Source organism: Aeromonas sp. FDAARGOS 1409 (assembly GCF_019048705.1).
GTDB classification, from domain to species: domain Bacteria; phylum Pseudomonadota; class Gammaproteobacteria; order Enterobacterales; family Aeromonadaceae; genus Aeromonas; species Aeromonas sanarellii.
In genome coordinates, this window is record NZ_CP077395.1 from 675,539 (window position 1) to 730,781 (window position 55,243).

The following is a 55,243-nucleotide window of genomic DNA, read 5'->3' on the forward strand; positions in this document are numbered from 1 at the left end:
GTCCAGATCATAAAAGAGGGAAAGCGTCTCGGGAGTGAAGTGTTCACTCCACAGCCAGCGGAGTCCAACCAGTACCACGGAGATGATGGAGAGCAGTGCCATCAGCAGATCCATGGCCCGCAGATGAGTTAAGTGATGTCGCATACATTTTCCAACTTTAAGCACGGTTCGAATTAATAAAAAGGAAGATAATGCCGATAGCCATGACGGCAAAGGAAAAATGGACGTTGAAAGGAGAGAGATTATGCAGTTGAACCCGCTGGAACGGCACATGAGCAATATCCGGCTGGTACCCAAAGTGGTGCTGCTCATGGTGTTCAGCACCCTGCTGTTGCTGGCCAAGCTCTGGTTCGATGCCAGCAATCTGGAGGCCACCCTGCTCAGCGAGGGCATCGACGCCACCATGGCCAACGCCATCGCCGATCGCCTGCTCTGGACCGGCGTGATGGAAACGGCGCTCATGGGGGTCATCTTCGTGGTGCTGCTGCTGACCGGCTCCCGCCTCATGGTCAAGCAGGTGCACTATCTGGTGGGCCTGCTGGAGCGCTTCGCCCGCAAGGATCTCAGCCACAGCGTGCTGCTCAACTCCCGCGACGAGTTCGGCGACATCGCCAAGGCGGTCGCCCACTCCCAGGAGAACCTCAAGGAGGTGTTCGATACCCAGCGTGTCGCCTGCAAGGAGCTCAACGACATCGCCTCCCAGGTGACCCTTTGCATGGAAGAGGCCAACGAGGCGATCAACGAGGAGTTCACCCAGATAGAACAGCTCGCCAGCGCCATGAGCCAGATGGTGGGCGCCATCCGCGAGGTGGCCAGCCATGCGGAACAGGCCTCCCACGCCACCTTCGAGGCCAGCGCCCTGGCCGAGGAGGGCAGCCGCTGCGTCGCCGCCACCGTCAACACCATCGACACCCTCTCCGGCAACATCCAGCGCTCCTCCACCGTGGTCAACGAGGTGGAGCACGGGGTCGATCGCATCGGCTCCGTGGTGGACACCATCCGCAGCATCTCGGAGCAGACCAATCTGCTGGCCCTCAATGCCGCCATCGAGGCCGCCCGCGCCGGCGAGGCGGGCCGCGGCTTCGCCGTGGTGGCCTCCGAGGTGCGCGAACTCGCGAACCGGGCCCAGGCCGCCACCGTCGAGATCCAGAAGATGATCGAGCAGTTGCAGGGCAACGCCCGCCAGGCCGTCGGCCTGATGGCCGAGAGCGTGCAGCAGGCGGACAAGGGGGTGGAGCAGGTGACCCAGGCCGGCGATCAGCTCGCCACCATAGTCCAGCGGGTACAGGGGGTGGCCGACATGAACCGCCAGATCGCCGCCGCCTCCGAGCAGCAGAGTTCGGTCGCCGAGGAGATGAATGCCAACCTGGAGCAGGTCAAGCAGGTGGTGGAAGGCTCAGTGGTGGTGCTGCGCGAACTCAAGGATGCCTCCGAACTGGTGGAACGCCACAGCCAGACCCTGGACGATCACATTCAGGCCTTCAAGCTGGCCTGACGACACCAGGGCGTTGCTATCAGAGGGCCCCGCAAGGGGCCTTCTGCATTCATGCCATGACAAAGACCCTGGACGATCATATCCAGGCCTTCACGCTGGCCTGACTTTCACGCCGCAATCCAGTTAGACTGGAAGGCCCCGCAAGGGGCCTCTCTTTTTTCACCACGGCAAGGAGCCAGGATGCAGACCGAAGCACATCAGCTGGAGATCAGCGACGACAAGGGACGACTCGACGTTCCGCTCATCCACCGTTTTCTCTCCGAGGAGGCCTACTGGAGCCTCGGCATCCCCCTCTCCACCGTGCAGCGGGCCATCAACCATTCGCTGTGCTTCGGGGGCTATCTCGGCGGCCGGCAGGTGGCCTTCGCCCGGGTCATCACGGACAAGGCCACCTTCGGCTATCTCTCCGACGTCTTCGTGCTGCCTGAGCACCGCGGCCGGGGCCACAGCAAGGCGCTGATGGCGGCCATCCTGGCCCATCCCGAGCTGCAGGGGCTGCGCCGCCTCTCCCTCGCCACCTCAGATGCCCACGGCCTCTATGCCGGCTTCGGCTTCGCGCCGCCGCGCACTCCGGGCAGCCTGATGGAAAAATACGACCCCGAGATCTATCGGCGCCCCTGAACCCGGCGGGCAACCGATAGCCGTCGCCGGATCACCTGTCGGACACCCGCGCTGTGACGCGGGTGTCCGACAGTGCTAGATTGGCAACCGGATTTTGATTCACTCTGCAGACCCGTCAACCACAAGGATGGCAACCGTGGCCCAGCACTCTCCCTCTTTCTCCGCCCTTTCCCCCTTGCTGCAGGAGCAGGCCCGGCGCCACTGGCAGCGGCTGCTCGACCTGGCACCCGACCATGGCGCCCTGCCGGAGCCCACCCGCCAGACCCTGCTGACCCTGTTCGGCCTCTCCGATTTCGTCGCCGACTCCCTTATCAAGCAGCCCGAGTTGCTGGGACCGCTGCTCGCCTCCGACGATCTGGATCAGGCCGAACGCTGGCCCGCCTACGAGGGCGATCTCGCGGCCCTGCTCGTCGGGGTCACGGATGAAGAGGCGCTCAAGCGCATCCTGCGCCAGTTCAGGCGCAGCCGCATGCTGGTGATCGCCTGGCGCGAGCTGCTGGGTCATGCGGCGGTGGAAGAGAGCTTCATCCATCTGACCAAGCTGGCCGATGCCCTCATCTGCGGTGCCCGCGACTGGCTCTACGCCAGACAGTGCGACGAACTCGGCACCCCGGTGGATGGCAACGGCGATCCCCAGCCCCTGCTGATCCTCGGCATGGGCAAGCTCGGCGGCGGCGAGCTGAACTTCTCATCGGACATCGACCTCATCTTCACCTTCCCGGAGAACGGCTACACCGTCGGCGGGCGGCGCGAGCTCGCGAACCAGCAGTTCTTCATCAAGCTCGGCCAGCGTCTCATCAACGCCCTGCACCAGCCCACCCAGGATGGTCAGGTGTTCCGGGTCGACATGCGACTGCGCCCCTTCGGCGACGCGGGGCCGCTCGCCATCTCCTTCGCCGCCATGGAGGACTACTACCAGCACCACGGCCGCAACTGGGAGCGCTACGCCATGGTCAAGGCGCGGGTGCTGGGCCCCCAGTGCGAGCACGCCCAGGCCCTCACCGAGCTGCTGCGCCCCTTCGTGTTTCGCCGCTACATCGACTTCGGCGTCATCGACGGCCTGCGCCAGATGAAGGCGATGATCGCCGCCGAGGTGCGCCGCAAGGGGCTGGAGGGCAACATCAAGCTCGGCGCCGGGGGCATTCGCGAGGTGGAGTTCATCGCCCAGGCGCTGCAGCTCATTCGCGGCGGCCGCGAGCCCGCCCTGCGGGTGCGCCACCTGCCCGAGGCGATCGCGGCCATCGCCCGGTGCGGTGCCCTGGAGGGGGACCAGTGCGAGCGCCTGCTCGTGGCCTACCGCTTTCTGCGCCGGGTCGAGAATATCCTGCAGGAGATAGGCGATCAGCAGACCCAGACCCTGCCCACCGAGGAGCGGGATCGTCAGCGGCTGATCGCGTCCCTCGGCTTCGATGACTGGGCCGCCTTCATGGCCCACCTGGACGAGGAGATGGCCGCCGTCCACCGGGAGTTTGTCGCCGTGGTGGGGGAGGAAAAAGAGGCCCCCGCCCATCTGGAGCAGCTCTGGCTCGATCTCTGGCGCACCGAGCTCGACGCCGCCGAACTGGCGCAACTGCTGACCGCGCAGGGGGTGGCCGAGCCCGTTCCGCTCTGCGGTGCCCTGCTGCGCTTCAAGGAGGAGTACAAGCGCCGTCAGGTGGGCCCCCAGGGGCGGATCGCCCTGGACTGGCTGATGCCGGAACTGCTGCGCCTGGTGGTGGCGAGCCGCGAGCCCGCCCGTCTGTTCGAGCGGGTCTGCACCCTGCTGACCCGCATCTTCACCCGCAGCGCCTACCTGCAACTGCTGGCGGAAAACCCCGCCGCCCTGCGCCAGCTGGTGCTATTGTGTGACGAGAGCAACCTGGTGAGTGAGCAGCTCGCCCGCTACCCCATCTTGCTGGACGAGCTGCTGGATCCCCAGCACCTCTACCACCCCACCCCGCTGGATCAGTACAAGCCCCAGTTGCGCCAGTTCCTGCTGCGCATCCCCGAGGAGGATGTGGAGCAGCAGATGGAGGCGCTGCGCCAGTTCAAGCAGGTGCAGCTCTTGCGCATCGTCGCCGCCGACATCGCCGGCGCCCTGCCGCTGATGAAGGTGAGCGACCACCTCACCTGGCTGGCGGAGGCGATCACCGAGGAGGTGGTCAACCAGGCCTGGGCCCAGATGAGCGAGCGCTACGGCGTTCCCCCCGAGGTGGCAACGAGCGGCCAGCGCGGTTTCGCCGTGGTGGCCTACGGCAAGCTGGGGGGCATCGAGCTCGGCTATGGCTCGGATCTGGACCTCGTCTTCCTGCACGGCGGCGACCCCAACGGCCAGACCGACGGGCGCAAGCCCATCGACAGCCGCCAGTTCTACCTGCGCCTGGCCCAGCGGATCCTGCACCTGTTCAGCACCCGCACCCCGTCAGGGATCCTCTACGAGATCGACATGCGGCTGCGCCCCTCCGGCGACTCGGGGCTCCTGGTCTCGTCCCTGTCGGCCTACGAGCAGTACCAGCAAAACGAGGCCTGGACCTGGGAGCATCAGGCCCTGGTGCGGGCCCGCCCCATCTATGGCGATGATGCCGTGGTCGCCGACTTTGCCCGCATCCGCCGCGACGTACTGGCCAAGGAGCGCGACCTGCCGACCCTGGCCCGCGAGGTGCGGGAGATGCGCCAGAAGATGCGGGATCACCTGCTGAAAGCGGGCGAGGGAGAGTTCGACCTCAAGCAGTCCCCGGGCGGCATGGTGGACATCGAGTTCATCGCCCAGTACCTGGTGCTGGCCCACGCCTGCGGCGAGCCGGAGGCGCTGACCCGCTGGTCCGATAACGTGCGCATCTTCGACGAGTGCGTGATGGCGGGGGTATTGACCCTGGAGCAGGCAGAGGGGCTGAAACACGCCTACCTGGAGATACGCAACCTCGGCCATCGCCTCAACCTCTCGGAGATCTCCCGCAAGGTGGGGGACGACCAGCTGCCGCAAGAGCGGGGCCATGTACTGGCGGTCTGGCAGCAGCTGCTGGGGGAATAAGCAGAAGAAGGGGCGCCATGGCGCCCCTTCTCGTTGACGGGATCATGGTTGACGCTGGTTCAGCGCCCGCCAGCCACATCCATAAAGCTGCCGGTGACGTAGGAGGCCTCGTCCGACAGCAGCCAGGCGATGGCGGCCGCCACCTCACGGGGTTCGCCACCCCGTTGCAGCGGAATGGCCCCCTTGATCCTGTCCACCCGACCGGGCTCGCCGCCGTCCGCGTGCATCTCGGTGTAGATAAAGCCCGGACGCACCCCGTTGACCCGGATCCCCTGGGGCGCCACCTCCAGCGACAGCCCCCTGGTCAGCACGTCGACGGCCCCCTTGGCGGCGGCGTAGTCCACGTACTCCCCGGGGGAGCCCAGGCGCGCGGCGGCGGAAGAGACGTTGACGATGGCGCCCCCCGCCGTCATGCGGCGCACCGCCTCGCGGCAGCAGAGAAAGCAGCCGGTGACATTGGTGGTCAGGGTCTGGTTGATGCGCTCGGCGCTCATCTCCAGCACCCGCATCTGCGGCTGCAGCCTGCCGGCATTGTTCACCAGGTGGGTGACGGGGCCGAGCCGCGCGTCCATCTCCTCGAACAGGCGCACCACCTCGGCCTCCACGCCGACATCCGCCTGCACCGCGATGCACTCGACCAGATACCCCGCCCGGATCTCGGCCACCAGCGCCTCGGCCGCCGCCCTCTCCTGGCGATAGTTGAGGCACAGATGATACCCCTGCGCCGCCAGATGGCGGGCCGTCGCCGCCCCTATGCCCCGGCTGCCGCCGGTGATCAGCACCCGTTTGTTCATGAACCCTCCTGGTTCCCGGTGTCGATGACTGCCCCGGATAGTACCTCATCTTGCTGACCCAGCCTCGCCCCATGACGCCATGTTTCACAACAAAGAGCCCGCACGGGGCGGGCTCTTGTGGCAAGGCACGGAAGACGGGCTATTTGAACAGCCCCTTGAGCAGCTGATCCGCCGCCCCCTTGATCCCCTCGTCGTCGGCCTTGTCTCCCAGCAGTTTTTTCAGGCCTCGCTCGGCCTCCTTGCGGGCCTTCTCCTCCAGCACCTTGTTGTTGCTGAGCAGCGCCTTCACGTCGAGCCGGTAGCTCGGCGCCTGCCAGTGGCCACCGATGCGCACCGGTATGGTGATGTCCTTGAGCTCGTCCACGCTCTTGCCCCCCTGCCCCTTGCTGCTCTCCACCACGGAGGTGAGGAACAGGAAGTCCAGGGTCTCCGGCACCAGGGCGGTCTGACCCTGCCCCTTCACCCTCAGGGCGGGGGCGAAGAGCTGGATGTCGTCGCTCCTGGCAACCCCGTTGGCAATCTGGAAGCTGGCTGTGAGGGCACTGAAGTCGGTCTTGCGCACCTCCTTCACCTGATCCGCCCCCTTGCCGGTCAGGGTGGCCCGCGCCTCGCGGATCATCTCCGCCAGGTTGATGCCGTGCAGGGCGCCGTCCCTCAGCCTGAGGCTGGCCTTGCCCTGCATCCGGCTGCGCAGGGCCTGCTCGGACAGTCCTGAGCCCTGCACCTCGACCTCCAGATCCCCCTTGCCTTCCAGCAGATCGGTCTGGGCCAGGGTCTGCAGCAGCGGCCGCACCTCGACCCCCTGCACCCGCTTGTGGACCTGATAGCGAGCCGGCTGCTGGCGGGCATCGAGCACGCCGATCGCCGTCACCTGACCACCGGCCACCCCGGCGCCGAACTGCTTGAGGCTGAGCTGACCACCGGCCAGGGCGAGCTGCAGATCGACGGCGCTGAGATCCAGCCCCTTGAGCCGCAGGCTGCCCAGTTGCAGCCGGCCGGTCAGATCCACCGCCTTGAGGGCGGCAAGGTCGGGTTCAGTCGTGGAGAGCACCCTGTTGGCGGGCGCCGCAGCCTGCCCCTTTGCTCCGGCCGGAGCAGCCGCTCCCGAGGTGGCCGCAGCGGGCGCCGCCCTGGCCGGCTGACCCAGCCAACTGTCCAGGTCGAGCTTGTCCCCCTTGAGGTCGAACTCCACTCTGGGAACGGCCCCCAGACGAACGGCGCCGCTGCCGCTCAGCAGGGCGTCATCGGCCCCCATCACCAGGTTGCTGAGGGTGACGCTCTGCTTGTCCAGCTCGGCGCGGGCAAAGCCGGCGAGCTTGAGCTGCATCTGCGGGCGCGGCAGGGCATCGCCGCTCAGCCTGGCGGCCAGCACGGTATCCGACAGCTCCAGCAGTTGCCGGTGCTCGTCGAGGCGCGCCTTGAGGGTCCCCTCCAGGGTGCCAGCCAGGGTCGGCTTGTCCGCCGCCCCCTGGGCGCCCTGCAGAGTGAGGGTGAGACTGCTCCACTCCCCCAGCGCCAGCCGATCCGCCTTGAGGGAGAAGGCATCAAGCCGCTGCGCCGGCTGGCTCAGGCTGCCGCTGAGGTTGAGATCCTTGAGCTCGCTCTTCATGGCCTCCCGGGCTGGTTTGAGCTGGGCCTGACCCTTGAGATCAAAGGCCAGATCCCCCTGGGCCCCCTTGGCGGCCAGGGTCACGGGCACCCACTCCCCCGGGGTCAACTGCCCCAGATCGAGATCCAGCCGGTCGAGCCGGGAGACGGTACCGCTGCGATCGTCCCGCACCAGGGCGCTGGCATCCACCAGCGCGATGCCTTGCAGGCTGATCTGCCAGGGCTGCTCGTCGCTGGCGGGCGGGGTCGTCGTTGCGGCAGGCTCGGAGGTCGCCGCCTCCCCCTTGGGCTCGGCGGAGGCCTGGAGCAGATCCCTCAGGTTGGAGCTGCCGTCAGCCTTGGTCTGGATAAAGAGATGGGCACCGCTCAGGGTCACCTTGCCTATCTCCAGCCGATGGGAGAGCAGCGGCAGCAGGCCCACCGAGGCCTCCCCCTGCTCGAAGCGCACCAAGTCGGGTTCGGCGAAACCGGCGGGGTTGCGCAGCGCCACCTTCTCGAGGGAGAGGCCGAGGCTCGGCCAGAAACGCCAGCCGATCTCCCCCTCCATCACCAGCTCGCGGCCCGTGCTCTTGCGCACCTGTTCCGCCAGCTGGGGCTTGAACTGATTGGGATCGATGAGGGACACCAGGGCGGCGATGGCCACCACCGCCGCCATCGCCAGTCCCAGCAGGATGTAGATGATCTTCTTCACGACGGACTCCTTGAATGCGGCTCTTGTGGCTGACTATACCACCGGGGGGATAACAGATGGGGCCCGTCTGTCAAAACAGGTTGCTGGCGAGACAGGGATGGTCGCAGGCCGGCGTTCAAACGCGCGGCAATAAAAAGGGCCCCGCAGGGCCCTGATGTCACAAGATGGCAGATCGCTCCCGGTTGCCAGCGTCACCCCGTTCAAGGCTGGTGCGGCAGTTGCCGGTAGCCCATCTCGTACAGGGTGAAGGCATAGATGTCCGCGCTCTGCTCGATCAGTTTTGCCACCGGCGTGCCCGCACCGTGCCCCGCATTGGTCTCGATGCGGATGAGCTGGGGATGGGGGCCGGCATCGTCGGCCTGCAGGGTGGCGGCGAACTTGAAGGAGTGGGCCGGCACCACCCGATCGTCGTGATCCGCCGTGGTCACCAGGGTCGAGGGGTAGCTGACCCCGGGCCGGACGTTGTGCAGGGGCGAGTAGCCCTTCAGGTAGTCGAACATCGCCTCGCTGTCGGCGCTGGTGCCATAGTCATAGGCCCAGCCCGCCCCGGCGGTGAAGCTGTGGTAGCGCAGCATGTCGAGCACCCCCACCGCCGGCAGGGCGACCCGCATCAGATCCGGCCGCTGGGTCATCACGGCCCCCACCAGCAGACCGCCGTTGGAGCCACCGCGGATCGCCAGCCGATCGGTACGGGTGTAGCCCTCGGTCTTGAGGTACTCGGCCGCCGCGATGAAGTCGTCGAACACGTTCTGCTTGTTCATCCTGGTGCCCGCCAGGTGCCAGGCCTGGCCGTACTCGCCGCCCCCGCGCAGGTTGGCCACCGCATAGACGCCCCCCAGATCGAGCCAGTTGGCCACCGACACGCTGAAGCTCGGAGTCAGGCTCACGTCGAAGCCGCCATAGCCGTAGAGGATGGTCGGGTTGCTGCCATCGCGTTTCAGCCCCTTGCGGTAGCTGATGATGAGCGGCACCCGGGTGCCGTCCTTGCTCTGGTAGAAGCGCTGCTCACAGACGTAATCCTCAGGCTTGAACGGCGCCGCCGAGGCGCGATAGAGGCTGATGGCGCCGCTCTTGGGCTCGAACCGGTAGAGAGTGGGCGGCTGGGCATAGTTCTCGAAACCGAAGTAGAGGGCGGGATCATCGTGCTTGCCGTTGAAGCCGCTGACGCTGCCAAGGCCGGGCAGCGCCACCTCGCGCACCCGCTTGCCCTCGTAGTCGAACTGCTCGACCCGGGCGGTGGCATCCATCATGTACTCGGCGAACAGATAGCCGCTGCCGCTGTGCACCGTCAGCACCTGCTGACGCTCGGGGATGAGATCCCGCCAGCGGGCCGGCCCCGGGTTGGCGGCATCCACCGTCACCAGCCGGCGGTTGGGAGCGTCCCGGTTGGTCAGCAGGTAAAGGGTGCCGCCCTTGTTGTCCACCAGGCTCACGTCCGCGCCCAGATCTCCCTGCACCGTCAGCAGCGGCGCGTTCTCCTGGCTCAGATCCTTCACATAGAGGCGGTTGCCCGAGGTGGAGTTCGCCGCCGAGATGAGCAGGAAGCGGTCATCCTCGGTGACGGTCGCCCCCACGTAGCGGTGGTGCTGGGCCGGGATGGCGCCAAACACCAGCCGGTCATCCTCCTGCGCCGTGCCGAGCCGGTGGAAATAGACCTTGTGCTGATCCGTCCTGGCCGACAGCTCGCTGCCATCGGGCTTGTCGTAGCTCGAGTAGAAGAAGCCCTCGTTGCCGAGCCAGCTGATGCCGCTGAACTTCACGTCCTTGAGGGGCGCCTCCAGCGGCTGTTTGCTCTCCACGTCCATCAGGTGGATCTCGCGCCAGTCACTGCCCGCCAGCGACAAGGAGTAGGCCAGGATGCGGCCGTCCCGGGAGAAGCTCAGCTGATCCAGCGCCGTGGTGCCGTCGGGGCTGAGGGTATTGGGATCGAGGAACACCTCGGCCGGCTTGCCCTCCTGCTGGCGCCACAGCACGTTCTGGTTCTGCAGGCCGTCGTTCTTGAAGAAGTAGTGGTAGCGCCCCTCGCGAAACGGCGCCCCCTCCTTGGCGTAGTTCCAAGACGAGGCCAATTGCTCCTTGATGGCGGCCCGATACGGGATCTGCGCCAGATACCCCTGAGTCACCCGGTTCTGGGCCTCGACCCAGGCCTCGGTCTCGGGGCTGCGGTCATCCTCCAGCCAGCGATAGGGGTCGGCCACGGCCTGGCCGAAGTAGTGATCCACCTGATCCCCCTGGCGGGTGACGGGGTAGTGAAGGCGCGCTTTCCCTGACATGGCATCCTCTCTGGTTGGCTGGCCGCTGCACGCACAGAGCAGTGACAGGGCCAGCAGGCTGACAAAGGCTCGCATCGAGGCGGCTCCCTGCGGTTTGAGTGAAACGGGCAGGGTAACAAAGAGCGCCGGATGGCCCAACCCCCCGACCGGCGGCAGAGGGTGGCCCGCCGACACAGGGGAGCCATATGAACTTTTTCGCTTTAGTTTGCCGCTTTATTTTGTTTGTTATCCGCCCCCTGGGTCACAGGATGGAATAAGACACCAGCCAACGTGAGCCATTCAGGATAAAGCATGCCGTACAGCTACCTATCACATCTGCGTTGCAGCAAGACCGGCGAGATGGTGGATGCCGATCAGCCCCAACAGCTGAGCCCGGTCGGTGCCCCCTTGCTGGCCAGCTACGACCTCGAGGCCCTGAAGCAGGCCTGGCACCCGGCCGCCCTGCTGGGTCGTCCCGCCAGCCTGTGGCGCTACCACGAGCTGCTGCCGGTGCGCGACCCCGCCCAGGTGGTCACCCTGGGGGAAGGCTTCACCCCCCTGTTGCCGCTGCCGCGCCTCGGCAAGCAGATCGGCATTCCGGATCTCTGGATGAAGGATGAGAGCATCATCCCCACCGGCTCCTTCAAGGCCCGGGGCGCCGCGGTCGGCGTCTCCCGCGCCCGGGAACTCGGCGTCACCCACTTCGCCATGCCCACCAACGGCAACGCCGGGGCGGCATGGGCGCTGTACGGCGCCCGCGCCGGGCTGCGCAGCACCATAGTCATGCCCCAGGCAGCCCCCGCCATCACCAGGCTGGAGACCTCGCTGGCCGGCTCCCGCCTCTATCTGGTGGACGGCCTCATCAGCGACGCCGGCCGCCAGGTGGCCGAGGCGGTGGCCGAGCAGGGACTGTTCGATGCCTCCACCCTCAAGGAGCCCTATCGCATCGAGGGCAAGAAGACCATGGGGCTGGAGATCGCCGAGCAGCTCGGCTGGACCCTGCCAGACGTCATCCTCTACCCCACCGGCGGCGGGGTCGGGCTCATCGGCATCTACAAGGCGCTGCGGGAGTTGCAGGAGCTGGGCTGGGTCAAGGGGCCGCTGCCGCGACTGGTGGCGGTGCAGGCGAGCGGCTGCGCCCCCATCGTCCAGGCCTGGCAGCAGGGGGAGCGCGAATCTCGCTTCTGGCCCGACTCCCAGACCCTGGCCTTTGGCATCAACGTGCCCAAGGCGCTGGGGGACTTTCTGGTGCTGGACGCCCTCTATCGCACCGAGGGGTGCGCCGTCGCGGTGGACGATAGCGCCATCCAGCGCGAGATCCGCCAGCTCGCCGCGCGCGAAGGCAGCTTCGTCTGCCCGGAAGGGGCGGCCGCCTTCGCCGCCGCCCGCCAGTTGCGGGAGAGCGGCTGGATCCAGGGGGGCGAGCGGGTGGTGGTGCTCAACACAGGCGCCGGCATCAAGTACCCGGACGCCATCACAGTGCTGCCCCAACGGCTGCGCCGCGACGGGAGGATCCCGGCATGAGCTTCGACTGGTCCTTTGTCCTCACTACCCTGCCGGCCTTCGGCCAATCGGTCTGGGTCACCCTGCAGCTCGGCGCCATCGTGATCCTCACCTCCCTCGCCGTGGCCCTGCTCAATGTGGCGCTGCTCGGCCTGCGCCGGCCCTGGCTGAACCGGGTGATCCGCGCCTATGTGGAGCTGGCCCGCAACACGCCGCTCTTGATCCAGCTGTTCTTCCTCTACTTCGGGCTGCCGGCGCTCGGCATCTCGCTCTCCGGATTTGCCACGGCGGTGATCGCCATGACCTTCCTCGGCGGTGGCTACCTGACCGAGGCGCTGCGGGCCGGGGTGCAGGCGGTGCCCCCCAGCCAGCTGGAGGCAGGTCAGGCCATCGGCCTCTCCCGCTGGCAATTGCTGCGCCACGTGCAGCTGCCCCAGGCCTGGCTCGCCAGCCTGCCGGCGCTGTTTGCCAATTTCATCTTTCTCTTGAAAGAGACCACGGTGGCCTCGGCGGTGGCGGTGCCCGAGCTGCTCTACACCACCAGGAACTACATCGCCCTCTACTACAAGACCTACGAGATGCTGGCGGTGCTGACCTTGATGTGCGTGCTGATCTTCCTGCCGCTGTCCCTTGCCCTGCGCGTCGTTGAAAGGAGGCTGCAACATGGTCAGTTCGGTCACTGAATCGCTGATGCAGGCATCGATCGTCCTGCTGCCACCATCCGACACCGATGCAGAGAAAAGGAGGGATCGATATGGTCAGTCCGGTCACTGAGCAGCTGACCCAGGCGCTGCCGCTGCTGGCGGTGGGCGCGGGCCAGACCCTCGCCATCTCGCTGCTCGCCATCCTGTTCGCCACCCTGGGCGGGGTCGGTTACGGCGTGCTGGCCCAGCAGGGGGGAAGGCTGACTCGGGGAGTGTTGCGAGTCTATCTGGAGCTGTTTCGGGTAGTGCCCGTGCTGGTCTGGCTCTACCTCTTCTTCTTCGGGCTGCCGATCTTCTTCGGCCTGGATATCCCGGCCTTCTGGTGCGCCGTGCTGGTGCTGGCCCTGTGGGGCGCCAGCGAGGTGGGCGAAGTGGTGCGCGGCGGCCTCAAGTCGCTCGCCCGCGGTCAGCAGGAGGCCGGTCTGGCCCTCGGGCTCTCCCGCTGGCAGCTCTATCGCCACGTGTTGCTGCCCCAGGCGCTACAACGGCTGACGCCGCCCACCATCAACATCCATACCCGCATCATCAAGACCAGCTCGCTGGCGGTGCTGATCGGGGTGGTGGAGGTGATCAAGGTGGGCCAGCAGATCATCGAGCGCACCTATGGCTCGCTGCTCATCTACGGTCTGCTGTTCCTGTTCTTTTTTCTGGTCTGCTATCCGCTCTCGCTCGTCTCGCGCCGGCTGGAGCAACAATGGGGTAATGCGGTATGACACCTCTGCTTGAGCTCAATGCTGTCAGCAAACAATTCGGCCAAAACCGGGTACTGGACGGGGTCAGCCTCACGGTGAACGCCGGGGAAGTGATCGTCATCCTGGGGCCGAGCGGCTGCGGCAAGAGCACCTTGCTGCGCACCCTCAACGGGCTCGAACCCATTCAGGGGGGCGAGATTCGCTTCGATGGGAAGCCGCTGGATGCCAGCACCGACTGGCAGCGGCTGCGCCAGCGGATCGGCATGGTGTTCCAGAGCTATCACCTCTTCCCCAACCTGACGGTGCTGGAGAACGTGCTGCTCGGCCCTGTGCAGGTGCAGAAGCGGGAGCGGGCCGAGGCCCTGCTGCAGGCGGAACAGCTGCTGACCCGGGTTGGCCTGTGGGAGCGGCGCCATGACTATCCGCGCCAGCTCTCCGGCGGCCAGCAGCAGCGGATCGCCATAGTGCGGGCCCTGTGCATGAACCCCCAGGTGATGCTGTTTGACGAGGTGACCGCTGCGCTGGACCCCGAGATGGTGCAGGAGGTGCTGGAGGTCATCCGGGATCTCGCCGGCAGCGGCATGACCCTGCTCATCGTCACCCACGAGCTGGCGTTCGCCCGGGCGGTGGCGGATCGCATCGTCTTCATGGACGGCGGCCACATCCTGGAGCAGGCAGCCCCCCATCAATTTTTCGAGAACCCGCGCAGCCAGCGCGCACGCCAGTTCCTCGCCAAGTTTTCTTATACAACTGTCATCAAACGAAAGGAGTCAGCATGAAAAAAATCACCTCGGTTCTGTTTAGCGCCCTGATCGGCCTCGGCCTCGCCAGCGGCAGCGCCCAGGCGGCGGACGGTTCCCTTGCCAAGATCAAGGAACGCGACAAGCTCATCGTCGGCGTCTTCACCGACAAGCCCCCCTTCGGCTATGTGGACGAGAAGGGCAACTACGTGGGTTTCGACACCGATCTCGGTCGCCGCTTCGCCAAGGACCTGCTGGGGGACGAGAACAAGGTCGAGTTCGTGGCGGTGGAGCCCGCCAGCCGCATTCCCTTCCTGCAGAGCGACAAGGTGGATCTGATCCTCGCCAACATGACGGTGACCCCGGAGCGGCGCCAGGTGGTGGACTTCACCAACCCGAACCTGCGAGTGGCGGTACAGGTGCTGGTGCCACAAGGGAGCCCGGCCAAGAAGCTCGACGATCTGGCCAGCAAGACCCTGATCGTGACCACCGGCACCACGGCGGACATCTGGCTGACCCGCAACCACCCGGACTGGCAAGTGCTCAAGTTCGAGAAGAATTCCGAATCCCTGCAGGCGCTGGCCCAGGGCCGTGGCGACGCCTACGCCCAGGACAACCTGGTGCTCTTCAGCTGGGCCAAGGAGAACCCGGGCTATCGGGTGCTGCCCGAGAAGCTGGGCTCGGAAGACCCCATCGCGCCGGCGGTGAAGAAGGGCAATATCGAGCTGCGTGACTGGGTCAACGACCGCCTCGCCAAGCTGGGGGAAGAGAAGTACCTGCTGAAACTCTACGACCAGTATGTGCGCGACAAACTGAGCGCCGATACCGATCCCAACGACGTGATAGTGGAAGGAGGCAAGTGGCAGGGCTGAGCCTGCCGAGGGAAGTGCTGAGTGTGAAGTGTGTGATCTTTGGTTCCGTTGGTCCGCAAACCGCAAGGTTTGACCTTTCAGGCGTCCCCTCCGGGTGGCGCCTTTTTTTGTTTGCCAGACGGGTCGCCGGCTCTGTGAGCCAGCTCCCCCTGCCCGGGGGCTGTCTGTGCCATCCTCACAGACACGGCAACGAGAGGAGAGCAGCATGTGGATAGAGGCGGAGCCCGTCTACGGCGCCCTGGTGTCCCTGGCCATCGGGCTCATCATCGGACTGGAGCGGGGCTGGCAGGTACGCCAGCTGGGTGACAACCAGCGCATCGCCGGGATGCGGACCTATGGCCTCATCGGCCTGCTCGGCGGGGTCTGCGCCCTGCTGCTGCCGACCCTGGGGCCCTGGCTGGCCCTGCTCGGCCTGCTGACGGTGGTGGCAGGCTGCGGCCTCTCGGTCTGGCTGGCCCTGCGCTGGCAAGGGGAGTTCGGTCTCACCAGCTCGGTGGCCATGGTGCTCACCTATTTGCTGGGGCTGATGTCGGTGCTGCAGAGCCCGAGCGAGGCGGTGGCCTGCGCCGTGCTGGCGGCGCTGCTGATGGGGCTCAAGGGCAAGATCCAGCAGGGCATGCTGTTTTTGAGCGAGACGGAATTCCACGCGACCCTGCGTTTCCTGCTCATCTCCCTGGTGCTGCTGCCCGTGCTGCCCGATGCGGAGATGGGCCCCCTCGACGCCTTCAACCCCTTCAAGATCTGGCTGATGGTGGTGATCATCGCGGGGATCTCGTTCTGTGGTCACTTCGCGGTGCGCCTGCTCGGCACCCGTGCCGGTCTGGTGCTCACCAGCATGCTGGCGGGGCTCGCCTCCTCCACCGCCCTCACCCTGCAATTTGCCCGCCTCAACAGGGAGCAGGGAGGTCTGGAGCGACTGCTGGCCACCGGCATCCTGCTGGCGGGGGCCACCATGTGGCTGCGGCTGCTGGTGCTGGTGCTGCTCATTCACGGCGAGCTGGCGATGCGCCTGGCCGCCCCCCTGCTGCTGCTGGCGGCCATCGTCTACGGCTTCGCCTTCTGGTTCTGGCGCCAGCGGGAGGAGATGACCGACAACCCGGTGCAGCCCAGGACCAGCAACCCGCTGGATCTTGCCACCGCCATCAAGTTCGGCCTGCTGCTGGCCCTCATCGGCTTCATGGCCACCCTGCTGCAGAGCAAGGTGGGTGACTCCGGGGTCTATCTGCTGGCGCTGGTCTCCGGCATCACGGATGTGGACGCCATCACCCTCTCCCTCTCCCAGCTCTCCCACAAGGAGCTGGCCCTGGAGGTGGCCGCCCGGGGCATACTGCTCGCCGGCCTGGTCAACTCCCTGGTGAAGGGACTGCTGGCGCTGGTGATCGGCGGCCGCCGCCTGGGGCTCAGGGTCATGCTGCCCTACCTGCTCTCCGTCCTGCTGATCCTGCCCCTGGTCTGGCCGGCAGGATGACGGGGATCACCTCCCCGGGGTGACAGACTGACTCCCCTCCCCCTTGTCACGTATACTGCCCCCTCTTGCAGCACGAGGAGATGACCATGGCGAGCGATTGGGACGGGATTCTGGCGGGCGGCCCCCTCACCCAGACCGAGGAGATAGCGAACGACAGGATCCGCGGTCAGGCGCTGCTGGCACGGCTCAACGCCTCCCCGGCAGGGGATCAACCCCTGCGCCAGCAGATCTGCGGCGAGCTGTTCGGCCACTGCCCCGACTCCTGCTGGATCAGCACCCCCTTCACCTGCGAATTCGGTCGCAACATCCACATCGGCGAGAAGACCTTCTTCAACTTCAACGTCACCATACTCGACGTGGGCGAGGTGCACATCGGCAGCCACGTGCTGCTGGCCCCCAACGTGCAGATCTACACCGCCACCCACAGCATGGATTTCCAGGAGCGGCGCAACTGGACCGCCTACAACAAGCCGGTACGCATCGGCGATGACTGCTGGATTGGCGGCGGCGCCATCATCTGCCCCGGCGTCACCATAGGGCCGCGCACCATCATAGGGGCCGGCGCCGTGGTGACCAGGGACATCCCTGCCGATTCGGTCGCCGTCGGCAATCCGGCTCGCGTGATCCGCACCTTAAGCCCGGGCGAGCCCCGGGATCCGGCGCTGCTGTCATGATGGTGCTGGCCCTGCTGCCCCTGGGCTGGGCCGGCTGGCTCGGGGTGCGGAACGCGAACTGGTGGCCGCTGGCCCTGATCCTGCTGATGAGCCTGCTGACCCTGGTCGCCTACGCCTGGGACAAGCGCCAGGCGGTGCGCGGCGGCTGGCGCGTGCCCGAGGCCCGCCTCCATCTGCTGGAGCTGTGCGGGGGCTGGCCCGGTGCCCTGGTGGCCCGCCAGTGGCTGCGCCACAAGACCCAGAAGGGGAGTTATCGCCTGCGGTTCTGGGCCATCGTCTGGGGGCAATTATTGCTGCTCGGGATCTGGCTCGTCTGGCCGCTCTGGCAGGGGTTCTGAACCACCAAGGCGGGCATTGCCGCCCATGGGCGGGTATGAGACAACGGAAGACCGGGAGATGGTCTCTCCCGTTCAGGCATAGGCAAGGAGTCACTCATGACCATGTGGACAGGCATAGTCCTGATCGTCTTTATCAGCGTATTCTTCGGCTATCTCGGCAAGCGTGCCCGCTACCAGATGGGGGACGCCCGCATTACCGACCGTCTCGGCAAGCAGGACATGATCATCAAGGAGCTGCAGGAGCGGGTCGCCAACCTCGAGGCCATCATGCTGGAGGAGGAGAAGCGTCGGCCCTTCCGGGAACTGTGAGGCCAGCCCCGACAAAGACGGCAACCAATGTTGCCGTCTTTCGTTTCCGGTGCCGGGATCAGCCCGACGCCGGCGGGGGCGGACTCTGCATCGCCTCCCCCAGCGCCTCCTGCCCGCGCTGCAACAGGGCAGCGATGGCCCCCTGCCGATCCGCCGCCTCCTTGTTCTGGCTCAGCTTGAACTTGCCCACCAGGCGGTCGATCTCGATTTCGATGCCCACCACGGCCGCCACCATGGCCTCCAGATAGTCGCGCGGCGCGTCCGCCATCTTCCAGGGCCTGGGCTCGGCGGCCTCCTGGGTGCGGGTCAGATTTGCCAGCAGGCGGCGCACGAAGCGGGCATCGCCCCGTACCCGGATCCGGCCATGGGCGTGCACCACGGCATAGTTCCAGGTCGGCACCTGCTGGTGATGCGCCTGCTTGCCCGGATACCAGTTGGGGGAGATATAGCCCTCGGCGGCCCGGAAGATCACCAGCACCTCGTCGCCCTCCTTGACCTCCTGCCAGAGCGGGTTGTTGCGGGCCACATGGGCCCGCAGAACCCCTTGTCCCCCCTCCCCGGCATCCAGCTCGAACGGCAGATGGTTGGCGTCGAGCCCCAGCTCACCATGGGTGACCAGGGCCCCCAGAGGGTGGGCCCGGATCAGCTGATGCAGCGCAGCGGGCTCGGTAACGGCGAAGTGAGATGGCTGGTACATAAGGGCTCCTTGGGCGAGGCATTGGCTTCCATGCAAAAGCCCATTCTTGCGCAATCGGGATCGGCAGGCGATGGCACAGACATAAAAAGAGGGCCTTATCCCTCTTGGTATCATCCTGTTTGATGATTAGCCGCGCTTGACCAACCGCGGTTCGGCGGCAACCAGGGTACCTTAGATCTGCTCGCGGATGACGCTCCCTAACAGTTAAGAACATAAAAACCATATTAATCAGCATGTTAATGTGGTTTCATCGTTGACGAAAATCGGACTAGGTTGATAGATTTCCATTTGATATCCTTTGCTTATTGAGAGCAGGCAATTTCATTCTCTCTTCCATTCTTTGATATCTATATTCTCTCGGTCCCGCCCTTGGCCAGGCTAAGAATCCCCGTTACCCCGTCAAGTCGTCCAGATATAGGAGCTTGCTATGTTTCTTGCAGATAAAACAGCCAAAAAACGATCACGTGTACACTATTTCCTGGGTCAAAGACTCGCATCTGGCCAGGGTATAGAACAAAGCTATCGTCTGGCATATTATCACTACCATAAAGCTGCCACCGCAGGGTATCTTGGCACTCAATGCGAATTAGGATTGCTATCTTTTTCTGGCCTCGGTGTCACACAAAACACGGCCAAGGCAGTAACTTGGTACAAAAAATCCGCCATGCAAGGGGATGGCGAAGCACAATTATCCTTAGGTAAAATGTACCTCTCTGGCAGTGGTGTGCCTCAGGACGACGAGCTGGCATATTACTGGCTAAGCAAGGCCGCAGCACAAGGAGAAAGAGAAGCACTATTGCAATTATGGAAAATAACTGAAAAGGACATACCCCCTCTAGAATTTGATCTAGACAGTATGGTTGCATATTACGAGCTGGATGACCTGAATGATCCCGACGTTCAATTTTGGCTGGGGATTCTAGCATCTTGTTTTATATACAGTCAGAGCGTTCTCTTACAGCCAGCAACTTGGTTTAGTAAAGCAGCCAAACAAGGGCACCGATCTGCACAATATCGACTTGCTATTCATTATGCCCTTGGTCTTGGTGTTTCACAAAGCGCCTCCAAGGCTGATTTTTGGTATCATCAAGCTGCAACTCATAACAGTAGTCCGACATGGCAGCAGCTTTAATATATATATGCTCGTTCACAATCATAACAATAATCGACATCCAAAAAAATCTAGCCCACCAACAGCAGAAGAGTACAGCGATTACTCTCAACTCGCTCACTCAACAGCCTTTGTCAAAAACACTTCCGAGTATAAGTTTTTTGTGGGTAAAATCACAATTTCATACTAAAAATAAAATACAAGTAACCAAGATATATATTGATTCTGCTTAAAATTATAAACTCCCCCCAGCAAGAGGACTTTTTATGACTAAAGTAATCAGTAATCCGACAGTCATCATTAAACGAGGGACGCCCACTCCTGCTATTGAGATCGATCTCGACAGGATTGCAGGACTGTATGCCAATGGGGGATGGAATCAACTTGTTCAGTCATTCACTGCAAAATGGATAAAACAGCATCGTGTTACTGGTCCTGCTACCATATGGAAATTTGACACCTTTAGTATCTCATTTGGTCACCCGGGCTACTCTGTTTTTATCGCGCAGTTTGGTCTTCCTGATTCATATCTTGAGGCATTACTGGATTACCTCACTGAAGAATTGGGGACCAGCGTTCGCTTGTCTGATTTTGTGCAACCCAGTTTACGGGAGGGGTGGGAACCAAGAATACATATTCAGAACAATGAAGCATGGCGACAGGAAGACGAAATAGAATGGTCTAAAATTAACATATAAGTACATTGTTATATTAGACTTGGCACCTCACCTAAACATGACTACCTCAACTTAATTTATTGCGAGAGCTTAATAGTGGAAAATAATCTTTTCATTGAAGATCATGTGGTACCCCAATTATTTACATCAGCTATTGAGGCATACGAGTTTGAGCATAGGGCACACAAAAATGGAAAATCTTATACTGAATTAGAAACCTTTGGCCTCTTGTGGGGATATTCTATTCCGAAAAAAGGTGACGTGCCCGCAAAAATAATTTCAACCATGTCGACGATTGAAACATCGGCAACAAGGCATAACGAATGGGTTAAGCCTGACATTGAGTCGATTATTGCCAAAAAACAATTCTTTGAAAAATACTGGCCCAGTATTGAATTGGTCGGTACTTTTCACTCCCACCCTTACTCTAGCTTAACCGAGGTTAATGATTGCAAAGGCTGGCGAGCTTCAGGAAATGAAAAAAATAGTCGCGATGGGGATGTACATTTTTGGCCATGGTTCCATGAAAATGTATCACCTAATCAACCCATGCTAGCGCATATTATTGTGACTATTACAGGGCTGCAAAGAAAAGGGTGGGCATATCCAGCCAGATTGGAAGGGGGGGAAAGTAGAAAAGGCTATGTTCTCTCGGCGGATGACCGAAAACTATGGATCAGATCATACTCCAGCGAAATGAAACTGGATGAGAATGACGAGAGAACTTTCGTTTTTTCTGATAATTTGAATCTTGAAATCCCTTCTCTTCAAAATAGATTCTGGTAAGAAAAAAGACGATAACACTGGACAGGTACACCATATAGCCGTGTATTCATTCAGTATTCGAAATGCAATGCAATCTATGAAGTTAGAAAACGGCAACCCTTGGTTGCCGTTTTGCTTTCTATCTATCGCGAAGAGACACGCTGAGGCATTAACCTGTCCGCTTGGCCAGCCAGGCCTCGGCGGCGGTCAGGGCTGCCGCTATCTGCTCGCGAGCGACGCCCCCCTTGGCGACCCGCTTGGCCAGGGTCGCCTCCAGCTCCAGGTTCGGGTAGACATCCTCCCCCACCACGGGGCTGAAGCGCTGGAACTCGCCGATGGTCAGCTCCTCCAGCGGCTTCTTCACCTGGATCGCGTAGACCACGGTTTCACCGACGATGTGGTGCGCCTCGCGAAACGGGATGCCCTTGGCCACCAGATAGTCCGCCAGCTCGGTGGCGTTGGCGTAGCCGCCCTGGGCCGCCGCCATGGTGCGCTCGCCGTTGACCTTCAGATCGATCAGCACCAGGGCCGCCATGTCGAGGCAGTCGTGCCAGGTGTCGAGGGCGTCGAACAGCCCCTCTTTGTCTTCCTGCATGTCCTTGTTGTAGGCCAGCGGCAGCGCCTTGAGGCTCATCAGCATGCCCATCTGGGCGCCCACCACCCGGCCGGTCTTGCCACGGATCAGTTCGAGGGCGTCCGGGTTCTTCTTCTGGGGCATCAGCGACGAGCCGGAGGTGACGGCGTCGGACAGCTCCACGAAACCCGCCTCGCCGGTGTTGTAGAAGATGAGGTCCTCGGCAAACCGCGACAGGTGCGCCATGGACAGCGACGCCACGTGCATCAGCTCCACCACGTGATCCCGGTCTGAGACCGAATCCAGGCTGTTGCGGGTGGCGCCGCTGAAGCCCATGTCGAGCGCCAGCGCTTCGCGGTCGATGGCGTAGGCGGTGCCCGCCAGGGCGCCGCAGCCGAGGGGGCTGGTGTCGAGGCGCTTGAGGGCATCCTGCAGACGGGAGTGATCCCGCTCCAGCATCTCCACATAGGCCAGGGCCCAGTGGGCGTAGGTGACCGGCTGGGCCCGCTGCAGGTGGGTGTAGCCCGGCAGCACCGCGGCCTGGTTGGCACGGGCGGAGGCGACCAGCCCCTGTTGCAGGGCGGTGATGGAGCCGAGCAGCAGCTCGCCCTGGGCCTTGCACCAGAGTTTGAGGTCGGTGGCGACCTGATCGTTGCGCGAGCGGCCGGTGTGCAGCTTCTTGCCCAGGGTGCCGACGGCATCGATCAGCTTGCCCTCGACCCAGGAGTGGATGTCTTCGGCATCCGAGCTCAGGATCTGCTCGGGATCCTGCTGCACCGAGGCGAGCAGCACCTCCATCGCCTGCTGCAGTTTTCCTTGCTCATCGGCGGTCAGCACGCCGACCTTGACCAGGGCGCGAGCCCAGGCCATGGAGCCCTGGATATCCTGCTCCGCCAAGCGGTAATCGAACCGCAGGGAATCGTTGAACTGCTTGAACCGGCTATCGGCTCCCTGACTGAAGCGTCCACCCCAAAGTGCCATACTGCTCTCCTTGAATGCGTTGCCGGCGGCGTCTTGCGCCGTCGAGCTTGAAATCTTGCCTGGTTTTCCTGCGAGCCTGTTATCTCACAGAAGCGGCCAGGGCGCAGCCGCTCTTGTCACACCCGATGATGATGGCAAAGGGCCTCTCTGACTGTAAAAGAGGGGGCCATGCCCCCTCGAATCAACGGGTCACAGCGACGACTCAACCGTGGGTATGGTCGCCACCGATGGCTTGATGCTGCTCCTTCATGGCGCGGATCCGGCTGGCCAGGGTGTAGAGACGGATAAAGCCTTCAGCGTGGCTCTGGTCGTACACCTCGTCGGCGCCGAAGGTGGCGAAGTCTTCGGAGTAGAGGCTGTTCGGCGACTTCTTCTGCACCGCGGTGACCTGACCCTTGTACATCTTCAGGATCACCTCGCCGTCCAGGTCCTCGGCGATGGCGTTGGCGGAGGCGACGATGGCCTTGCACAGCGGGGTAAACCAGCGACCGTCATACACCAGGTGGGAGAACTCGGCACCCAGCTTCTCCCGCCAGGCGCGGGTCGGTCTGTCCAGTACCAGCTCTTCCACGGCGCGCAGTGCGGCAACCATGACGGTGCCGCCCGGGGTCTCGTAGCAGCCGCGGGACTTCATGCCCACCATGCGGTTCTCGGTGATGTCGACCCGGCCCACGCCGTGCTTGCCGGCACGCTCGTTCAGGGTGGTCAGGATCTGGTGCGGGGTCAGGGGCTGGTCATCCACGGCGACCACTTCACCCTTGGCCACGGTCAGCTTGACGTACTCCGGCTCGTTCGGTGCCTGCTCGGCGGAGACGGTCCACTGCCACACGGCTTCGGACGGCTCGTTCCAAGTGCTCTCCAGCTCGCCCCCCTCGGTGGAGATGTGCCAGGCGTTGGCGTCACGGCTGTAGATCTTCTTCAGGGTCGCCTTGCAAGGGATGTTGCGGGCTTCCAGATAGGCCAGCAGATCTTCCCGGGAACGCATGTCCCACAACCGCCAGGGGGCGATCACTTTCAGCTGGGGTGCCAGGGCCGCCACCGCGCCTTCGAACCGCACCTGATCGTTGCCCTTGCCGGTGCAACCGTGGGAGATGGCATCGGCCCCTTCCGCCAGGGCGGCCTCGACCATGGCCTTGGCGATCACCGGACGGGCCATGGAGGTCCCCAGCAGGTAGGTGCCCTCATAGACGGCGCCGGTCTTCAGGGTCGGGTAGACGTACTCCTTGACGAACTCTTCCCGCAGATCCTTGACGATGCACTTGACCGCGCCGGAGGCGATGGCCTTCTGCTCGATCCCGTCCAGATCGTCACGCTCCTGGCCCACGTCGGCGACGAAGGCGATGATCTCGGCGTCATAGTGCTCCTTCAGCCAGGGAATGATGGCCGAGGTATCCAGTCCGCCCGAGTAAGCCAGTACGATCTTGTTGATTCCGCTCATTTACTTCTCTCCATGATGATTCGATAAAAAGTGTGATTCCGGGTCGGTTGCCGGATTACTTCTGGCCCTGTCCGAACAGGGTCAGCAGCACGGCGTTCTGGATATGCATCCGGTTTTCTGCCTCATCCATGATGAGGGAGGCTGGGCCGTCCATGACCTCCGAGGTGATCTCCAGCTCCCGATGCGCCGGCTGGCAGTGCAGCACGTGCTGGATGCCGGTGCGATCGAGCAGGGCCTGGTTGATCTGATAAGGCATGAAGATATCTTTTACCTGCTCCATTGGTGTGTTGTCACCCATGGAAACCCAGGTGTCGGTATAAACCACGTCAAAGCCTTCGATGGCGCCCACGTCATCGCTGATGTTGATGTGCGCGCCGGACTGGGCCGCCAGCGCCTGGGCCTGCAGGAAGATCTGGGTGTCCGGGCCATGGCCTTTCGGGCAGACCAGAGTCACGTCGGTGCCAAGCCGAGCCCCCAAGAGCAGCAGGGAGTGGCTCACGTTGTTGCCATCACCGAGATAGGCCAGCTTCACCTTGGACAGATCGGCGTAGTGCTCGGCAATGGTCATGAAGTCCGCCAGCCCCTGGCAGGGGTGGTAGAGATTGCACAGGCTGTTCACCACAGGCACCGAGCCGAACTCGGCCAGCTCGACCAGGGTCTGGTGATCGAACACCCGGGCGACGATGGCGTCGCACCAGCGGGACAGGTTGGCGGCGAAATCCTTCACCGACTCCCGCTTGCCCAGGGCGCCGTTCTGCTGGTCCAGGTAGACGCTGTGGCCGCCGAGCCGATTGATCCCGATGTCGAAGGTGACCCGGGTGCGCAGGGAGGGTTTCTCGAACAGGGTGACCACGCTCTTGCCGGCCAGGGCCTGGCTGTATTTCTTCGGATCCGCCTTGACCGCCTTGCCGAGCGCGATCAGCGCCTCGATCTGGGCCTTGCTTAAATCGCTGTCTTTCAGAAGATGTTGCATCGGATTGTCCTTTTCCCGGTGAAAATCAGATCGTGACCTGGGTGCCGACCGCACCGCCCGCCAGCAGCTTGAGCAGCTGATCCGGGTAGCGCCAACTGGCGACACAGACCGGCTTGCCCAGGGTCTCGGCGGCGTGCAGGGCGGCCTTCACCTTGACCGCCATGCCATCGCTGATCACGCCCTTCTCCATCAGATCCAGCGCGGTTTGCTTGTCGAGCTGGGGCACCAGCTTGCCCTTGCCGTCCAGGATGCCGCTCACATCGGAGAGCATCACCAGATCGGCGCCGAGGGCCTCGGCAATCGCCGTGGCCGCCTGATCCGCGTTGACGTTCATCAGCTGACCTTCGGCGGTGATGCCGATGGAGCTCACCACAGGCAGCAGGCCCTGGCCCAGGATGGCGGCCACCAGCGCCGGGTTGCCCGGTTTGCAGTCACCGACCGCACCGAGATCCGGATCGAGCTGGGTCACCTGGCACAGACCGCCGTCGGCGAGGCAGAGCCCCACCGCCGGAATGCCGGTGGAGATGGCCTTGGCCATCATCATCTTGTTCGCGGTCCCGGCCAGGGCCCCAGCAATCACGGGGATCTGCTCGAACGGGGTCACCCGCAGGCCGTTCTTCTTGGTGGAGGTCATCCCCAGGCCCTTGAGCAGGTCATCCACCAGGCAGCCACCACCGTGCACCAGCACCAGGGGTCTGTGCTGATCGTCCAGGAAGCTTTTGAGGGTGGCGAACAGGGCGGTCAGGGCCTCGTCGTTCTCGATCAGGGCACCACCCAACTTGATTACCAGCGTCTGCTTGTCCATCTTCTCGATCCTTCCTTAAAGCGTTAAATCAGGCCGGTGGCCGGTTCAAAACCAAACTTGATATTTATGCACTGCATCGCCTGGGAGGCTGCGCCCTTGAGCAGGTTGTCGATGGCGGAGACCACCACCAGCATGTTGCCCTGCTGCTGCCAGGCGAGGTCGCAGTAAGGGGTGTTTGCCACGCCACGGATGGAGGGCATCTGGCCGGTGAGGCGTACCAGGGGTTTGCCTTCATAGGCCTTGAGATAGGCCTGGTCTACCTGGGTCTGAGTCACGCCGTCCGCCAGTTGCACATAGATGGTGGCCAGGATGCCGCGCACATAGTTGCCGAGGTGGGGCTGGAACAGCACCCCCTTGCCGAGGTGATGGCTGATCTCCGGCTGGTGTCTGTGATTGAAGGTGCCGTAGGGGCTCAGGCTCACCTCGCAGAAGCTGGTGTTGATGGCCGCCTTGCGACCGGCCCCGGAGACACCGGAGACGGCGTTGATGATGGGCTGCCACTCTTTGGCAATCAGCCCGGCCTGTTGCAGCGGCTTGAGGGCGCACAGGGAGGCGGTCGGGTAGCATCCCGGCACGGCAATCAGCTGGGCGGCCTTGACGGCATCGGCATTCCACTCGGCCAGACCGTAGGCGGCCTGATCCAGCCACTGCTCATTCTCGTGGGTGAAGCCGTAGAAGGAGGCGTAGAACTGCTGATCGTTGACCCGGAAGGCACCGGAGAGATCGAACACCGGCAACCCCTTGGCCAGGAACTTGGGCGCGAGTTCCGCACTCACCTCGTGGGCGGTGGCCAGCACCACCAGATCGGCCTGGGTCAGGATCCGGGTCATGCCGTCTTCGTCCAGGGGCAGCAGCGGCTGATCCAGCTCGCCAACCCACTGGGGATGCAGGGAAGAGAAGCGCTTGTGGGCGTCCTGGCTGCCCGCCGACACATAGAGGCCGAACAGCTTGAGCTGTGGATGGTTCTGGACCAGTGCGGCCAGTTCGGCCCCCGCGTAGCCACTGGCACCGACGATAACGGTATTGAGCATGTTTGAGTATTCCAAGTCTGGGTTCGAAATTCGCAGCCTGCTGCTGCGGTGCAAGGGGTCGGCTATCGCCCCTTTGATGCAACGAGTGCGGAGGGGCAATTCAGGCGGATATGCGTCGTCGGTTACAGATCAGGTGACAGAACATTAACTTTCCCTTACAACTAGAGGCCATGTCGCTGAGCACTCGAACAGAATATTCATGCACTCACTTTGCATTTGTATTTTCTAACAGAAAGAACCCGGGGACGCAAGGAGGAGCTGATGGCCAATCTGGATTTTTTTTCACTTTATAAGAATATTATTGCGATTCCCTCTATCAGCAGCACGGATCCCCGCTGGGATCAGAGCAATGAGGCGGTGATCCGGCTGCTGGCCGACTGGTTCGGCCAGCTGGGCTTTCACTGCGAGGTGACGGCGCTGCCGGATCTGCCGGGCAAGTTCAACCTGGTGGCGACCCATGGCCAGGGCGAGGGGGGACTGCTGCTGGCGGGCCACACGGATACGGTGCCGTTCGACGAGGGGGGCTGGAGCAAGGATCCCTTCAAGGTGACCGAGGAGGGCAACCGCCTGTATGGGCTCGGCACCATCGACATGAAGGGCTTCTTCGCCTTTATCGTGGAGGCGCTGAAGGAGATCGATCTCACCACCCTCAACAAGCCGTTGCGCATTCTTGCCACCGCCGATGAAGAGACCACCATGGCCGGGGCCCGCGCCATCGCCGCGGCCGCCGAACTCAAGCCCGACTATGCGGTGATCGGCGAACCCACCGGGCTGGTGCCCGTGGTGGCCCACAAGGGCCACATGTCGGAAGCCATTCGTATCACGGGGCGAAGCGGCCACAGTTCGGATCCCGCCAACGGCGTCAACGCCATGGAGATCATGCACAAGGCCATGGGTCAGGTGCTCAAACTGCAGCAGGATCTGAAGGAGAAGTACGCGGATCACCGCTTCGCCGTGCCCCAGCCGACCCTGAACCTGGGCTACATCCATGGGGGCGACAGCCCGAACCGCATCTGCGGCTGCTGCGAGCTGCACATCGACATGAGGCCCACCCCGCAGGTGGGGCCGGACGAGCTGATGGGCATGCTCAAAGAGGCGCTCTCCCCCATCGAGATCCACCAGCCGGGCTGCCTGCACCTGCAGCACCTGCACGAGCCCATCCCGGCCTACGCCTGCAAGGATGACTCGGATCTGGTGCGCGAGGCCGAGCGGGCGAGCGGCCGGGCCGCCGAGTCCGTGAACTATTGCACCGAGGCCCCCTTTATCCAGCAGCTCGGTTGCGAGACCATAGTGATGGGCCCCGGCCACATCGCCCAGGCCCACCAGCCCGACGAATACCTGGATCTGTCGTTCGTCAAACCGACCACGGCGGTGCTGCAGCACCTGATCCGGCGCTTCTGCATCCAGCCGGGAGAATGTAAGTAAGTTACATGACATGCCGGGACGGGACAGGTGAGGGAAATACATCTTCTGAATCGGCTTGTTATTTGACCTTGCGCAGACAATCTGGGTAGATTGTCCCCCTAAGATGACGGAGCATATGTTGTAATCGCACAACAATAAGTGAGGTCGCCTCCCATCCCGGAAGGTCAGGAGGCACCAACAAAATAAGGATGTGGAATGAACGAAAAGTACGCCGCACTACGGGCCAACGTAGGCATGCTGGGCCAGTTGCTGGGCAAGTCCATCAAGGATCATCAGGGGCAGGCCTTCCTCGACAAGATCGAGACCATTCGTCAACTGGCCAAGTCCTCCCGCAAGGGGAACGAGGCGGACAGAGAGCGCCTGCTCGAGACCCTGCGCACCCTCTCCGATGACGAGCTGTTGCCCGTGGCCCGTGCCTTCAGCCAGTTCCTCAACCTTGCCAACGTGGCGGAGCAGTTCCACACCATCTCCCGCCGCTGCGAAGAGCAGGTCTGCACCCCGGATCCGCTGGAGCAGATGTTCGACAAGCTGAAAGCCTCCAACCTGTCCCAGGAGGCCATCATCCAGGCCGTGCGCGAGCTGGACATCGATCTGGTGCTGACCGCCCACCCCACCGAGGTGACCCGTCGCACCCTGATCCACAAGCACGTGCAGCTCAACGACTGCCTGGAGGCGCTGGAACTCTCCGATCTGCTGCCCCGCGAGCGGGACAAGATCCTCAATCGCATCGAGCAGCTGGTCAACCAGGCCTGGCACACCAACGAGATCCGCGAACAGCGCCCGACCCCGGTGGACGAGGCCAAATGGGGCTTCGCCGTGGTGGAGAACAGCCTGTGGCCGGCCATTCCCGAATTCATGCGCAATCTGGATGAGCGCCTGCAACACCACCTGGGTGTGCGGCTGCCGCTGGATGCCGCGCCGGTCAAGTTCACCTCCTGGATGGGCGGCGACCGCGACGGCAACCCCTTCGTCACCGCCAAGGTGACCGCCGAGGTGCTGGAGCTGGGCCGCTGGATGGCGGTGAGCCTGTTCTACAAGGACATCAAGGAGCTCACCTCCGAGCTCTCCATGGCCGACTGCACCGAGGCCGTGCGTGCCCGGGTCGGCGACAACCCCGAACCCTATCGCGCCCTGGTGCGCGAGCTGCGCGAGCAGCTGCGCGAGACCCAGGAGTTCCTGACCGCCAAGGTACAGGGCCAGGCGAGCGAGAGCCGGGATCTGGTCAAGAGCACCGCCCAGCTGCGCGAGCCCCTGGAGCTCTGCTACCACTCCCTGCACGCCTGCGGCATGGGCAACATCGCCGACGGCATGCTGCTGGACGTGCTGCGCAAGCTGGCCTGCTTCGGCATCCACCTGGTCAAGTTGGACATCCGCCAGGATGGCGAGCGCCACGGCCAGGTCTTCTCCGAGCTGACCCGTTACCTCGGCATGGGCGACTACGCCGAGTGGAGCGAGGAGGACAAGCAGGCCTTCCTGCTGCGCGAGCTGAACTCCCGCCGCCCCCTCATCCCGACCGACTGGGAGCCGAGCGACGAGACCCGCGAGACCATAGACACCTGCCGGGTGATCGCCGGTCACGACCCGGATGCGTTCGGCATCTACATCATCTCCATGGCCGGCGCGCCGTCCGACGTGCTGGCGGTGCAGCTGTTGCTGAAGGAAGCCGGCTGCAAGTTCCGCATGCCGGTGGCCCCGCTGTTCGAGACCCAGGAAGACCTGATGGCGGGCACCGCCGTGATGGAGCGCCTGTTGTCGGTAGACTGGTATCGCGGTTACATCCAGGGCCGCCAGTACGTGATGATCGGCTACTCCGACTCCGCCAAGGACGCGGGCATGATGGCCGCCGGCTGGGCCCAGTATGCCGCCATGGAATCCCTGGTGGCCCTGGCCGAGGCCAACAACATCCGCCTCACCCTGTTCCATGGCCGTGGCGGCACCGTGGGTCGCGGCGGCGCCCCCGCCCATCAGGCGATCCTCTCCCAACCGCCGGGATCCCTGCGCGGCGGCCTGCGGGTCACCGAGCAAGGGGAGATGATCCGCTTCAAGTTCGGCCTGCCCAAGGTAGCCTTCCAGAGCCTCAACCTCTACACCAGCGCCGTGCTGGAGGGCAACCTGCTGCCACCGCCGAGGCCCAAGGAGAGCTGGCGCGCCGTGATGGAGCAGCTGGCCACCGTCTCCTGCGATCATTACCGCAGCATAGTGCGCGGTCACCCGGACTTCGTGCCCTACTTCCGCGCCGCCACCCCGGAGATGGAGCTCGGCAAGCTGCCGCTCGGTTCGCGCCCTGCCAAGCGCAAGCCCAACGGCGGCGTCGAGAGCCTGCGCGCCATCCCCTGGATCTTCGCCTGGACCCAGAACCGGCTGATGTTGCCGGCCTGGCTCGGCGCCCACAAGGGCTTGCAGCAGGCCATCGACGACGGCCAGAAGGCCGTGCTGGACGAGATGAGCCGCCAGTGGCCCTTCTTCCGCACCCGCCTCGAGATGCTGGAGATGGTGTTCCTCAAGGCCGATCTCTGGCTGGCGGAGTACTACGACACCCGCCTGGTGCCGGAGAATCTGTGGGCACTGGGCAGACAGCTGCGCCAGGAGCTTGCCGACTCCATCCAGGTGGTGCTGAAACTGCGCCCGCAGGGCGACCTGCTGGACGATCAGCCCTGGATCAAGGAGTCCATCAAGCTGCGCAACCCCTACACGGACCCGCTCAACGTGCTGCAGGTCGAGCTGCTTGGCCGCTCGCGCAACCATCCGGAGACCCTGCACCCCGAGCTGGATCAGGCGCTGATGGTCACCATCGCCGGCATCGCCGCTGGCATGCGCAACACGGGTTGATCAACCCCTCAAGCGAAAGGGCGCCATATTGGCGCCCTTCTTGTTTCCAGTGCCCAGGCCTCCTAGGCAACCCGGTTGCGTCCCCAGCGCTTGGCCTCGTAGAGGCGCTGATCCACGCACTGCAGCCAGTCATCCATGCGGCGATAGCTCATCTGATAGGGGGTCAGGCCCACGCTGATGGTGACGGTGATCGCCTGGCGCTGATAGGCGAAGCTGTGCTGCTCGACCAGTTGCCGGATGCGTTCCATGATGGCATGGGCCTCCTCCAGGGTCGTCCCCCGCAGCAGCATGATGAACTCCTCCCCGCCGAAGCGGGCCACCAGATCCTTGCTGCGCACCGCCTGCATCAGCAGGCTGGCGAGCGCCTCGAGCACGGCATCACCGGCAAGGTGGCCATGCTCGTCGTTGATCTGCTTGAAAAAATCGATGTCGATCAGGGCCAGGCAGCAGGCCTCTCCCTCGGCAGGATGCTGCTGGATGTGGTCCAGCAGCACCTTGGCCTGATGGAAGAAGCTGCTGCGGTTGGGCAGCTTGGTGAGAAAGTCGTGCTCGGCGTTGAAGCGCAGCACCCGCTCCATCCGGCTGCGTTCGTCCTCCAGATTGCGGGCGTGGATCAGGGTGCCCAGCGCCGTGGTGAGCGGTTCGAGCAGGGTGACCTGGGTCTCGTCGAAGCCGCCGGGGCGGTTGGCCAGGGCGATCATCCCGATGGCCTCTCCCTTGTGGCGGATGGGAATGCCGAGGAAGCTGTCCAGATGGGGGTGGCCCCGGGGGGAGACGCCGCGGCTCGCCGGATGGCTCGGCAGATCGTTGCAGCACACCAGGGTATTGTGGGTCACCACATGGCCGAACAGGTTGTCCAGCTTGCTGAAGGTGAGGCCGCCCCGGTTCTGGCGTTGCTGCTCGTACCAGGCGTGGGTCGCCTCGTCCCAGGAGACATTGGAGATCGAGGGGATGTAGAGGCTGGGCCGCCCCTCCTCGTACTGCATGATGCCGATGAAGCCATAGGAACTCTGGCTGACGCTCAGCAGCCGCTCGAAGATGGTGTCGCAGGCCGACCCCAGATTGCGGTCCAGCAGAAAACTCTGGTGGGCGGCCACGACGATGTCGAACAGCTGGCTCTGCTGTTCGACCCGTTGCTTGGCCAGCACCTCGGCCGTGATGTCGTGGGCCAGCTTGACCACCCCGAGCAGGGTCCCCGCCTCGTCGGTGACGGGCATGTAGGTGGCGTGGATCCAGAGAGTGTCGCCATTTTGCATGACGCGGCGAAACGCCCCCGAGTGGATCTCGCCCTTCAGCACCCCCTGCCAGAAGCGTCCGTGCTCGGCGTGCAGTTCCGGTGGCAACAGCAGCAGATGGGACTGGCCCACCAACGCCTCCGGGGCATAGCCGAACATGCGGCAGAACAGCGGATTGACCGACACCATGCGGCCATCCAGATCGAACTCGACCATGCCGTAGGCCCGGTCGAGAGCGGTCAGCCGGGCCAGGGCCTCATAACGATCGAACGCGTCGATATCGCGAGAGCGGATTGCTGGGGTATTCATGGCTACGATTCCTTTCGATCGCCGTCGCATCGCGGTGGAATGCGGGAACAAGAGCTCAGATCATAGGATCCGGCATCCGGTTACGCTAACAGCGGCCCCCATGGGGGGAAAGGCTGACACTTGCCACATCTGGCTCCCGGGCGCAGACTGTCTGGCCTTGCCACGGTTCGAGGAGACCCCATGACACCCGCCATCAACCTGCTGAAGAAGCTGAAGATCCCCCACAAGCTCTACCCCTACGAGTGCGAGGCCCACGACGATTTCGGCAAGCATGCCGCGACCCAGCTCGGCCTGCCCGAGGCGCGCGTGTTCAAGACCCTGCTCGCCCATCACGACAAGCAGGCGGTGGTCGCCATAGTCCCGTCATCGGGCATGTGCAGCCTCAAGCAGCTCGCCAAGGCCACAGGTCTCAAGAAGGTGGAGATGATGAAGCCGGCGGAGGCCGAGAAGCTGACCGGCTACAAGGTGGGCGGCATCAGCCCGCTGGCCCAGAAGAAACTGCTGCCCACTGTGCTGGACGACTCCGCCATGGCGTTTGACGAGATCCTGGTGAGCGGTGGCAAGCGCGGCCTCTCCGTCGGGGTGGCGCCCGAGGACATGGTGCGCCTGCTGAAGTGGATAGCGGCTCCCATCGGGGACCATCACGATTGAGCCGCGGCGTGCACGAGAGAGGCCCCGTCATCCGGGGCCTCTCTCGCGTCATGGGTCTGCCACGCTTATCAGTCTGCCGGGCCGGCCACATCCCCCCTGGCGCGGCAGGCGGCGGTCAGCTCGGAGAGCCGCAGCCGTTGGCGTCCGGTCTCGTCGAAGTTGGCATCGTCCAGCCAGCGCGCGAAGCAGCGCTGCAGGGCGGGCCACTCGCCGTCGATGACGGAGAACCAGGCCGTATCCCGGCTGTGTCCCTTGTCCACCCGCGCCTGGCGGAAGGTTCCCTCATAGCTGAAACCGAGGCGCAGCGCCGCCTGGCGCGAAGGCCAGTTGAGCGCGTTGCACTTCCACTCGTAGCGCCGGTATCCCAGGGCAAAGGCATTGGCCATCATCAGCGTCATGGCCGCCGTCGCCAGCCGCGACTGCTGCAGGGCCGGCGAGAAGTGCAGCCAGCCCACCTCCATGCTGCCCGCGGCGGGGTCGATGCGCAGGTAGCTGGCAAGCCCCAGCGCCCGATCGTTCCCCGCATCCTTGATCGCATAGAACTGGGGATCGGCCTTGGCGGCGACCCCTCGCAGCCAGGCCCCCATGGCCGCATCGTCCGCGAAGGGACCGCTGGTGAGATAGGTCCACATGGCCCCGCTGTCTGTACTGAATGCCTGCCACAGATCGGCCAGGTGGCGCTCGGGATCGAGCGGTTCCAGGCGGCAGCCCCAGCCGCTCAGCACCCGATGAGGGGGGAACTCGGCGCCGCGCCACTCGGGGAGCGCCTGTCCCAGGGGCTGACCAAATCGGTTGATGACGGGGGCATCCCCCTTCGGGCAGGCATCAGCAGGCACAGGCGATCCCCCCCTCCAGCAAGACGCCAGGTTCGCTGCCGGTGGCGACGGCGAAACCGTCCTGGCGCCACCAGTGCAGGCCGCCGATCAGCTCCTTGACCTCGAATCCGAGGGACGCCAGCTTGTAGGCCCCCTGGGTCGAGCCGTTGCAGCCGATGCCGTCGCAGTAGCAGACATAGACTCTGTCCCGCGCCAGCCCCTCGGTGGTGGCCGGGCTCATGGTACGGTGGGGGAAGGAGAGGGCTCCGGGAATGTGCCCCGCGGCATAGTGCTCGGGGGAGCGGGTGTCGATGACCACTATGCGGCCCCCTTCACCCGCCTCCCCGGCCAGCAGGTCGGCGGCCAGATCCGCCGGGTCGGTGCGAAACTTCAACTGGGCCTCGAAGAAGGCGCTGGCCTCCACGGGGCTCGCCACCCCGGTACGCAATACATGACTCATCCTGAATCTCCTTGTGATTAGAGCGCTATTTCTGTGGTGACGACTGTGTTGACCGAGTTGGCGATGAAGCACTCCTCGTGGGCCTGATGATGCAGTTGCGCCAGCTCGTCATAGGTGGGCTTGTGCTCGCCACCGAAGACCACTTTGGGACGCAGGGTGACCCGAGTCATGGCGAGGCGGCCCTGCCCGTTCTCTGCCATGAGCCCGACCGCCTCGTCCCGGTAGCTCTCCGCCAGATACCCCGCCCTCGCCGCCAGCCAGAGGAAGGTGAGCATGTGGCAACTGGAGAGGGCCGCGACGAAGGCTTCCTCCGGGTCCACGTGCTCGGCCACCGACCAGGGCAGAGGCACCACCTGGGGGGAAGAGGAGGCCGGCACCCTGACCCCGCCGTCAAATGCCCACTCGTGGGCCCGGCTGTAACGCTGATCGACGAAGGGCTCGCCAGCCCCCCGCTGCCAACTGATGGTGGCGCTGTATTCCGACATGCAGACTCCTTCTGTTGCCAATAGTGCCGCCAATGGGCGTCACTGCTTGTCCACCAATGTAGCGACAAAATGGCCTTGCCACGCCGACCAATTTCGCCAATATAGGCAGACCAATTTCATTCCGATGGAGCCCCTCATGACAGTGCTGCCCACGCTCTTCGCCAGCCAGGCACAGGGCGATCTGCCGCTCCACGAACAGCGGGTGCGCTCCCTGCGGGAAGCGATGTCCGGATGGAGGGGGCTCCTGCCCCAGCACGGAGGGGGCCAGCCATGACAGTTCTGCCGACTCTCTTTGCCAATCAACCGCACGGCGAATTGCCGCTCCACGAACAGCTGGTGCGCACTCTTAGGGAAGCGATTCTGGCGGGCCACCTGCCCCTGCACGGCCGGCTGCCCGCGAGCCGCACCCTGGCCCGGGATCTCGGTGTCTCCCGCAGCACGGTGGAGCTGGCCTATGGCCGGCTGGAGGCGGAAGGCTATCTGGTGCGCAAGGTGGGGGCCGGCAGCTTCGTCGCCCTGGCGGCGGTGCGCCCCGCGCCGCGACCGGCCCAGTCTGCGGCGGGCCTCTCCCGCCGTGGGCAGGAGATGGCCGACGGGGGGGCCTGCCACGACGTGCCCGAAGTGGGCCGCTCCTTTGCCTCCAGCCAGCCGGATCCCCGCCTCTTCCCCCAGGCGCTCTGGGGCCGACTGATGCAGCAGCAGTGGCGCGAGCGCGCCTGTGACTGGATGAATTACGGGGATCCGCAAGGGTTGCCCGCCCTTCGCACCGCCATCAGCAGCTACCTGGTGCAGTCCCGCGGCGTGGTGTGCGAGCCGGATCAGATCCTGATCCTCACCAGCTCCCAGCAGGGCATACTGCTGGCGACCCAGCTGCTCATCGACGCCGGCGACACCGTCTGGGTGGAGGACCCCGGCTATCCGGGGGCCCGCACCGCCATGGAGAGCGCCGGGGCCCGCATCCATCCGGTGCCGGTGGACGGGGAGGGTCTGCAACCGGCGGGGGCTCACCCCAGGCCCAGACTCATCTACTGCACCCCGGCCCACCAGTACCCCCTCGGCGTGCCCATGAGCCTGAGCCGCCGCATGGCGCTGCTGCGGGAGGCCGAGCGCCACGGCGCCTGGATCCTGGAAGACGACTACGACGGGGAGTACCAGTACGATCAGCGACCGCTTCCCGCCCTGCAGGGGCTGGACGGCCAGGGGCGGGTGCTCTATGTGGGCACCTTCAGCAAGGTGCTGTTCGGCTCGCTGCGCCTCGCCTATCTGGTGCTGCCGCGCCCCTTGATGGAGGCCTTCAGCCGGGCCCGGGCCGCGGTCGATGGCCACAGCAACCAGTTCCAGCAGGCGGTCACGGCGGATTTCATCCGGGGCGGGCACTTCGCCACCCACCTGCGCCAGAGCCGCCTCGTCTACCAGAGCCGGCGGGACCTGCTGCTGGCGGAGCTGGCCGAGCACTGTCCCGCCCTCACCCCCATCCACAGCGGTGCCGGCCTGCAGTGCGCCGTGCAGTTGCCCCCCGGCGGCGAGGCGCGCTGGACAGAGATCGCCAACGCCAGGGGGCTGGGGCTGCGCCCCCTGCATCAGTTTCACCTCGCCGCCCCCGAGAGGGAAGGCTGGCTGCTCGGCTTCGCCAGCCTCGACAACCAGACCCTGCGCCAACTATGTCGCCATCTGGGTCAGCTCATGCGCTCCGTCTGACCTGACTCCCAACAGGTCAGAGGTGCCAGGGCCTGATAGCGCTGGGTCCACGGGAGAGGCCGCACTATACTGGACGCAACGACGCTGCAGAACCCGGCCCAGATGCACCGACTCCTCTTCCTCCTCCTCGCGCTCACCCTCCCATCCTCCCCGATGGCGGCCACCCGATACACGCTGATCGGCCCGGAAAGCAGTGAGGATGCCCGCATGGACTACTACCGTGCGGCGATGCAGCTGGCGCTGGAGAAGACCCGCCCCGAATACGGTGACTACGAACTGCTCGACTCAGTCAGGATGAACAAGGCGAGGATGCGGCTCGAGGTGCAGAAACCGGGCAGGAGCGCACTCTTCATCGTCGACAGCTGGCCCCAGGAGCGGCCGCATCCCGAGGTCAGCCTGCTCCCCTTCCCCATCGATCTCGGCATTCTCAGCTACCGGGTCTGCTTCGCCGGCCCGGAGAGCGCGCGGGCGCTGGCCGGCGTCCGCTCCCTGAGCCAGTTGCAGGGATTCAGCCAGGGGGTGGGCAAGGGGTGGCGTGATGCGGACATCCTGCGTCACAACGGCTTCAGGGTGCATGAGGTGGACAACTACGAGTCGCTGTTTCGCCTGGTGGCCCGCGGCCGGGTCGACCTCTTCTGCCGCGGCGCCAACGAGATACTGACGGAGTGGGAGCGTCACCACCCCGCCCTGCCCGAGCTGGCCGTCGACCGCCATCTGACCCTCTTCTACCCGCTGATCCACGCCTTCTACAGCCATGCGACCTACGCCAAGGAGCGAGAGCGCCTGTGGCTCGGCCTGCAACTGGCCTGGGAGGACGGTTCCCTCAAGCGGCTCTGGCGCCAGCACTTCCAGCCCTCTCTGGCCTTCACCCGGCTGGCGTCACGGCAGATGTTCAGGCTGACCAACCCCCTGCTGCCCGGCACCGGGGTCGACTACAAGGTCTACCTCTATGATCCGGCCCGGGACGACTTTGGCATCGGCCATCATGACGCCCCCGCTCGGGGCGTCCGGCAGGACTAACCCCCGCCCTCTTCGCGGCACAGGGCCAGCCAGGCCTCGGCGGTGCGGGAGAGGTAGCGATCGCTCGGCCAGATCACCCCGAGCCGCCAGCTCAGCTCCGGTACCAGGGGTCTTTGCACCAGGCCATCCGGCGTCAACCGCCGGCAGATGGGCTCGGGCAGGAAGGCGACCCCCATGCCGCTGCGCACCATGGCGGTGAGAAAGTCCCACTGGCTGCTGCGGGCCGCCACCTGGGGCACGAATCCCGCCTGCTCGCAGGCCTGCTCCAGCCGCTCGCTCAGGGTGAAGGCCCGGGTGTAGAGCAGGAAGGGCTCGTCCCGCAGCGCCTCCAGCCGGATCTCCCGGCACGCGCGCCAGCGGGGCAGGTCCGGCAGCACCACCTGAATGGGGTAGCTGTCCAGATCCAGGGCGCAGAGAGCCCCCTCTTCCCTGGTCGGCAGCATGGTGATGGCGAGATCCAGCTCCCCCTCCAGCACCGCCTGCTCGATGCGCCGGCCGCCATACTCGACGATGGAGAGCTCCACGTTTGGATAGCGGCTGCGATAGGCGCGGATGAGATCCGCATAGACGTGACCCACCATGGGGGGAATGCCGAGGGCGAGGCGCCCGTGCTGCAGGCTCTGCAGATCCGCCAGCTCCGCCTCCAGCTGCTGCATCTCGGCCAGTATGGTCTGGGCCCGGTTGAACAACACCTGGCCGCTGTCGGTCAGGGTGAAGCGGCGACCCATCCGGCTCAGCAGGGGCTGGCCCAGCTCCTCCTCCATGTTGCGGATCATCTTGCTGATGGTGGGCTGGGTGACGAACAGCTTCTCGGAGGCGCGGGTGAAGCTCTGCTCCCGCACCAGTTCGACGAAGTAACGCAGGGCTCGGATATCCATGGCGCTCTCTTGACGGGGATGGCTGGAACAATCATGCCTCTTTGGCATGAGTTTGATAATTTAAATTCATTTTTTGCAGGTTTGGGCCCTCTCTATACTGTGACCAGGTTCACAGAAAGACGCTCGCCATGAAAACCCTCTGCCTTCGCTGGTTGCAAACCCCCTTCCAAATCGCCCTGCTGGCGGCCATCTGGTTGCTGGCCGACATCGCGGTGCGCACCTTGCACCTGCCGCTGCCCGCCAACCTCACCGGCATGTTGCTGCTGCTGGTCTGCATCCTGCTCAGGGTGGTCAAGGCCCGGTGGTTCAGTGCCGGGGCCCGCTGGCTGCTGGCGGAGATGCTGCTGTTCTTCGTGCCCGCCGTGGTGGCCGTGGTCAACTATCAGGAGCTGCTGTTGCAGGAGGGGTGGCGCATCATGGTGGTGCTGGTCGTCAGCACGGTGCTGGTGCTCGGCACCACGGCCCTGGTGGTGGACAGGGTCTATCGCCTCGAACTGAGGCTGGCCCGCCGGAGTCGCCGCCATGTCTGATACCCTGCTCGGTCTGCTCTGCTTCGCCCTGACCCTGCTGTTCTACTACGCCAGCAAGTGGCTCTATGGCAGGAAGCGCATCCTGCCCCTGATGCCCCTGCTGCTGGCCCCGACCCTGCTGGTGGCCGTGGTGCTGCTGTTCCACATCCCCTACCGGGACTACATGGCCGAGTCCCGCTGGCTGCTCTGGCTGCTGGGCCCGGCCACCGTCGCCTTCGCGGTACCCGTCTACGAGAACCGCCGGCTGATGCGCCGCCACTGGCTCTCCCTCTCGGTGGGGGTGGTGGCGTCCGTGGTCATGGCGGTGGGCAGCACAGTGCTGCTGGCCCGCTGGCTCAACCTCTCCGAGCTGTTGCAGCGCAGCATGGCAATGCGCTCCATCACCACCCCCTTCGCGGTGGAGGCGACCCGTGCCGTGGGGGGCAACGCCGATCTCACCGCCCTGTTCGTGGTGCTGACCGGGGTGATCGGCATGGCGGTGGGGGAGAGCGTGCTCACCGTGCTCGCCATCCGCAGCCGCCTCGGCAAGGGGGCGGGCTTCGGCGCCTCGGCCCACGGCGCCGGGACAGCCAGGGCCTATCAGATGGGCAACGAGGAGGGGGTGGTCTCCAGCATGGTGATGATGATCGCCGGCATGGCCACCGTGCTGCTCGCCCCCCTGCTGGGGCGGCTGTTCTGGTAACCCCGCCACCCGATAGCAGAAGAGGCGCCCAGGGGCGCCTCTTCTCATTGCGTCGTGTCATGCAGCCTCAGAGGCTGGCGCAGATCTGCCAGAGATCGTACTGAATGGCTGCCGCCGTCACCTCGCGACCCGCCCCCGGCCCCTGGATGACCAGGGGGTTGGTGCGATAGCTGTCGCTCTCGATGGCGAACACGTTGTCGCAGGGCAAGAGGTTCGCGAACGGGTGGTGGGGCTCCAGCGCCTCCAGCCCGACGCGGGCCTTGCCGTCGTGCTCGAAGCGGGCGACGTAGCGCAGCACCTTGCCGACCCGGCGCGCCCCCTCGAAGGCGGTCAGGATGGGATCATCCAGCTCCTTGAGCCTGTCCATGAACTGATCCGCACTCACCTTCCGCAGGGCCACCGGCACCAGGTTCTCCAGCTCGATGTCGGCGGAGTCGAGCTCGAAGCCCGCCTCCCGCGCTAGGATGAGCAGCTTGCGGCGCACATCCTGGCCGGAGAGGTCCTCCCGGGGATCCGGCTCGGTCAGGCCGTGCTGCCAGGCCTCGTCCACCAGCTCGGAGAAAGAACGGGTGCCGTCATACTGCTGGAACAGCCAGGAGAGGGTACCGGAGAAGATGCCGGAGACCCCCTGGATGCGATCGCCGCTCTGACGCAACATCTGGATGCTGGACTGGATGGGCAGGCCGGCCCCCACGGTGGCGTTGTAGCGCCACTGCACCTGGTGGTCGCGGCAAGTCTGCTTGATGCGCTGGTAGAACTCGCTGTCGGCGGCGCCGGCAAACTTGTTGGCGGCGATGATGTGGATGCCGAGCTGGGCAAAGTCCGGGTAGTAGCGGCTCACCGTCTCGCTGGCGGTGAGATCCAGCGCAATCAGGGCGTCGAAGCCGTGCTGCTCCAGCTGGGACAAGAGCTCCGGCCAGATCAGCGGTTTGGGGGCGAAATTGTCCTGCACCTTGAGCGGGTCCAGCCCCTCTTCGTCCAGCAACCCACCTTCCGAGCTGAACACCCCGTAGAGGGTGAGCGCCAGATTGAGCTCGTGCTCGAGGCGCGCCTTCTCGCGGGCGTAGAGCCCCAGCCAGTGACCGCCGATGTTGCCCTTGCCGAACACCACCAGTCCGACCCGGGTGGGACGGCTGAACAGGGCGCTATGCAGGGCGATGAGCAGCGGCTCCAGCACGATCTGGCGCAGCACGGCCACCAGGCTCAGGCCGTCCTTGGCCACCTGGACGAACTCCAGGGGCTGATCCGCCAGCAACTGGTAGAAGCGGTGGCACTGTTCGGCGTTGTCGGTGACGCCGGCTCCCACCAGGGCCACCAGGCTGTATCCCTCCTTCTGGATGAGGCCGGTGAAGTTGCCCTGCAACTGGAAGTCCCGTAACACCTCGAAGGCTCCTTCCGCCACCTCCAGGGTGTAGGCGAGGCGCAACACCCGGCGATCCGGCTGGCGCTGCAGGGTGAGCGGATGGAGGCGGTGGCGGGCCAGATGGGCCTCGATGGCCGCCACCGTCTGCTCATAATGGGTCTGCGGCAGCACCTTGAGCTCGATGAGGGCGATCTGATCCACCGAGGAGACGATGCGGGCACCGCCGGAGCGCGGAGCCCGGCGCAGGATGTGGGTGCAGCCCTCATCCGGGTTGTAGCTGCAGCGCAGGGTGAGGCGCTGGCGGCTGTCGGCCACCGGCTGCAGGGTGCGGGAATGGAGCACCGAGGAGCCGAGCCGCGCCAGCTCGTTCGCCTCGGCCAGACTCAGGCGCTCCAGCAGGCGAGCCTCCTTCACCCGGCGCGGGTCGGCGCTGTAGACCCCGGCCACGTCGCTCCAGATGGTGGTGGACTCGCCGTCCGCCAGCGCCGCCAGCAGGCTGGCGCTGTAGTCGGAGCCGTTGCGCCCGAGCAGCAGGGAGCGCCCCTCCATGTCGGCGGCGATAAAGCCGGTCACGACTATGCGGCCGGGATGCTCCGCCAGCCGCGCCTTGAGCAGCTCGCTGGAGAGGGCGGTATCCACCTTGACCAGAGCGCCGTCCTCGGCGCGCAGGAAGCTGCGGGCATCGAGCCAGGCGGCCGGCTCCCCCCGGCTGGTGAGCAGGGCGGCCAAGAGGCGCGCCGACCACACCTCGCCAAAGGCGAGCAGGCCGTTGCGCTCGAAGCGGTCGAACTGCCCCTCCAGGGTCTTGGCGATGAGCTGCATGTCGTCCGCCAGCTGCTGGCTGAGAGAGAGCAGCAGCTCCCCCTCCAGCAGACCGTCGATCAGGCTCTGCTGGTAGGCGTGCAGGGCCGTGATGGCTTCCCCTGCGGCCTCGTCCCCCGCCTCGGCCAGCTCCACCAGCTGGATCAGCCGGTTGGTGGTCTTGCCCGCGGCGGAGACCACCACCAGCTCGTTGCCCCCCACCTGTTGCTCGACGATGCTGGCGACCCGGCGATAACAGACCGGATCCGCCAGGCTGCTGCCGCCGAACTTGTGTACATGGCGCCGCTTGAAGACTGCCTCTGTTGACACCACACACTCTCCTTGTTGTTGTTCCATTACTTCACCTGCTCTGCCTGTTGTGCCAACTGCGCCTGTTCAAACCCCTGGGCCAGATCGGCCACCAGATCCTCACCGTGTTCGATCCCCACCGACAGGCGCAGCAACTGGGCACTGATACCCGCCGCCTGCTGGGCCGCAGGGGTCATGGCCCTGTGGGTCATGCTGGCCGGATGGGCCACCAGACTCTCCACCCCGCCGAGGGACTCCGCCACCGAGAAGAGGCGCAGCCCCGCGAGGAAGGCGCGCAGCCCCGTCTCGTTGCAATCGAGCTCAAAACTTAGCATGGCGCCAAAGCCGGACTGTTGACGGCGCGCAATGTCGTGGCCCGGATGGCTCGGCAGGCTGGGGTGATAGATCCGCTTGACCAGCGGCTGCTGCTGCAAGAAGGCGAGGATGCGATCCGTGTTCTCCTGATGGGTGCGCAGGCGCGGAGCCAGGGTGCGCAGACCCCGCAGGGTGAGGTAGGAGTCAAAGGCACCGGAGGTGAGCCCCAGGCAGTTGGCCCACCACACCAGGGAGTCGGCCAGCGCGGGCTCCTTCGCGATCGCCACGCCCCCCACCACGTCGGAGTGGCCGTTGATGTACTTGGTGGTGGAGTGGACCACCACGTCGGCGCCGAGGGCCAGGGGCTGTTGCAGCAAGGGGGAGAGGAAGGTGTTGTCCACCACCACCTGGGCGCCCGCCGCGTGGGAGGCCTCGGCGATGGCGGCGATGTCCACCACCCGCAGCAGCGGGTTGGAGGGGGTCTCCACCCACACCAGTGCGGGTTTCTGGGCCAGCGCGGCGGCCAGCGCCACCTCGTCTCCCTGATCCACGAACTGCACCTGGTAGTGGCCCTTGGCCGCCAGATACTCGAACAGGCGCCAGGTGCCGCCGTAGCAGTCGTGGGGGGCGATCAGCAGATCCCCCGCCTTGAGCAGAGCCGTGGTCACCAGGTGAACGGCCCCCATGCCGGTGCCGGTCACCACGGCGCCGGCCCCCCCTTCCAGGGCCGCCAGGGCGTCCGCCAGATTGGTGCGGGTCGGGTTGCCGGAGCGGGCATAGTCGTATTGACGGGGCTCGCCAAAGTCGGCAAAGGTGTAGTTGCTGGAGAGGTAGATGGGGGGCACCACGGCACCGTGCTGCGTGTCTGTCTCAATCCCGGTGCGTACCGCCAGGGTGGCCTTGTGGGTCATGTCACTCTCCTTGATGGGTTGCCGGAGCCGGTCCGCCTCGTGGGTCGTCCAGCCCCGCTCTCATTTTCGCTGGCCGGACTGCCGGCCCATGGTGCACCACACTACGCCACCTTAAAAAAGCCGTCAACACTTCTAGACGTCTAAATGGCTTTGCTGTTGGATTGCCATTGAATTCCTTAAGGGTTAAAATCCGCGCTCACGGCCAAACGACTACAGGTGGAACATGGGTACAGAGTGGAACGGCGACTACGTCAGCCCCTATGCAGAGCACGGCAAGAAGAGCGAACAGGTCAAGAAGATAACCGTCTCAATCCCGCTCAAGGTGCTGAAGGTGTTGACCGATGAGCGCACCCGTCGCCAGGTGAACAACCTGCGTCATGCGACCAACAGCGAGCTGCTCTGCGAAGCCTTCCTGCACGCCTTCACCGGCCAGCCGCTGCCCTGCGACGACGACCTGCGCAAGGATCACCCGGACAGCGTCCCCGCCGAGGCCCGCGCCATCATGGAAGCACTGGGCAAGGAAATCGAAGACTTCGACGCCGAGTGATCCGGCTGCCCATGGCAAACGATGCTTTCCCTTCGATGACGCGGCCCGGTGCCGCGTCATGCTTATCTGCCGCCTCCCCTTTCAGCCTGCGCCGCTACCAGAGCGACATGCAGAGCCACAGCCACGACCATGCCCAGCTGGTGATCCCCCTGGACGGCCCCCTCGAGATCGAGGTGCAGGGCCAGGGGCGCCGCCTCGCCCCGGGTTTTGCCTGCATCATCGCCCCCGGCCTTCGCCACGACTACGCCGCCGACCCGGTGCACGCGTTTCTGGTGCAGGAGAGCCACTGGCTGCCGGAGGCCCTGGGGGATCACCCCTTCGTCGAGCTGGATGAGGCCCAGCGCCACTACCTCGCCTTCCTGCACCGCATGGTGGCCGAGGGGCGCCACGTGACCGGCATGGATCAGGTGTGGCTGGGGCTGCTGACCGAGGGACGCGGCATGGGCCCCGCCGTCGCCCCCCGCATAGCCCCTCGTATCGCCAAGGTGCAGCGCCATATGGAAGCGCACCTCGCAGACCCCCTCACCAACGAGCGGCTCGCCGCCATCGCCTGCCTCGGCCAGAGCCAGTTCAAGCACGCCTTTCGCCAGCAGGTGGGCATGAGCGTCTCCCACTACCTCAGGACGCGGCGCATGGCGCTGGCCCGCACCCTGCTGACCCAGACCGCCCTGCCCATAGGCGAGGTGGCCAGCCGCTGCGGCTACCAGAACCAGGGAGCCTTCGGCGAGCGCTTCCTGGCCGAGACCGGACTGACCCCTTCCCTCTGGCGCCAGCAAAACGGCCGCCTGCCGTAACCGGTCGGCTCTTTGCCGAAGACAATCCCCAGGCATTCGAGGCATGCTGAGGCTCATGCAAGGTATGGGCAACGAGGAGCCAAGATGCAGACCATAAGCTGGCAGGATTTCGAGATGGTGGAGCTCAGGGTGGGCACCCTGGTGCGGGTCGAACCCTTCCCAGAGGCGCGCCGCCCCGCCTACAAGGTGTGGGCGGATTTCGGCCCCGAGCTTGGGGTGCGCAAGAGCAGCGCCCAGATCACCGACCTCTATCGGCCACAGGATCTGGTGGGGCGCCAGATCGTCGCCGTGGTGAACTTTCCCCCCAAGCAGATAGGCCCCATCCAGTCGGAGTTTCTGCTGACCGGCTTCTACCGGACGGACGGCGCCGTGGTGATCGCCATCCCCGAACAGGCGGTGGAGAACGGCGCCAAGCTGGGGTGAGACAACGGCAAGGCAACCAGAGAGCAGAGGCAAGAGAGGCGACCCCGGGGTCGCCTCTCTTCCTTGATGCTGACTGGCACGCTTATTTCAGCAGGCTGAACAGCAGGGCAGAGACCGCCAGGGCGCCGGTCAGCAGGATGAAGCCGTTGACCCAGCCGTGACGGAAGCGGGCCAGCGCCTCCACCTTGTAGATGGCCACCACCGGCATGATGAAGAGGATCATGGCGATGACGGGGCCGGAGAGGGTCTCCATCAGCCCCAGAATACCCGGGTTGATGACGGCGGCACCCCAGATGGCGAAGAGCATCAGGGCGATGCCGAGCTTGTCCGCCCTGGCCAGCGACAGGCCGGTGGGCTTGGCGATCAGGCTTTTCAGGCTCTCGCGGGCGCCGAGGAAGTGGCCGAGGAAGGAGGAGCTGATGGCGATGAAGGCGATGAGCGGCCCCAGGGTCACGATCACCGGGTTGTCGGTGATGTTGGCGAGATAGGAGAGTACCGAGACGTTCTGGGCCTTGGCCTCGGCCAGCTGGGCCGGGGAGAGGCTCAGCACGCAGGAGAAGACGAAGAACAGCACGAAGCCCACCAGCATGACGGTGGTGTTGCGCAGGATCAGGCCGCTCTTGGCCTCCGCCTGCTCGCCGTATTCCCGGCGCTGCACGTTGGCAAAGCCCGAGATGGCGGCGGCATGGCTGAAGGCGAAGACGGTGACCGGCAGCGCCAGCCAGACGGTGTTGAAGAAGCCCGTTCCTTCAAAGGCGGTCATTTCCGGCCACTGCCACTGGGGAATGAGGTAGCAGGAGAGGGCCAGCAGGATCGCCGCCAGTGGGTAGACCATGACGGCGAAGGCCCGCAGCATCGCCTTCTCGCCGGCCAGCATCACGGCGATCATGGCGAACACCAGCACGCCGGAGAGCATCACCCGATCCGGGGAGGCCATACCGAGCTGATTGACCATGAAGCTCTCCACCGTGTTGGTCAGCCCGACGCCGTAGATGAGCAGGATCGGGAAGATGGAGAGGAAATAGAGCGCCGAGATGAGGCGCCCGGCCATCTTGCCGAAGTGCTCCTCGGCCACCTCGGTGAAGTCGGCCTGGGGGCGCGACGACGAGAGCACGAAACGCGCCAGCCCGCGGTGGGCCAGGAAGGTCATGGGGCCAGCCAGCACGGCGACGATGACGAGGGGCCAGATCCCCCCCAGACCCAGGTTGATGGGCAGGAACAGGATGCCGGCGCCGACGGCGGTGCCGAACAGGCTGATGACCCAGTGGGTATCGTGGCGACGCCAGCCGGTGCTGGCCATGGTGGAGGGGGAACCGGACAGCTCCCGCGAGACCTCTGCAGATAAACTCATCGATAAATCACTTTTATATAGTATTAAAACCTAAAAACATTGTGCTCCTTTAGCATTTAATTCTCAAAAATGGAGGCAGGCAGATCTCACTGGCAAAGCCCTGTTCCACCAGTGAGATTGGGAGGGAATTTCAACCCGGATTATTCAGTTAATACCGGTATTAACTCAATACTTAGAATATAAGACCAAAATAAAAACCAGTGTCGATTTTTTATTTCGATTAATGGGCTACCTCCAGAATTAACTGAAATTTATGCCAGTGCAGCCAGATTGGATGTGATGATCCACTGCCATTATCGCCATCACTAGCGAATCTCCCTGAAATCCCCATGACCACCCAGTGGATCACACCAATGCAGTCAGGCGACCCTGTGGTCGCCTGATTGCATTCCCAACGAGATTGTCGACCCGTCAGTGGGCCAGAATGCGTCCCCAGTCGAGATCCGGGTCCCCCATCACGATGAAGTCCGGGTTCTCCAGCGACTCCGTCTCGTTGTAGCTCAGCGGTTGCAGCGCCAAGCTGAGGATGCGGCCCCCCGCCGCCTCCACGATGCACTGGGCGGCGGCGGTGTCCCACTCCCCGGTGGGGCCGAGGCGCACGTAACAATCCGCCACGCCTTCCGCCACCAGGCAGGACTTGAGGGAGCTGGAGCCAAGCGGGATCAGCTCGTAGTGGATGGTCGGATTGAGACGGCGGGTCAGGGTCTCCAGTTTCTGGCGGCGGCTGATAGCCACCACCAGGGAGTCGGGCTGATCGTGTTCATGGTGCATGGCGCTGATGGGGCGCACCTCGCCATTCGCCTCCTTGAAGGCGCCGTGGCCGCGCACCGCCCAGTAGAGCAGATCCGACTCGGGGGCATAGATGACCCCGAGCACGGGCACATTGTCCCGTACCAGGGCGATCAGGGTGGCGAAGTCACCGCTGCCGGCGATGAACTCGCCGGTGCCGTCGAGGGGATCCACCAGCCAGTACTGGCGCCAGTTCGCACGCTGGCTGAAGGGGATGTCTGCCGCCTCTTCTGTCAGCACGGGCACATGGGGAGTGAGCGCCGACAACGCCTGCTTGAGGTAGGCGTCGGCGGCAAGATCGGCACTGGTGACCGGGGTCGCATCCTCCTTCAACTGGCGCTCGAACTGGCCGCCACGGTAGATCTCGTGAAGGATCCGCCCCGCTTCGCGGGCGATCGCCTTGACCTCAGGTATCCAGGCCAACAACTCCTGCATGGTGCTTCCCTCTGTCTCTGATTGCCTAACCGCCCTGAACGGGCTAATCCTGCTGCTCCGCCAGCCAACGTTGGGCCAGCAGCAGGGCACTGATGCTGCGCGACTCGCTGAAGTCGGGGCGCGCCAGCAACTCGTCGATCCGGTTGAGGGGCCAGGGGATCACCTCCAGGGGCTCGGGCTCGTCGCCGACCCGCTGCTCGGGGTAGAGATCCCGCGCCAGCAGGATGTCCATCCGGCTGGAAAAATACCCCGGCGCCAGCGACACCTGCTTGAGCAGGGTCAGGCTGCTCGCCCCGAAGCCCGCCTCCTCCATCAGCTCCCGGTTGCCTGCCTCGATGGCGCTCTCCCCCGGATCGATCAGCCCCTTGGGAAAGCCCAGCTCGTAGGAGTGGGTGCCCGCCGCGTACTCGCGCACCAGCAGCAGGGTGTGGGCATCGAACAGGGGCACCACCATGACGGCGCCTCTGTTGCCGCCGCGCATCCGTTCGTAGACCCGCTCCTCGCCGTTGGAGAATTTCAGGTGGAGGGACTCCACCTTGAACAAGCGGCTCTCGGCCACGATCTCGGCCTTGAGGATCTCGGGCTTGCTCTTGTCGTGCGCCATGGTCTCGGCACTGAGGTGCACGGGGTTGCGCTTGTGGGGATCGCTCATCGGGGCTGACTGCTCGTTAAAAATCGTGCTTCAAGAGTAAACGACTCCCCAGGTGAACACCACGGGGCAAGGGCGGGAAAGATGCCCGAAAAATCCGTTATAATGCCCCCCATTTTTCCCCTCCCCCCACAGACATCGCGAGGCCCCATGTCGACTCCCCTGCCCTGGCACCAGATAGATACCGTTTTGCTCGATATGGATGGCACCCTGATCGACCTGCATTTTGACACCCACCTCTGGCAGACCCTGGTACCGGAACGCTACGCCGAGCGGCTCGGCCTGCCGCTGGCCGAGGCCAGGGCGCAGATCGAGGCGCACTATCAGGCCGTCAGCGGCACCCTCGACTGGTACTGCGTGGATTACTGGACCCGGACCCTGGGGCTCGACATCCGCGCCCTCAAGCAGGAGATCCTGGCGAAGATCCAGTGGCGGCCCCACGTCATTCCCTTCCTGGCCGCACTGCGGGCGGCGGGCAAGCGGCTGGTGCTCTTCACCAATGCCCATCCCGCCAGCCTGTCGGTCAAGGATGCGCACCTCGGCCTCGCCGAGCACCTCGATTTCATGGTGAGCACCCATGAGCTAGGGTGGTCGAAGGAGAGCCAGCACTGCTGGCAGGCACTGGCCGAACGGCTGGCGTTCGACCCGGCCCGCACCCTCTTCGTGGATGACAGCGAGCGGATCCTGCGCGCCGCCGCCGACTACGGCATCGGCTACCAGCTCGCCATCCAGAATCCGGACAGCCAGCAGCCCGAGCAGCGCATCACCGCCTTCCCCGCGATCCGCGACTACGCCGAGTTATTGCCGCTGGCCGTGTGAGGCCAACAGGGGAACCAAAGCTCACCGCCTTCCCCGTTATGCTCCGCAACTACGCCGGATGGCTGCCGCCGACCCAGCGGGCAGCGGGCAAACAAAAGGGCTGCCAGGGCAGCCCTTGTCGATCCCGGGTCGACTCAGCCCCGCCACGCCACCAGCCGATACTGCTTCTTGCCCCGGCGCAGCAGCAGGTAGCGGCCGAACAGCCGCTCCTCCACCCCCAACCGCTCATCCTGGCAGATCTCGCCGTTGACGCTGACGGCCCCCGCCGCCAGCAGCTCCCGGGCGATGCGCCTGGAATTCGCCAGACCGCTCTCCACCAGCAGGGTCACCAGATCCCTCTCCCCCGCGATGTGACTGCAAGGCAGGCCATCCTGCGCCAGCTGGGCGAGATCGCTTTCCCCAAGGCGTGCTACCTCGCCCCTGAACAGCAATTCGCGGATGCGCCGCACCGCCGCCAGCGCCCCCTTGCCGTGTACCAGCTCGGTCAACTCGTCCGCCAGCACCTGCTGGGCCAGCTTGCGCCCCTGCCGCTTGGCATCCTCCGCCTCCAGCGCGGCGATCTCGGCCAGCGGCATAAAGCTGTAGTAGCGCAGGAAGCGGTAGACATCCTCGTCCGCGGTGCCGAGCCAGAACTGGTAGAAGGCGTAAGGGGAGGTGAGCGCCGGGTCGAGCCAGATTGCGCCCCCCTCGGTCTTGCCGAACTTGGTGCCGTCCGCCTTGGTGATGAGGGGCAGCGTCATGCCATAGACCTGCGCCTGATGGAGCCGGCGAGTGAGATCCATGCCGCTGGTGATGTTGCCCCACTGGTCGTTGCCGCCGATCTGCAGGGTGCAGCCGAGGCGCTGGTTGAGCACGGCGAAGTCCTGGGATTGCAGCAGGGCGTAGGAGAACTCGGTGAACGAGATGCCCTGATCCGGGCGGGCGAGGCGCTGGCGCACCGATTCCCGGGCCAGCATGGCGTTGACCGAGAAGTGCTTGCCGATGTCCCGCAGAAAGTCGAGGGCGGACATCTGCCCCATCCAGTCGGCGTTGTTCACCAGCCGCGGCGCCGCCAGCCCTTCGCTGGCCGGCAGCAGCGCCTTTATCTGGGCCGACAGGCTGGCCACCCAGCCCTGCACTCTGTCGGCGCTGTTGAGGTTGCGCTCGGTCGCCTTGAAGCTGGGATCGCCGATAAGGCCGGTGGCGCCCCCCACCAGCGCCACCGGGGTGTGACCCGCCAGCTGAAAGCGGCGCAGCATCAGGAGCGGCACCAGATGGCCGATGTGCAGGCTGCCGGCGGTGGGATCGAACCCGCAGTAGACGGTGCGCGGGGTGGCGAGGTGATCGCGCAGCGCCGCCGGGTCGGAATTCTGGGCCACCAGGCCGCGCCGGGTGAGCTCGTCGAGCAGATAGGGATTGATCATGGAAGACTCCAACAGCAGGGGGAAAAGCCCACATATTCGCCGCTCTGGCCTGCACCGAATATGTCCCCTGGGGGACAGTTTTGTCACTCCCGTGCTAGCATCCGGTCATAGTGGGTAGCCAGCCCAACCACCCGGAGCCCATCGCCATGCCCCCGTCTCCTGCCACGGATACCCTGAGCCTGACCGCCGCCGTCGATGCCCTGCACGGCAGCGGCTTCCCGGCGGCCCTGGTGCACCTCATCCAGCAGCAGGTGGCATTCGACTGCGCCCTGCTGCTCGGGGTGGGGCTGCGCCCCGTCTACCTCTACGACAACCTGCACCACCAGCGGGCCCTGCTGTTCGACCGCTACCTCACCCGCCACTTCAGCCAGGATCCCTTTATGCAGGCGCTGGAGCAGGGGCTGGGTGCCGGGGTCTGGACCCTGGCACAAGTGTCGCGGGGGCGGCTGGACCCCGAGTATCGCCACCACTTCTACCAGGCCACCGGCTGGCAGGAGGAGGTGGGGCTGATCCTGCCGGTGCGCGCCGGCTTGACCCTGATGCTGTTTCTGGGGCGGCTCGACAAGCGCAGCTCCCTCGGCCGGGACGAGCTGGCCCGGCTGGAGGCGTTGTTTCCGCTGGTGCACTCCCTGTGCCGCCAGCATTGGCGAGAGGAGACGCCGCGGCTGGCGCTGAGCCCGTCCCTACCGGGTGGCGTCGACCTCAAGGAGACGGTGGCGCAGGCCATCGCCAGTCTGGGGAGCGAGAGCCTCACCCGGCGGGAGCACCAGGTGGCGGGCCTGCTGCTGCAGGGGCTGGACACCGATGCCATTGCCGCCGAGCTCGGCATTGGCAGCGGCACGGTGAAGAATCACCGCAAGCACCTCTACGCCAAGCTGCACCTGCGCTCCCGGGCCGAACTGTTCCACTTCTTTCTCAACCACCTGATCACGGTGCCGAGCGGCACGGCCCCATAACGACACCACCCCGCCAGGGCGGGGTGGTGTTCATAGTGCCAAAACAACCGTCACAGCCGTCAGATGCGACCCTGATAGCGCAGCGGGAAACGCCCCTGACCATCGGGCTGGCCGAGGAAGGGGAGTCCCTGCTTCATCTGGTCCGGCAGCTCTGGCCCGGGTTTGAGGGTGCCCTGGAACAGGTACTGGCGATTGGCCTGCAGCTCCAGCTTGCCCAGCACCTGCACCGCCTCCGAGCCCTGCTTGATCTCGGCCACCAGCCGGGAGTCGAGGCAGGTCAGCTTGATCTCGGGATCCCCCAGCGCCAGCTTGCCCGCCGGAGTGTCCGCCTGCGCCTCATACCAGTGGAGGTCGCCGTAGAGGTTGTCGCACCAGGGATTACCCTGGGCAAACTGATCGATCTTGAGCTGCAGCTGGCCCCCCGCCGTCAGGGGGAAGGGCGGCCTCATCGGCACCCGCCCCAACACCCAGGAGGCCGGCGCGTTCAGGGTGATGTCGCGGCCGAAGGCGGTGCCGCTCCAGCCGACCACCCCCTGACCATTGAGGCCGCCACGCTCGCCAAAGCGGACCGAGACCTCGGGCGCCAGGCGCAGCAGGGACCAGCCGTTCAGCTCCCAGCGCACCTGGGTCAGCGACTCGCTGGCGTATTGCAGACGGGCGACCTGACCGCTCCAGAGGGTGCCGCTCACCCCCTCCAGCCGCACCAGGTTAGGGGGGAGTGGCAGGTGGCGCACCACCAGGGATGCGGGCAACTGGGCCAGCAGGAAACCGAGATAGGCCAGCAGGAAAAGGCTGGCGATCACTATTTTTCGCTTCATTGGGAACGACTCAACTGCAAACGTCTGACCTTGACCAGCCCGGGCGCCAGCCCCTCGCGGGCCACCTCGATGATCTGCACCTGGACGCCGTACTGATCGGAGAGGGTCGCGAGCCAGATCAGCAGATCGTCGAACGGCACAGTGTCTATCCACACCTGCAGCTCCTGCCCCTGGGGCTGCAGCCGGGCAATCTTGATCTTCTGGTTGAAGGCGGTGCGGTTCACCACCCCGTCCAGAGTGCCGCTGGTATCGATCTGGCGGCCCTGGCCACCCTGCATCGCCAGCACCTCCTGTCCTTTCTCCTTGAGCCAGGCCAGGGTCTGCTGCTGGTTCACCACCTGCCGCTCTCGCTCGGCGATGCGGCTGGCCACGGGCTGCCAAATGGCCCAATAGAAGAGGCCGATGAGCAGCACGCTGCCCCCCACCGCCACCAGCCGCTGCTCGCGGGCGCTGATGCCGCGCCACCAGCCTTGCAGTTTGTCCATCATGACGATCTCCCCTTGAGCACCAGCGCCCCTTCGACCTTGCCTTCCTGGCTTCGCACCTCACCCTGCTGCACCTCGAAGCGCTTGCCCGCCAGCTCGCGGAAACGCTCGATCTCGGTGAAACCGGGGGCCGTCACCTGCAGCCTCAGCTCGCCCCGGGCCGCGTCGAACCTCAACACCTCGGGCTTGAGGCCGGGCACCTCGGCAAACACCGGGGCCAGCTCGGTCAAGAGCAACAGGGCGCCGTCCTGGGGAGCCTGCCCCAGGGACTTGAGGTGCTGGGTCATCTGGCTGCGCACGTTGACGATGCGGCTCTCCCCCGGGAAGATCCGGGTGTAGACCTGCCGGATCTCCGCCTTGAGGGCCTTGTCCTGCTCCGCCAGCTGATAGAGGTGCACGCCGCGCTGGGCCAGGGCCACCAGCAGCAGCCCCCCCGCCAGCAGGGCCACCTTGCGCCACTGCAACCAGTAGCGGGCGTATTCGGTCTGGGGACGATAGGCCCCCTGCAGCAGGTTGGCCTGACAGGCGAGCGCCCCTTTCGCCAGCAGCAGCATGGGCAGTTCGGGATCGGCCGCCTGCCAGTTGCCGGCCGCCATGGCGGGGATGGGGGTATGGCTGTGGAGGGTGACGGGCTCGGGTTGGGCCGCCAGCAGCATGGCCAGCAGGGACTCCTCCGCCACTATGCCCTGACGGGGCCCCTGGCGAACCAGCCACTCCTCACCCAGTTGCAGGGCGGACCAGCCATCGTCGGCCAGCGGCAGCGCCAACACGTCCGGCAGCAGCTGCAGGGTCTTGAGCCCCGCCTGCTGCAACCAGTCGAGCCAGGTCTGCATCTTCGCCCTGTCTACCGCCATCAGATCCACGTCCTGACCCTGATGGCCCAGCACCACCAGGTGCAGCTCGTCCACGTCGGAGGCGATCTGCTCCTCCAGCAGATAGGGCAGGGCCGCCGCACTCTGGCGGCTGTATTTGCCCGGCAGGCTGACCCGCCGGAAGATAAGATCGCTGCCGGGCACCAGGGTCACCACGGGGCGACCGCCGGCACGCTCCTGCAGCTCGCCGAGGGCATGGGCCGAGGCCAGGGTGCCGGAGGCGATGATCTCCTGCTCCTGCGACGACCACACCAGCCAGTGCACCGGCTGCTGTGCATGGGTCCCCAGACGGATGACCAGACTCTCGCTCACAAATCATTCTCCTGCCATGCCCGCCGGCATAAGGTCGCCGGGCGGGGTCGCAGCCTTGGGCTGCAATCTGGATAAGGGGCGGGACGGACGGGTCTGTCCCGTCCTCTCCCTGTCATTCGGCGCCACCGCTCAGGCGGCGCAGCATCACCAGCTTGTTGTCCTTGCCACGCTGGAAGACGGTCTCGAGCCTGGCCCGGGTCTCCCCCACCTCCGCCAGCAGATGGGCCTCGAAGAAGCTGCTCTTGATGTCCAGGGCCCCGTCGAGCCCGGTGATGGCACCCGGCTGGACCTGGAACTGCTCCGTCATCTCCTGCTTGTTCTTCCACCCCTTCCTGGGCCTGTTGGTCAGCACCTGTCTGGCATCGTCGAGGGATATCCTGCCCTGGTAGAGCCCCACCAGCAGGGCCGCCTGCTCCGGCTTGATGGTGTTGATGTTCACCACCAGCTTGTCGTTGGGCAGGGCGCACACATAGGGGGCGAGCCTCGCGTAGAGCGCACCGCTCACCCCGCGCACGGCCCGCAATTCGTCCGTGCCCAGCATCCGCTGGTTCGCCACCAGATAGGGGGGATTGAGCCCCTCGTAGTAGGCATCCTCGGCCCCGTTGCTGGAGACCAGCTGGGTATCCTTGTCGGTCCAGTCCCGGATGGCGTCCGTCAACTGCACCGCCTCGTACTCGTCCACCTCGAGCTGGGCCAGCAGGGCGCGGAACGCCTTGAACTGGTAGGGCTGGGACTCGAGATCGTCGCCGTTCTCCCCCTCCCTGAGGGGCACGCTCAGGCTGTTGAGGTTGAAGCAGGATTGCAGATCCCGCACCCGGCCGGACAGGGTGCCATCCTCCACCGGGAAGACCCCGTCTTCCCGCGCCCAGTGCTGTCCCAGGCTCACCCGGTCCGGATCATCCTTGTAGTCCTGGTTCAGCGCCTTGATCACCAGCGCCTCCGCCGACATGGCATACCACCAGGCCTGCTTGCCCAGGGTGAGGTTGGCGGTACGCCGCAATTCCAGCTGCAACCTGCCGCTCATGTTGCTGGCGACGATCACCATCACCGA

53 protein-coding genes (2 of these 53 cut by a window edge) are annotated in these 55,243 nt (G+C 64.8%); 28 read left to right on the forward strand and 25 right to left on the reverse strand.

Annotation, left to right across the window (positions count from 1 at the left end):
* Positions 1 to 144 carry the 5' portion of a potassium channel family protein gene (locus I6L39_RS03145; RefSeq protein ID WP_216990997.1) on the reverse strand. It extends 609 nt beyond the left edge of the window, so only the first 144 of its 753 coding nucleotides appear in the window; its start codon is at positions 142 to 144; the stop codon falls past the left edge of the window.
* Positions 145 to 244: 100 nt separating this feature from the next.
* On the opposite strand from I6L39_RS03145, the gene I6L39_RS03150 reads away from it, so the two are divergent.
* The 3 genes from I6L39_RS03150 (at position 245) to glnE (ending at position 5,126) form a co-directional block, all read left to right on the forward strand.
* Positions 245 to 1,495 carry a methyl-accepting chemotaxis protein gene (locus I6L39_RS03150; protein ID WP_216990998.1) on the forward strand — a complete coding sequence of 417 codons (1,251 nt, stop codon included), beginning with the start codon at positions 245 to 247 and terminating at the stop codon, positions 1,493 to 1,495.
* Between the two features lie 180 nt (positions 1,496 to 1,675).
* Positions 1,676 to 2,116, forward strand: a complete 441-nt coding sequence (locus I6L39_RS03155; protein ID WP_209794047.1) for a GNAT family N-acetyltransferase — start codon at positions 1,676 to 1,678, stop codon at positions 2,114 to 2,116.
* Between the two features lie 136 nt (positions 2,117 to 2,252).
* Complete coding sequence (gene glnE / locus I6L39_RS03160) at positions 2,253 to 5,126, forward strand: bifunctional [glutamate--ammonia ligase]-adenylyl-L-tyrosine phosphorylase/[glutamate--ammonia-ligase] adenylyltransferase (RefSeq protein ID WP_254203724.1); 2,874 nt, start codon at positions 2,253 to 2,255, stop codon at positions 5,124 to 5,126.
* Positions 5,127 to 5,185: 59 nt separating this feature from the next.
* Here glnE and I6L39_RS03165 read toward each other — a convergent pair whose 3' ends face one another.
* From I6L39_RS03165 to I6L39_RS03175, 3 genes are all read right to left on the reverse strand, one after another.
* Entirely contained in the window at positions 5,186 to 5,920 is a 735-nt protein-coding gene (locus I6L39_RS03165; RefSeq protein WP_216991000.1) for an SDR family oxidoreductase, read from the reverse strand.
* Between the two features lie 139 nt (positions 5,921 to 6,059).
* Positions 6,060 to 8,219 carry an AsmA family protein gene (locus I6L39_RS03170; RefSeq protein ID WP_216991001.1) on the reverse strand — a complete coding sequence of 720 codons (2,160 nt, stop codon included), beginning with the start codon at positions 8,217 to 8,219 and terminating at the stop codon, positions 6,060 to 6,062.
* A gap of 200 nt (positions 8,220 to 8,419) precedes the next feature.
* The gene (locus I6L39_RS03175; RefSeq protein WP_216991002.1) at positions 8,420 to 10,567 is read right to left on the reverse strand and encodes a prolyl oligopeptidase family protein; all 2,148 of its coding nucleotides are present in this window, start codon (positions 10,565 to 10,567) and stop codon (positions 8,420 to 8,422) included.
* Between the two features lie 216 nt (positions 10,568 to 10,783).
* Here I6L39_RS03175 and I6L39_RS03180 point away from each other — a divergent pair, with 216 nt between their 5' ends.
* The 9 genes from I6L39_RS03180 (at position 10,784) to I6L39_RS03220 (ending at position 17,771) form a co-directional block, all read left to right on the forward strand.
* Positions 10,784 to 11,995, forward strand: a complete 1,212-nt coding sequence (locus I6L39_RS03180; protein WP_216991003.1) for a threonine synthase — start codon at positions 10,784 to 10,786, stop codon at positions 11,993 to 11,995.
* A complete protein-coding gene (locus I6L39_RS03185) occupies positions 11,992 to 12,657 on the forward strand; it encodes an amino acid ABC transporter permease (RefSeq protein ID WP_216991004.1) in 666 nt (221 codons plus the stop codon). Before I6L39_RS03180 ends, I6L39_RS03185 begins: the two co-directional genes overlap by 4 nt.
* Positions 12,658 to 12,728: 71 nt before the next feature.
* Positions 12,729 to 13,391 (forward strand): amino acid ABC transporter permease, encoded by a 663-nt coding sequence (locus tag I6L39_RS03190; RefSeq protein WP_042078466.1) that lies wholly within the window; start codon positions 12,729 to 12,731, stop codon positions 13,389 to 13,391.
* Positions 13,388 to 14,149, forward strand: a complete 762-nt coding sequence (locus I6L39_RS03195; protein WP_216991005.1) for an amino acid ABC transporter ATP-binding protein — start codon at positions 13,388 to 13,390, stop codon at positions 14,147 to 14,149. The genes I6L39_RS03190 and I6L39_RS03195 overlap by 4 nt, the downstream gene beginning before the upstream one ends.
* Positions 14,146 to 14,982: a transporter substrate-binding domain-containing protein gene (locus I6L39_RS03200; RefSeq protein WP_216991006.1), complete on the forward strand. Its 837-nt coding sequence runs from the start codon at positions 14,146 to 14,148 to the stop codon at positions 14,980 to 14,982. The genes I6L39_RS03195 and I6L39_RS03200 overlap by 4 nt, the downstream gene beginning before the upstream one ends.
* A 205-nt stretch (positions 14,983 to 15,187) precedes the next feature.
* Positions 15,188 to 16,450 (forward strand): MgtC/SapB family protein, encoded by a 1,263-nt coding sequence (locus I6L39_RS03205; protein WP_042078470.1) that lies wholly within the window; start codon positions 15,188 to 15,190, stop codon positions 16,448 to 16,450.
* Between the two features lie 86 nt (positions 16,451 to 16,536).
* Positions 16,537 to 17,124: a sugar O-acetyltransferase gene (locus tag I6L39_RS03210; protein WP_209794039.1), complete on the forward strand. Its 588-nt coding sequence runs from the start codon at positions 16,537 to 16,539 to the stop codon at positions 17,122 to 17,124.
* Positions 17,121 to 17,462, forward strand: coding sequence for a DUF1294 domain-containing protein (locus I6L39_RS03215; RefSeq protein WP_216991007.1), 342 nt, complete (start codon positions 17,121 to 17,123; stop codon positions 17,460 to 17,462). The genes I6L39_RS03210 and I6L39_RS03215 overlap by 4 nt, the downstream gene beginning before the upstream one ends.
* 96 nt (positions 17,463 to 17,558) lie before the next feature.
* Positions 17,559 to 17,771, forward strand: coding sequence for a hypothetical protein (locus tag I6L39_RS03220; RefSeq protein ID WP_042078473.1), 213 nt, complete (start codon positions 17,559 to 17,561; stop codon positions 17,769 to 17,771).
* A 58-nt stretch (positions 17,772 to 17,829) separates the two neighbouring features.
* Here I6L39_RS03220 and I6L39_RS03225 read toward each other — a convergent pair whose 3' ends face one another.
* The gene (locus tag I6L39_RS03225; protein ID WP_216991008.1) at positions 17,830 to 18,468 is read right to left on the reverse strand and encodes an FMN-binding negative transcriptional regulator; all 639 of its coding nucleotides are present in this window, start codon (positions 18,466 to 18,468) and stop codon (positions 17,830 to 17,832) included.
* A gap of 427 nt (positions 18,469 to 18,895) precedes the next feature.
* Between I6L39_RS03225 and I6L39_RS03230 the strand changes: the two genes are divergently transcribed.
* The 3 genes from I6L39_RS03230 (at position 18,896) to I6L39_RS03240 (ending at position 21,042) form a co-directional block, all read left to right on the forward strand.
* Positions 18,896 to 19,600 (forward strand): tetratricopeptide repeat protein, encoded by a 705-nt coding sequence (locus I6L39_RS03230; RefSeq protein ID WP_216991009.1) that lies wholly within the window; start codon positions 18,896 to 18,898, stop codon positions 19,598 to 19,600.
* Positions 19,601 to 19,845: 245 nt separating this feature from the next.
* Positions 19,846 to 20,277: a hypothetical protein gene (locus tag I6L39_RS03235; protein WP_216991010.1), complete on the forward strand. Its 432-nt coding sequence runs from the start codon at positions 19,846 to 19,848 to the stop codon at positions 20,275 to 20,277.
* Between the two features lie 75 nt (positions 20,278 to 20,352).
* A complete protein-coding gene (locus I6L39_RS03240; RefSeq protein ID WP_216991011.1) occupies positions 20,353 to 21,042 on the forward strand; it encodes a hypothetical protein in 690 nt (229 codons plus the stop codon).
* 148 nt (positions 21,043 to 21,190) lie between these two features.
* On the opposite strand, the gene argH is transcribed toward I6L39_RS03240, so the two are convergent.
* From argH to argC, 5 genes are all read right to left on the reverse strand, one after another.
* Entirely contained in the window at positions 21,191 to 22,576 is a 1,386-nt protein-coding gene (gene argH, locus I6L39_RS03245) for an argininosuccinate lyase (RefSeq protein WP_216991012.1), read from the reverse strand.
* Between the two features lie 202 nt (positions 22,577 to 22,778).
* Complete coding sequence (locus tag I6L39_RS03250) at positions 22,779 to 24,014, reverse strand: argininosuccinate synthase (RefSeq protein WP_216991013.1); 1,236 nt, start codon at positions 24,012 to 24,014, stop codon at positions 22,779 to 22,781.
* A gap of 55 nt (positions 24,015 to 24,069) precedes the next feature.
* Entirely contained in the window at positions 24,070 to 24,987 is a 918-nt protein-coding gene (locus I6L39_RS03255; protein ID WP_209794034.1) for an ornithine carbamoyltransferase, read from the reverse strand.
* Between the two features lie 25 nt (positions 24,988 to 25,012).
* The gene (gene argB, locus I6L39_RS03260) at positions 25,013 to 25,792 is read right to left on the reverse strand and encodes an acetylglutamate kinase (RefSeq protein WP_042078482.1); all 780 of its coding nucleotides are present in this window, start codon (positions 25,790 to 25,792) and stop codon (positions 25,013 to 25,015) included.
* A 23-nt stretch (positions 25,793 to 25,815) separates the two neighbouring features.
* Entirely contained in the window at positions 25,816 to 26,823 is a 1,008-nt protein-coding gene (gene argC, locus I6L39_RS03265) for an N-acetyl-gamma-glutamyl-phosphate reductase (protein WP_216991014.1), read from the reverse strand.
* Positions 26,824 to 27,084: 261 nt separating this feature from the next.
* On the opposite strand from argC, the gene argE reads away from it, so the two are divergent.
* Both argE and ppc read left to right on the forward strand, forming a co-directional pair.
* Positions 27,085 to 28,248 (forward strand): acetylornithine deacetylase, encoded by a 1,164-nt coding sequence (gene argE / locus I6L39_RS03270; RefSeq protein WP_042078485.1) that lies wholly within the window; start codon positions 27,085 to 27,087, stop codon positions 28,246 to 28,248.
* A gap of 195 nt (positions 28,249 to 28,443) precedes the next feature.
* Positions 28,444 to 31,077, forward strand: coding sequence for a phosphoenolpyruvate carboxylase (ppc, locus tag I6L39_RS03275; RefSeq protein ID WP_209794032.1), 2,634 nt, complete (start codon positions 28,444 to 28,446; stop codon positions 31,075 to 31,077).
* A 62-nt stretch (positions 31,078 to 31,139) separates the two neighbouring features.
* On the opposite strand, the gene I6L39_RS03280 is transcribed toward ppc, so the two are convergent.
* Entirely contained in the window at positions 31,140 to 32,621 is a 1,482-nt protein-coding gene (locus tag I6L39_RS03280; protein WP_209794031.1) for a diguanylate cyclase, read from the reverse strand.
* A gap of 180 nt (positions 32,622 to 32,801) precedes the next feature.
* Between I6L39_RS03280 and ybaK the strand changes: the two genes are divergently transcribed.
* Complete coding sequence (ybaK, locus tag I6L39_RS03285; RefSeq protein ID WP_042078488.1) at positions 32,802 to 33,272, forward strand: Cys-tRNA(Pro) deacylase; 471 nt, start codon at positions 32,802 to 32,804, stop codon at positions 33,270 to 33,272.
* 68 nt (positions 33,273 to 33,340) lie between these two features.
* Here ybaK and I6L39_RS03290 read toward each other — a convergent pair whose 3' ends face one another.
* The 3 genes from I6L39_RS03290 to I6L39_RS03300 are packed head-to-tail and all read right to left on the reverse strand — an operon-like array spanning position 33,341 to position 35,032.
* Positions 33,341 to 34,108 carry a GNAT family N-acetyltransferase gene (locus I6L39_RS03290; protein WP_216991015.1) on the reverse strand — a complete coding sequence of 256 codons (768 nt, stop codon included), beginning with the start codon at positions 34,106 to 34,108 and terminating at the stop codon, positions 33,341 to 33,343.
* Entirely contained in the window at positions 34,098 to 34,547 is a 450-nt protein-coding gene (locus tag I6L39_RS03295) for a rhodanese-like domain-containing protein (RefSeq protein ID WP_216991016.1), read from the reverse strand. Before I6L39_RS03295 ends, I6L39_RS03290 begins: the two co-directional genes overlap by 11 nt.
* A gap of 17 nt (positions 34,548 to 34,564) precedes the next feature.
* Entirely contained in the window at positions 34,565 to 35,032 is a 468-nt protein-coding gene (locus I6L39_RS03300) for an OsmC family protein (RefSeq protein WP_216991017.1), read from the reverse strand.
* A 136-nt stretch (positions 35,033 to 35,168) separates the two neighbouring features.
* On the opposite strand from I6L39_RS03300, the gene I6L39_RS03305 reads away from it, so the two are divergent.
* The 3 genes from I6L39_RS03305 (at position 35,169) to I6L39_RS03315 (ending at position 37,750) form a co-directional block, all read left to right on the forward strand.
* Positions 35,169 to 35,306: a hypothetical protein gene (locus I6L39_RS03305; protein WP_216991018.1), complete on the forward strand. Its 138-nt coding sequence runs from the start codon at positions 35,169 to 35,171 to the stop codon at positions 35,304 to 35,306.
* The gene (locus tag I6L39_RS03310) at positions 35,303 to 36,730 is read left to right on the forward strand and encodes a PLP-dependent aminotransferase family protein (protein WP_216991019.1); all 1,428 of its coding nucleotides are present in this window, start codon (positions 35,303 to 35,305) and stop codon (positions 36,728 to 36,730) included. The genes I6L39_RS03305 and I6L39_RS03310 overlap by 4 nt, the downstream gene beginning before the upstream one ends.
* A gap of 153 nt (positions 36,731 to 36,883) precedes the next feature.
* Positions 36,884 to 37,750 carry a hypothetical protein gene (locus I6L39_RS03315; protein ID WP_216991020.1) on the forward strand — a complete coding sequence of 289 codons (867 nt, stop codon included), beginning with the start codon at positions 36,884 to 36,886 and terminating at the stop codon, positions 37,748 to 37,750.
* On the opposite strand, the gene I6L39_RS03320 is transcribed toward I6L39_RS03315, so the two are convergent.
* Positions 37,747 to 38,628 carry a LysR family transcriptional regulator gene (locus I6L39_RS03320; RefSeq protein ID WP_216991021.1) on the reverse strand — a complete coding sequence of 294 codons (882 nt, stop codon included), beginning with the start codon at positions 38,626 to 38,628 and terminating at the stop codon, positions 37,747 to 37,749. The genes I6L39_RS03315 and I6L39_RS03320 overlap by 4 nt on opposite strands.
* Before the next feature lie 128 nt (positions 38,629 to 38,756).
* Between I6L39_RS03320 and I6L39_RS03325 the strand changes: the two genes are divergently transcribed.
* Both I6L39_RS03325 and I6L39_RS03330 read left to right on the forward strand, forming a co-directional pair.
* On the forward strand, positions 38,757 to 39,158 hold the full coding sequence (locus tag I6L39_RS03325) for a CidA/LrgA family protein (protein ID WP_216991022.1): 402 nt from the start codon (positions 38,757 to 38,759) through the stop codon (positions 39,156 to 39,158).
* Entirely contained in the window at positions 39,151 to 39,840 is a 690-nt protein-coding gene (locus I6L39_RS03330; protein WP_216991023.1) for an LrgB family protein, read from the forward strand. Before I6L39_RS03325 ends, I6L39_RS03330 begins: the two co-directional genes overlap by 8 nt.
* A 67-nt stretch (positions 39,841 to 39,907) precedes the next feature.
* Here I6L39_RS03330 and I6L39_RS03335 read toward each other — a convergent pair whose 3' ends face one another.
* Positions 39,908 to 42,361 (reverse strand): bifunctional aspartate kinase/homoserine dehydrogenase II, encoded by a 2,454-nt coding sequence (locus I6L39_RS03335; RefSeq protein ID WP_216991024.1) that lies wholly within the window; start codon positions 42,359 to 42,361, stop codon positions 39,908 to 39,910.
* Positions 42,361 to 43,539, reverse strand: a complete 1,179-nt coding sequence (gene metB / locus I6L39_RS03340) for a cystathionine gamma-synthase (RefSeq protein ID WP_042078499.1) — start codon at positions 43,537 to 43,539, stop codon at positions 42,361 to 42,363. The genes I6L39_RS03335 and metB overlap by 1 nt, the downstream gene beginning before the upstream one ends.
* A 223-nt stretch (positions 43,540 to 43,762) precedes the next feature.
* On the opposite strand from metB, the gene metJ reads away from it, so the two are divergent.
* The 3 genes from metJ to I6L39_RS03355 all read left to right on the forward strand — a co-directional run bounded on the left by metJ (position 43,763) and on the right by I6L39_RS03355 (position 45,303).
* Entirely contained in the window at positions 43,763 to 44,086 is a 324-nt protein-coding gene (gene metJ, locus I6L39_RS03345; RefSeq protein WP_005327165.1) for a met regulon transcriptional regulator MetJ, read from the forward strand.
* Between the two features lie 35 nt (positions 44,087 to 44,121).
* Complete coding sequence (locus I6L39_RS03350) at positions 44,122 to 44,880, forward strand: AraC family transcriptional regulator (protein WP_216991025.1); 759 nt, start codon at positions 44,122 to 44,124, stop codon at positions 44,878 to 44,880.
* An 84-nt stretch (positions 44,881 to 44,964) separates the two neighbouring features.
* On the forward strand, positions 44,965 to 45,303 hold the full coding sequence (locus tag I6L39_RS03355; protein ID WP_216991026.1) for a tRNA-binding protein: 339 nt from the start codon (positions 44,965 to 44,967) through the stop codon (positions 45,301 to 45,303).
* An 82-nt stretch (positions 45,304 to 45,385) separates the two neighbouring features.
* Here I6L39_RS03355 and I6L39_RS03360 read toward each other — a convergent pair whose 3' ends face one another.
* The 3 genes from I6L39_RS03360 to nudE form a co-directional block, all read right to left on the reverse strand.
* Positions 45,386 to 46,654 (reverse strand): aromatic amino acid transport family protein, encoded by a 1,269-nt coding sequence (locus I6L39_RS03360; protein ID WP_216991027.1) that lies wholly within the window; start codon positions 46,652 to 46,654, stop codon positions 45,386 to 45,388.
* A gap of 411 nt (positions 46,655 to 47,065) precedes the next feature.
* The gene (gene cysQ, locus I6L39_RS03365; protein ID WP_216991028.1) at positions 47,066 to 47,878 is read right to left on the reverse strand and encodes a 3'(2'),5'-bisphosphate nucleotidase CysQ; all 813 of its coding nucleotides are present in this window, start codon (positions 47,876 to 47,878) and stop codon (positions 47,066 to 47,068) included.
* 43 nt (positions 47,879 to 47,921) lie between these two features.
* Positions 47,922 to 48,530 carry an ADP compounds hydrolase NudE gene (gene nudE, locus I6L39_RS03370; RefSeq protein WP_216991029.1) on the reverse strand — a complete coding sequence of 203 codons (609 nt, stop codon included), beginning with the start codon at positions 48,528 to 48,530 and terminating at the stop codon, positions 47,922 to 47,924.
* Positions 48,531 to 48,677: 147 nt separating this feature from the next.
* Here nudE and yrfG point away from each other — a divergent pair, with 147 nt between their 5' ends.
* Positions 48,678 to 49,346 (forward strand): GMP/IMP nucleotidase, encoded by a 669-nt coding sequence (gene yrfG / locus I6L39_RS03375; protein WP_216991030.1) that lies wholly within the window; start codon positions 48,678 to 48,680, stop codon positions 49,344 to 49,346.
* Between the two features lie 134 nt (positions 49,347 to 49,480).
* Here the strand turns inward: yrfG and tyrS are convergent, their stop codons facing one another.
* Positions 49,481 to 50,749, reverse strand: coding sequence for a tyrosine--tRNA ligase (tyrS, locus tag I6L39_RS03380; protein ID WP_216991031.1), 1,269 nt, complete (start codon positions 50,747 to 50,749; stop codon positions 49,481 to 49,483).
* Between the two features lie 146 nt (positions 50,750 to 50,895).
* Here tyrS and I6L39_RS03385 point away from each other — a divergent pair, with 146 nt between their 5' ends.
* Entirely contained in the window at positions 50,896 to 51,705 is an 810-nt protein-coding gene (locus I6L39_RS03385) for a helix-turn-helix transcriptional regulator (protein ID WP_216991032.1), read from the forward strand.
* A 59-nt stretch (positions 51,706 to 51,764) separates the two neighbouring features.
* Here the strand turns inward: I6L39_RS03385 and exeN are convergent, their stop codons facing one another.
* The 4 genes from exeN to exeK form a co-directional block, all read right to left on the reverse strand.
* Entirely contained in the window at positions 51,765 to 52,523 is a 759-nt protein-coding gene (gene exeN, locus I6L39_RS03390; protein ID WP_216991033.1) for a GspN family type II secretion system protein ExeN, read from the reverse strand.
* Positions 52,520 to 53,011 (reverse strand): GspM family type II secretion system protein ExeM, encoded by a 492-nt coding sequence (exeM, locus tag I6L39_RS03395; RefSeq protein ID WP_216991034.1) that lies wholly within the window; start codon positions 53,009 to 53,011, stop codon positions 52,520 to 52,522. The genes exeN and exeM overlap by 4 nt, the downstream gene beginning before the upstream one ends.
* Positions 53,008 to 54,192, reverse strand: coding sequence for a GspL family type II secretion system protein ExeL (exeL, locus tag I6L39_RS03400; protein WP_216991035.1), 1,185 nt, complete (start codon positions 54,190 to 54,192; stop codon positions 53,008 to 53,010). Before exeL ends, exeM begins: the two co-directional genes overlap by 4 nt.
* A gap of 112 nt (positions 54,193 to 54,304) precedes the next feature.
* Positions 54,305 to 55,243, reverse strand: the 3' portion of a protein-coding gene (gene exeK, locus I6L39_RS03405) for a GspK family T2SS minor pseudopilin variant ExeK (protein WP_302055606.1). It continues 57 nt past the right edge of the window; 939 of the gene's 996 nt are visible here — the last part of the coding sequence; its start codon lies beyond the right edge, outside the window — the gene reads right to left on this strand; it ends in the stop codon at positions 54,305 to 54,307.

Bases quoted from the DNA above. Each gene is read 5' to 3' on its own strand.
- argH (WP_216991012.1), bottom strand. From the start codon at position 22,576: ATGGCACTTTGGGGTGGACGCTTCAGTCAGGGAGCCGATAGCCGGTTC.
- I6L39_RS03200 (WP_216991006.1), top strand. From the start codon at position 14,146: ATGAAAAAAATCACCTCGGTTCTGTTTAGCGCCCTGATCGGCCTCGGC.
- I6L39_RS03330 (WP_216991023.1), top strand. From the start codon at position 39,151: ATGTCTGATACCCTGCTCGGTCTGCTCTGCTTCGCCCTGACCCTGCTG.
- I6L39_RS03350 (WP_216991025.1), top strand. From the start codon at position 44,122: ATGACGCGGCCCGGTGCCGCGTCATGCTTATCTGCCGCCTCCCCTTTC.
- argB (WP_042078482.1), bottom strand. From the start codon at position 25,792: ATGGACAAGCAGACGCTGGTAATCAAGTTGGGTGGTGCCCTGATCGAG.
- exeN (WP_216991033.1), bottom strand. From the start codon at position 52,523: ATGAAGCGAAAAATAGTGATCGCCAGCCTTTTCCTGCTGGCCTATCTC.
- I6L39_RS03360 (WP_216991027.1), bottom strand. From the start codon at position 46,654: ATGAGTTTATCTGCAGAGGTCTCGCGGGAGCTGTCCGGTTCCCCCTCC.
- I6L39_RS03210 (WP_209794039.1), top strand. From the start codon at position 16,537: ATGGCGAGCGATTGGGACGGGATTCTGGCGGGCGGCCCCCTCACCCAG.
- ppc (WP_209794032.1), top strand. From the start codon at position 28,444: ATGAACGAAAAGTACGCCGCACTACGGGCCAACGTAGGCATGCTGGGC.
- I6L39_RS03320 (WP_216991021.1), bottom strand. From the start codon at position 38,628: ATGGATATCCGAGCCCTGCGTTACTTCGTCGAACTGGTGCGGGAGCAG.
- I6L39_RS03230 (WP_216991009.1), top strand. From the start codon at position 18,896: ATGTTTCTTGCAGATAAAACAGCCAAAAAACGATCACGTGTACACTAT.
- I6L39_RS03190 (WP_042078466.1), top strand. From the start codon at position 12,729: ATGGTCAGTCCGGTCACTGAGCAGCTGACCCAGGCGCTGCCGCTGCTG.
- tyrS (WP_216991031.1), bottom strand. From the start codon at position 50,749: ATGATCAATCCCTATCTGCTCGACGAGCTCACCCGGCGCGGCCTGGTG.
- I6L39_RS03280 (WP_209794031.1), bottom strand. From the start codon at position 32,621: ATGAATACCCCAGCAATCCGCTCTCGCGATATCGACGCGTTCGATCGT.
- yrfG (WP_216991030.1), top strand. From the start codon at position 48,678: ATGTCGACTCCCCTGCCCTGGCACCAGATAGATACCGTTTTGCTCGAT.
- I6L39_RS03205 (WP_042078470.1), top strand. From the start codon at position 15,188: ATGTGGATAGAGGCGGAGCCCGTCTACGGCGCCCTGGTGTCCCTGGCC.
- cysQ (WP_216991028.1), bottom strand. From the start codon at position 47,878: ATGCAGGAGTTGTTGGCCTGGATACCTGAGGTCAAGGCGATCGCCCGC.
- I6L39_RS03255 (WP_209794034.1), bottom strand. From the start codon at position 24,987: ATGCAACATCTTCTGAAAGACAGCGATTTAAGCAAGGCCCAGATCGAG.
- I6L39_RS03195 (WP_216991005.1), top strand. From the start codon at position 13,388: ATGACACCTCTGCTTGAGCTCAATGCTGTCAGCAAACAATTCGGCCAA.
- metB (WP_042078499.1), bottom strand. From the start codon at position 43,539: ATGACCCACAAGGCCACCCTGGCGGTACGCACCGGGATTGAGACAGAC.
- I6L39_RS03250 (WP_216991013.1), bottom strand. From the start codon at position 24,014: ATGAGCGGAATCAACAAGATCGTACTGGCTTACTCGGGCGGACTGGAT.
- I6L39_RS03385 (WP_216991032.1), top strand. From the start codon at position 50,896: ATGCCCCCGTCTCCTGCCACGGATACCCTGAGCCTGACCGCCGCCGTC.
- I6L39_RS03300 (WP_216991017.1), bottom strand. From the start codon at position 35,032: ATGTCGGAATACAGCGCCACCATCAGTTGGCAGCGGGGGGCTGGCGAG.
- I6L39_RS03295 (WP_216991016.1), bottom strand. From the start codon at position 34,547: ATGAGTCATGTATTGCGTACCGGGGTGGCGAGCCCCGTGGAGGCCAGC.
- I6L39_RS03225 (WP_216991008.1), bottom strand. From the start codon at position 18,468: ATGTACCAGCCATCTCACTTCGCCGTTACCGAGCCCGCTGCGCTGCAT.
- I6L39_RS03235 (WP_216991010.1), top strand. From the start codon at position 19,846: ATGACTAAAGTAATCAGTAATCCGACAGTCATCATTAAACGAGGGACG.
- ybaK (WP_042078488.1), top strand. From the start codon at position 32,802: ATGACACCCGCCATCAACCTGCTGAAGAAGCTGAAGATCCCCCACAAG.
- I6L39_RS03310 (WP_216991019.1), top strand. From the start codon at position 35,303: ATGACAGTTCTGCCGACTCTCTTTGCCAATCAACCGCACGGCGAATTG.
- I6L39_RS03155 (WP_209794047.1), top strand. From the start codon at position 1,676: ATGCAGACCGAAGCACATCAGCTGGAGATCAGCGACGACAAGGGACGA.
- I6L39_RS03165 (WP_216991000.1), bottom strand. From the start codon at position 5,920: ATGAACAAACGGGTGCTGATCACCGGCGGCAGCCGGGGCATAGGGGCG.
- I6L39_RS03325 (WP_216991022.1), top strand. From the start codon at position 38,757: ATGAAAACCCTCTGCCTTCGCTGGTTGCAAACCCCCTTCCAAATCGCC.
- exeM (WP_216991034.1), bottom strand. From the start codon at position 53,011: ATGATGGACAAACTGCAAGGCTGGTGGCGCGGCATCAGCGCCCGCGAG.
- I6L39_RS03305 (WP_216991018.1), top strand. From the start codon at position 35,169: ATGACAGTGCTGCCCACGCTCTTCGCCAGCCAGGCACAGGGCGATCTG.
- argE (WP_042078485.1), top strand. From the start codon at position 27,085: ATGGCCAATCTGGATTTTTTTTCACTTTATAAGAATATTATTGCGATT.
- I6L39_RS03355 (WP_216991026.1), top strand. From the start codon at position 44,965: ATGCAGACCATAAGCTGGCAGGATTTCGAGATGGTGGAGCTCAGGGTG.
- I6L39_RS03335 (WP_216991024.1), bottom strand. From the start codon at position 42,361: ATGGAACAACAACAAGGAGAGTGTGTGGTGTCAACAGAGGCAGTCTTC.
- I6L39_RS03185 (WP_216991004.1), top strand. From the start codon at position 11,992: ATGAGCTTCGACTGGTCCTTTGTCCTCACTACCCTGCCGGCCTTCGGC.
- I6L39_RS03220 (WP_042078473.1), top strand. From the start codon at position 17,559: ATGACCATGTGGACAGGCATAGTCCTGATCGTCTTTATCAGCGTATTC.
- I6L39_RS03215 (WP_216991007.1), top strand. From the start codon at position 17,121: ATGATGGTGCTGGCCCTGCTGCCCCTGGGCTGGGCCGGCTGGCTCGGG.
- I6L39_RS03175 (WP_216991002.1), bottom strand. From the start codon at position 10,567: ATGCGAGCCTTTGTCAGCCTGCTGGCCCTGTCACTGCTCTGTGCGTGC.
- argC (WP_216991014.1), bottom strand. From the start codon at position 26,823: ATGCTCAATACCGTTATCGTCGGTGCCAGTGGCTACGCGGGGGCCGAA.
- I6L39_RS03180 (WP_216991003.1), top strand. From the start codon at position 10,784: ATGCCGTACAGCTACCTATCACATCTGCGTTGCAGCAAGACCGGCGAG.
- metJ (WP_005327165.1), top strand. From the start codon at position 43,763: ATGGGTACAGAGTGGAACGGCGACTACGTCAGCCCCTATGCAGAGCAC.
- nudE (WP_216991029.1), bottom strand. From the start codon at position 48,530: ATGAGCGATCCCCACAAGCGCAACCCCGTGCACCTCAGTGCCGAGACC.
- I6L39_RS03150 (WP_216990998.1), top strand. From the start codon at position 245: ATGCAGTTGAACCCGCTGGAACGGCACATGAGCAATATCCGGCTGGTA.
- I6L39_RS03315 (WP_216991020.1), top strand. From the start codon at position 36,884: ATGGCGGCCACCCGATACACGCTGATCGGCCCGGAAAGCAGTGAGGAT.